Source organism: Ornithinibacillus salinisoli (assembly GCF_042684965.1).
Taxonomy (GTDB): Bacteria; Bacillota; Bacilli; order Bacillales; family Amphibacillaceae; genus Ornithinibacillus; species Ornithinibacillus salinisoli.
Genome location: NZ_JBHUMI010000043.1, coordinates 1 through 57,671 on the forward strand (window position 1 = coordinate 1; position 57,671 = coordinate 57,671).

A 57,671-nucleotide genomic window follows, 5' to 3' on the forward strand; every position below is an offset into this window, starting at 1 on the left:
AGTTATAGTCTTTTACAGCTGCTTCTTTTAATTTTATAGAATATGTTCTCCATTTTTTTGATTCCTCTAAACCACTTTTCCCTGCTTTCTCAAACTTCTCCACCCATTCATAAACAGATGTAAAATGAATTTGATATTTAGCACATAATTCTTTCAGTGAATAGACTTTATCTTTATAAGCCTGGATTACCTCCAGTTTAAGTTCAATAGAACAAGCTCGATTAGACATAAAAATTCCCCCTAAGGTGAACAGATTTTTTTTAAAATCTGTCTACCTTAAGGGGAGCATATCAGAATTTTGAATCAGTTCGGATTTTTCTTTGTCTAAAACACGTCTGTCTCAGCCTCTTAGTTTCTTCTTATAATTTAAACTTTTGTACTAGTTTATTTAATTCTTCTGCTAATTTCGCTAGATCTTCAGAACTTCTAGCCATTTCTTCCATCGAACTACTTGTTTGTTGTGAAGACGCTGAAGTCTGTTCTACTCCCGCAGCAGATTCCTCTGATATAGATGCAATTTCTTCGATAGAAGTATTCATTTCCATCGTTTGTGTTTCAATATCTGTTAAGTTTCCTGTAACTGTTTCAACACTTAAAACCATTTTATCAATCGCTCCACGTATTTCCCTAAACGTTTCACTAGTTGCCGTAATTTGTAACGTACCTTCTTTGACTTCCTTATATCCTCCTTGGAGTGATTCCGTTACAGCACTAGATTCCTGTTGAATATTTTTCACAATCCCTGTTATATCTGTTACCGACACAGCCACTTGCTCTGCTAGTTTTCTTACTTCATTAGCAACAACAGCAAATCCTTTTCCATGTTCACCAGCTCTTGCTGCTTCAATAGCTGCATTTAACGCTAGTAAATTTGTCTGATCTGCAATATCCCTAATAACCGAAACCAGATTTGTTATTTGTTGTGAATGTGTATCTAATCCCTGTACCTTATCAACAGCATCCTGAACGATTTGATCAATTCGAGTCATTTGTTCCGTTGATGTTGTCATTAATTGACTACCTTTTGTAGATAATTCCTGTACTTGTCTGCTTGATTGTTCAATTAAGACTCCATTTTTATTTGCATCCTGAACCTTGACAGAAAATGTATTCATCACCGATGATAAATCACTTGCACTATTTGCTTGAGTTTCTGACCCAGCTGCTAATTCCTGCATAGTAGATGCAACCTGTTCAGATCCTTCCTTTACTTCATTTGCTGATTGTGTGAGTTCTTCACTCTGACTATTAACCGATTCGGATACGGTAGAAACCTCTTGTAAGAGATTTTGTAAGCTAGCACTCATTTTATTTATAGATGATGCCAACTGACCAATTTCATCCTTTCCATCATAATCAATTCTTTGTACTGTTAAATCACCTTCAGCTATTTTATTACTAACTTCAACCACTTTACGTAGATTCTTCGTAACCATTCGACTGATAATAACAATAAGTAAGGCCCCTATAATAATAGAACTAATTAAAAATACTAACTGACTTATAAAAGTAGATTCTTGATTTTGTTTCGCATTAGAAATGGCATGGTGACGATCTTCATCAACTGTAGCAACTAATTCATCTAGCATTTTTATTGTCTGCGTTCTTAAAATATTTGCTTGACCAACAAAAGCTTCAGCCGAACTAGTATTGCCATTGTCAATAGCAGAAACAATGTAGTTTTTAAAAATACGGTTAATTTCTTGATCATTCGAAATAATGTCATCAAATAATTGCTTTTGCTCCTCGGTTTTTTCCATTAAACTAACCGATGTTGCTAATGTATTAAATTGTTCCTGTCGCTCCTCGAATTCTTCGACTAGTGTAGGATCCTGATCTTGAAAATATGTAACAATACGTATTCCTTTTGATCTGATGAGTGATCCCATCTCTGAGATATCCATCGCTATATTACTTCTATGTTCTATCGTATCAATATCGTTGCCCATATCACTTACTAATTTCATGACAGCCCCAGAAGAGCCTCCAAATAATAACAACACAATGACTAGCGTTATACCATATTTCCACCCAATACTAATATTCCTGAAACTAGGCTTACTTATTTTGAATTTTTTAACCATATTATGATCCTCCGTAAAAATTTATTAGATGATTTCTGACACAAGAAAATTGACTATTCTCCTGTTTGAATAGCCAATTTATTAAAAATAGGAAATTGGTAGTCAGGCTATCGTAGTAAATCGACATCTAATCGACTCACTTTAGACCCTTGACTTTGCGTCCTACTCTTTCAAGCAGTTTGCCTTTTTCTTCTAGAAACACACATTATATTATGTAATATAATAATAGTAATCTATGAGTCTATAAAAAACAATATTTTTGCAAAAATAATGCAAGTAAATCTTTTTTCAATACAATTTCCCCTAAAAATAAAGGACATAGAAAAGGATGCGCAGGCGCCCTTTTCTATAATCCATTAGCATTTCGTTTACTTTTGTGGTGCTGAAGGGGTTGAAATACTTGAAAGTGCTTGTTCAGCAGATTGATCTAATTGATGATCTACTGCAAGGTCTCCTAATGCAACCATACCAACAACCTGTCCGTTTTCGACAACCGGCAAACGACGAATTTGTTGTTGTGCCATTAATTGCGCCGCTTCCTCCGCATTCATATCTGGTGTTGCTTGTACTATTTGTTGTGCTGTCATTACTTGTGAAACAGGTGTTTGGGCTGCTTCACCTTGTGCAGTAGCACGAAGTGTAATGTCACGGTCTGTTACAATACCAACCATTTGCCCATTATTATTTACAACTGGTATTGATCCAATATTGTGTGCACTCATTAAAGCAGCAGCTTCTTGAACAGATTGTGATTCACTTATTGTAAAAACATTTGATGTCATGATATTTCGCAATTGTTGATACATCAAATAATCTCCCCTTTCACGTATTAGCTTGAGTTAAATTCTGCAGAATATGATAGGAATATTTTTCATAATTACTTTTGTACATGCAAACAGGCTCGAAGATACCTCCGAGCCTGATTTACCTTACTACAATTTTCACTTTAACACGATCTGGCATTATATCCATATCCTTTACGGTTCCACATTGGCTCAAATGGCTGAACTCTTCCTTTGGTATCTGTTGCTCTGGAAAGGATTGTATACTCCCCTTTTTTAACTTGACTCCATTCGTACCTCCATTTTACCCATCTATATTTATGAGGAGTGGTCATTAATTGACACGGTAACCATGTGCTTCCATTATCGAAGCTAATTTCTACCTTTTTGATTATACCTTCACCGGTCCAAGCAATTCCTGAAATTTCTTGTTTACCTTCGTTCAAAACATCCATATGTAAAGGGTTCTGTATCGTTGAATTCACATTCATCGTTGTAACTGGTTTAGCACCAATATTACTATCTTTTTTTGGCTAATATACATAATCGTCCTTTTGAAAAGAACCATTAAAATTATGATCTATAACCTCTATTTTATTCACCCATTTTACAGATGCCATCGCATACATACTTGGTACAATTAACCTCAAAGGAAAACCATGTTCAAGGGTGAGCGCTTTTTCATTATACTGATATGCTAAGATTGTATCTGGATGAAGTGCCTGTTGTACAGATAAACTCCTTGAAAAATGATGTTTTTCATTGGAATCCGTTCTTTTTCCATAATCAAAACCTTGAAAAACCACTTCTTTAGCAGTATTTATAATTCCTGTATATGTAAACAATGTTTGTAATGATACGCCCTTCCACACACCTTGACTCATTGCACCTTTCCCCCACTGTTCTCCATATACATCTGGCCAAAAATATTTTCTTTTATTACCTGCACATTCTAAAACGATTTCTAATTTTTTTGCTGGCATCGCTAATATATCCGGTAATGAAAATATAATAGGTGATTGAACATGACCTTCGACCTTTACATAAAAAAAGATGGCTGAAACGCAGGATAAGAAAAATGATTTCTCCTATAAAATAATTTATTACTTACGATATCTTCCTTCATAAAAACAATTGGAGTCTCTTGATTTTCGGGATTTAAGCTTTTGGTAATCAAATGTGGCTTAGCGATTGGACCTCTTATTTTATACTGCCCCCTTTATATATTCTTCTCCATTACTTCATATATATGAAGGGATTCAGTGGTCATTCTACTCCGTAATCATCTTTATCGATTTTATATGTTTCAACATGACTCGTTTGATCGAGTTTTGCATATTTTGATCTTCCTAAGTATAAAGGTATTTCCAACTTATCGAAATTCGGCAATCCATTCTCTAGAAACTTATCGTCATCTCGATAACATTGAACAATTTCACCAACGAACCAGTCATGATCACCATATGAATTTACATCCATTGTTTTACATTCATATGCTACATAAGCATCTGTAAGAATTGGAGCATTGATGCGAATCCCTTTTTCAAACTGCATGTTTCCATGAGCAAATTTATCTTGATTATCACCACTAAAAACGCCTACTTGCTGAATAAATTTTGCTTTCTCATATGGCAAAAAATTAACTGCAAAACAGCTTGCATCATTAACTAACTCATGTGTATAGCGTTCTCTCCCTATCGCTACGCCATAGATTGGTGGGTTATATGAAATGTACGAATGCCATCCTGCAGCCATAATATTATGTCTCCCCTGGTAGGTTACCGTAATAATGGCAACCATTCCTGGATAACTATGCATCACTGTTTTATTTGTTGGTTTTCTCATAATGTCATCCTATCTTTATTGGTTTTATTCATCGTATCATTTTTTTTGAAGTTTATGTTTACTTGCCCTATGCACTTTTGTCCTTTTTAATGATTGGATTTTTCTCTAATAAGCTCATGAAATTTACTCGATAATGCCATAATAAGATACATTCTAAAATTACTAGTAGTATTGCTACGGGAAGTAAAGCATGATCGACAAATAGGTGGAACGCAAAAATATTTACGATTATTCCAGCTAATACGATTAAGGAAAGAGGAACATATCTTCGTATTAGTAATAAGCTTCCACAAATTATTTCGGTTGTTTTCTCAATCGCTAATAAGTACCCCGTTCCAAGAAAATCCATCGCTTCTGGGCTTGTAGGTAGCACTGCTTCATATCCAAATAAAACGATATAACCGTTTAATCCTGCTCCTAAAAAAATAATTCCTAATATGATTTCAAAAATCCTAACCATCGTTCTCCTCCTTTTTATTATCATATTTTATCTATATAAAAGATATCATACTTTTAGAAATAACTTCCTCTATCCTGGCTAATATTTATTTACATTTAAAAAGCAAACATATATTTCCATTGATAATTTTAATTCTCCTAGCATATAATAGGAACAAACGTTCTTGTTTATGGTGGTGAGTAAATGGATTATTCTTCTTATCCGCACAACGATGTTCTTTGTATTGATATGCGCTCCTTCTACGCAAGTGTAGAAGCTGTCAAATTAGGCTTAGATCCCATGAAAGCAATGGTAGCTGTTGTAGGCGACCCCAATCGTTCAGGAAGCATTGTTTTGGCAGCATCTCCTGAATTAAAAAGAAAACATGGGATTAGTAATGTGAGCCGTTTTTTTGAATTACCAGATGATCCAAATATTCATATTGTTCGTGCCCACATGGCTGATTATCTTCAAGTTTCTATAGAAATTACCAAGCTAATCCATCAATATGTACCAATGGATGCAATTCATCAATATTCTGTTGACGAAGTTTGGGTAACTGTCAATGGATTAGGAAGATTGTTTGGAGATTGCTGGGAAGTGGCTCGGAAGATGAAGCAGGAAATCTTCGATAATTTCGGCATCACTTGTTCTATCGGCATAGGCGATAATAAATTTCTCGCTAAAGTCGTTATGGATTTGCACGGAAAAAAAGTAGGAATTGCTGAGTGTCGCTATAAAGACGTTGCAGAAAAACTATGGCCATTTCCTGTTGAAGATATTTGGGGAATTGGTGGTAGGATGAAGCGAAACCTAAATAGAATGGGAATTGTCACACTTGGACAACTCGCTAATTTTGACCTAGAGCACCTTAAAAAACGTTTTGGTATTATGGGGGAACAACTTTATTGGCATGCTTGGGGCATTGACTTGAGTCCGGTCTATGGTGACTTCTCAAAAACAGAGCAAAAAGGATTTGGACACGGTATTTCTCTATTACGTGATTATACGAAAGAAGATGTAGCAATTTGTATTCTTGATCTTTGCGAGGAAGTATGCCGTAGAGCCAGAACAGCTGGGAAAGTTGGAAAAACGATTCATCTTGGTATAGCTTATTCCAAAGAAACAGGGGGTGGATTTTCCCGCTCTCGATCTGTATCCCTTCCTACAAATATAACAATGGATGTCTACCGCATCTGTATGCAACTATTTCAAGAGTTTTATGATGGAGAAAGTAATATCCGACATGTTTATGTAACACTGGATAATCTATTTAACAAAGGTGAAACACAATTAAACTTATTTGAAGATCGTTCTAAAAAAACAGATATTGGCTATGTCATGGACGCTATCCGTGACAAATATGGAGCAACTGCCATACTTCGAGCTACTAGCTACACCGATGCAGGAGTTACATTAGATCGAAGCAAGAAAATTGGCGGACATAATGCACAATAAGCAAGGATGCGATTTGCATCCTTGTAATACCTATCATGGAATATAACAATGCCAATTTTTTCCCTTTAACTAGAGAACGAACTAGTTTAACGGAAAATCTTGATATATCCAATGAACAAGATCATTAAAATCTGAATAACGAAAAACAGGATAGGAATTATCTTCTATAGGAAGATCGGAAACTACTGCAACAATATTCGTTACAAGTTGTAACAATCGCAAATCCTCTTGTTGCTTAATTAAAACTATCTTTGGAAATGCTAAGTTTTTATACCCCTCGATAACTAAATATTGCACTTCTAACAATTTATAGATGGCAATGATCTGATTAATCTGCCACTCATCACGAACCGAAAACTGAAAGAGCCCTTCTCCTTCCACACCTGCAACAACTGCTCCCGCCTGTAACTGTTTTTCACTATCCGTATTTTCCAACCCTAAAGGTAAACCACCATGACCGTGATGCTTTAAAGAACCCACACGAATATCTTTTTCTGTCATAAAATCAATAATTCTTGTTGATAAAGTAGTCTTCCCACTTTTTTTATAACCAACAATTTGCAAAACGTTCATCTCAACCGCCACTCACAGGTGGAATGAGGGCAACTACATCTCCAGCTGTGACAATGTCGTGATCCAAAGCATACACTTCATTCACCGCAACCATAACCGAATCCAATCTAGAAAACGGGTATTCCTTTTGTAAGTTATCCTTTAATTCTCGGACTGTCAGGTGATCAGCATGTAACTCAATTCGATCCTTACTAATTTCTTCTTGTAACTGTGCAAATAACAATATCGTAATCATTGAAAATCCTCCATATTTGGCTTTCCACTAGTGTAGGCTTTGTTTTCCAACTGGTCACCAATCCAGGTTTCGCCATCTTCCCAATGTTCCTTTTTCCAAATAGGAACAATTTGTTTAATACGTTCAATGGCATATTCATTTGCTTCATACGCTGCTTTGCGATGTGGAGTGGAAACAGCAATAACAACAGCAATATCTGATATATTGAGGCGACCAATTCGATGGGTAATAGCGACCTTTGTATTAGGCCATTCTAAAGTAATTTCTTCACCAATCTTCGTTAACATTTTAACCGCCATTGGTACATATGCCTGATACTCAAGATACATCGTCCTTCTTCCTTTTGTCCACTCACGAACCGTACCGATAAACGTAGTAATAGCTCCAGCTTCTCTTCGTTCTACCTTTTTCACAAGCTCTTCTACAACAATTGGCTTGTCAACCACTTCAAAAAGATTATCCATCATATCTTTTTCTCCTTTTATCTGTACTAGCTTCATGAAAAAACTGCTCCAGCTTAGTCCCTTCTTGATCCTCTAACAAAAGAACCGATACTTTCATTCCACGTTCATACCCTCTTGTTCCACCTGGAAGCAAAATTAATATGTTAGCAGCACCGAGCGAAGATACGACACTCGATTTGTCCAAACCAACTGGGGTAGCTACCAAATTTCCATCCTCAAAAGATAAATGTCCTCGCACAAAACGATCAAAAGGATTCGGCTTTGAAAAATCTGCACCTAAAACAGCTACTTCTTTTTTCATAACCGGCTGATAAGAATGAAGAAATGTCCGGATGATTGGACGAGTAAACAATTCAAACCCGACATAACAAGCTGATGGATTTCCGGAAAGTCCAAATAATAACTTACCATCCTTCTCTGCAACAGTTGTTACACTACCTGGACGCATCCCAACTTTATTAAACAATACATTTGCACCCATTTTTTCATAAATTGCAGGCAAATAATCATAATCACCAACAGAAACGCCACCGGTTGTTAGGAGAAGATCAACTTGTTCCAATGCAGCTTTTACTTGCTCATAGCATGTATGAAATTCATCACTAAACTGTCCGAAATAAACAGGCTCTCCACCAGCACGTTGAATTTGTGAATAAACCATAAACGCATTACTGTTTCTAATTTTCCCTGGCTGTAATGGTTCGTCAATATCTAACAGTTCACTACCGGTAGCTATAATTCCTATTTTTGGTTTCGTTCCAACAGGTACATTCTTATATCCGAAAGTTGCTAGCAATGCAACCATTCCCGGATTAATATACGTACCTTTTGGCGCAAGGACTGCTCCTTTTTTCGTATCCTCTCCTGCAAACGAAATATTGTCTCCAGTCTTAAAGCTACGTTTTATTTGTATAAGGGATTTCCCTTCTCGTTCCATTTCTTGTACTAATTCCAGCATGACAACTGCATCACAGCCTTTTGGGATTTGAGCACCCGTCATGATTCGAACAGCTTGCATTTCACCAACTTCCCTTTCGAATACACTACCTGCACCAATTTCACCAATCACCTCGAACTGAAGTGGGGCATTGCGTGTTGCTTCATTTGTATCCTTTGAGCGCAATGCAAATCCGTCATAAGGCGATCGGTCAAACGGTGGAACATGGTGGTCAGCAACAAGGTCCTCCCCTAAAAAGTGACCGTAACTCTCTTCTATTGGGACCCTTTGTAAACTGCCCTTAATTGTATATTGCATTACTCGCTCTATTGCTTCGTTCACTTTAATTGGTTTTCTATGTTCTACCAAATTTCCTCTCCCCTAACCAGTTAACTGATAGTATATTTTTTTCGCAGTATCAATAGAATTTGTGCCATGGATTAATGTTCTACCGTCTTGAAAAAATACTACACGATAGGAATCGTACTCTACGGACACTAAAAAATCATTCTTTTTTACCGTGCCAACCGTCAACAGTCGATTTGCTAATTCCTCCAAAGAAACACGTCGTTTATTTCTAATTTGAACCGTGTTTCTTCCACATAAAACTTCTGTTTTTGGTTGATGTTCATAATCCAAATATGTATAAATTGGGTTATCGCCACAACTTGGACATGATTTTTTTTTCGATCGATCCATATTCATCGTATGATAAAAATTATTCCATAGATCAAATGTAACGAGCTTCGTACGAAGAGCATTATCATCCTCCACTAACAGCTTCAAAGCTTCCGCTTGTTGGTGGGCAACAACCATTTGAACAGTCGGATAAATGATTCCAACCGAATCACAGGTTGCACCTGAAATTGGAGTCGCATCTAAAATACATTGTAAGCACGGCGTTTCATTCGGTAATATCGTATAGCTCATCCCTGTACTACCCACACAGGACCCAAACACCCACGGAATCTTATGTTTTTGCATGAGATCATTTATTATGAAACGCGTATCAAAATTGTCTGTTGCATCTATTAACAGATCAACATCCTTTAACAAAGGCTCAAGTGAAGTATACGTTGCATCTATGACATGTGCATGAATAATGACATTCGAATTAATATCATGTAACCTCGCTTTAGCAGCGATTGCCTTTGGAATTTGATTGAGATAATCCTGTTCCGTAAATAATTGTTGTCGTTGTAGATTTGTTAATTCTACATAATCACGGTCGATAATAGTAAGTTTACCAATCCCTGCACGCACAAGACCTTCCGCATTTGCTGAACCCAATGCTCCACACCCTACCAATAACACATGTTTTTCCCCAATTTTCTGCTGTCCACTTTCCCCAATTGGTTTAAATAGCGATTGACGCGCATATCGGTCACTCATATATATCCCTTTCCTTTATCAGACCTTATTTTTTACATAGATAGAGTTAAAGCATGACATGAATAGTAACGAAAAAAAACAATGCCAGACCAAAATAAATATGTGCTTTTCGTTTTCTACCTGTTGGCCTAAGTAACCGCATCCATCCGGTAGTAACCATACCGATTAAAATTAAACCAGTAACAAATCCACTTACATATTTTGCATTTCTCCAATAGAGCCCATATATATCTATAACAAGTATTGCGTGTATAATAATGATAAATAAAGCCGTCGTACCAATCCAACGATGAAACGGTAAGATTTTTTTTGACATGTTTGCTAATCTAATCTTTCGGTTACGATCAGATGTATTGCGAATTGTCGAGAAAACAGCATGTCTTGTCCAATTAAACAAAATAAAAACTACCCCAATAAAGCCTATTACAATATGTATAGGAATGGTGGGAAATAAATGAAATACTTGCCACACTGCTATTAACAAGACTGTTGAATTAAAATAAAACCATTTATTCATATGTTCCTCCTGATGAAAAAGTAACTACTGGTTCTACACAAGTAAAGCACCAAACGCCCCTACATGTGAACCTTTATCTAAAAATATAGGTTCATATGGAAGCCTATCACGAAATTCTGATAACACTTTTTTCAAGGGTCCATTCCCATTTAACGTACTCCCAGTGAAAACAATCGGTTTCACTTGCTTGGTAATAGCAACTTGACTTGCTAACAATAAAATCGTCTCACCAATCATCTTCATTAAGCTTGCCATATGATCTTCAGAAGAATCCTTGTCACTTTCAGGATTGGGCACCTTACCAAAATTCGCGGCGGTTAAATTTCCAAAAAGAGGTGGTTCATTTGGAGCATAGATATCTCGCACAAGTAAATCACTCTTTCGGTGATCGCCTTTTGCAACCATTTCTACGATGGTTCGAAAATCCCGTTCACCGGTTAGTAATTGTCCAAGCCCCATTAGTGTACCACCACCGATTCCAGTTCCGAGTACTCTTTCTAAGGATTCTGATGTAACAGAAAAAATGGATGTGCCTGTGCCAATACTTACCAAGATAAAAGACTCATCAACTAATCTATTCTCTTGCTTTAGCAAGAAGCGTGTCCCTTCTGTCACCGCTTTAAACTCATCAACTTGATAACTTTGCTGTTGTACGATGCTTTTTACATACCCACTTTTTCCTCCTGTCACGTAAAGAGTTGCATGAGGTGAAAGGAATTGCAACCATTGGACAAGTTGATCAATCTCTTGACTAGAAAATGTTTTCGTGTGCATCTGTCTATTTTCTTCGTAAGCTACTTTCACAAGTGAACCACCTGCATCAATCCCTATTCGAGTTACCATCTACTCACATCCTAGAAAATTGTTTATTGTTAAGACAATTTTAACACTTTTCTATGAAGGATAAAAAATAATTCTATCTTAATTATAGATATCGATATTTTGATGCATATTAACAATGCATCAGTAATTATCAATTTCACCAAAGAAAGGATTGTTTTTATGAACAATAATAATTTAATTGATTGGCCCACCTTTATTGGTGCCTTAGTCATATTATTAGGAGTTACAATACCACTTATTTTCTTTCCTGAAGCTGGTGCAGAAGTAATTAACGCGGCGAATGATTTTATGACTGGGAACTTCGGTGTCCTCTTTATCGTAATGGGGTTATTATCTTTGATATTTCTATTGTTTGTAGCTTTCAGCAAACAAGGAAAAATAAAACTTGGTAGTCGAGAAACGAAAAAAGAATTTGGCACTTTCTCTTGGGCGGCAATGCTTTTTTCAGCAGGAATCGGTTCCAGCATCCTATATTGGGGCATGATTGAGTGGGCTTATTATTATCAAGGACCACCTTTTGGCGTAGCGCCGGAATCAGATCAAGCGATTGAACTAGCTTCTACATATGGTATTTTCCATTGGGGGCCAATTGCTTGGGCAATTTATACATTACCTGCACTTCCAATTGCTTATTTTTACTATGTTCGAAAAAAACCCGTATTAAAAATAAGTGAGGCCGTTCGACCAGTATTAGGAAAATATGTTGATGGACCGCTAGGAGTTATTATTGACGTCTTATTCATCTTCGGATTAATGGGAGGTGCTGGGACAACCTTAGCCCTTGGAACACCAATGATTACGGAAGGAGTCCATGATTTAACCGGATTACCTGTGAATTTAGTGACGCAAGCTGGCATCATGTTACTATGTACAGCGATATTTGCTGTCAGTTCCTATTCCGGTTTACAACGGGGTATAAAGGTGTTGAGTGATATAAACCTCTGGTTAGTTTTGTTCCTGTTAGCATTCATTTTCCTGGTTGGACCAACAGTATTCATTAGTGAAACAATGATTACTAGCGTAGGTGTTTTACTAGATGATTTTTTCCGCATGGCAACTTGGTTGGAGCCACTTGCAAATATTTCTGGTTTTAAAGATACTGGCTTTCCAGAAGCATGGACTGTATTTTATTGGGCATGGTGGCTTGTTTATGCTCCGTTTGTAGGATTATTCGTTGCTCGTATTTCTAGAGGACGTACCATAAGAGAAATGATAATTGGAACAATGTTATACGGGTCAGTAGGTTGTTTATTGTTTTTCGGTATTCTCGGGAATTATGGACTCTATTTACAGCTTACCGGTTCATTCGATGTTATAAGTTTCATGAACGAATTCGGAGCACCTGCTACTATCATTGCAATCTTGAATCAGTTACCTATATCGACTTTTATCGTTGCGATCTTTACTATTCTAGCGATTATTTTTCTAGCTACAACATTTGATTCTGCGTCATACATTTTAGCTGCTGTTGCGCAAAAATCGATTAAAGGTGGGGATCCAATACGATGGCACCGTCTATTTTGGGCATTTACGTTATGTCTTATGCCATTGGTATTAATGTTCATCGGCGATTTGCAAACATTGCAGACAGCTAGCATCGTTTCTGGTTTTCCAATCATATTTATTATGTTTTTACTCGCATGGTCCTTTATAAAAGCGTCAAGTGCTGATCTAAAGGCCTCAAGAGAATACCGAACACCAACAATCTATATTACACATCATAAGCCTGATGAGACAGAACCAAAAAACAACAAAAAATAAACATGCTTTACCACATGTTTGTTATAAACTACGTAGCAGCATACTGCTTTTAACAACGCTACAGAATCTTGGACTGTCTCTTAGCGGCCTCGGAAAGTGAGGTTTCTGCATGGAGCGATAATATAGCTCTAATTCAAAAAGAGTGGGAGAGCAAGCCCATAAGAAGGAAATGAGTTTATGTAAATCACTATTAAAATGCATTACTCAAAAGATATTTTTTTGAAAAAAGCCTATAAAATACTCAGAGGTTTTCTCTGAGTATTTTATATCAATTTTTATCACTAACGAACATAAAAGCTAGCTCCATCAATAATCTCAATTTCCGGATAGTCTTGTAATTCATTCATCAGTTTAATTAACGCTTCATCTTTTTGTTTTGCTTCGATCATACAATCTATTTTGGGAACCGTACCCTTTATACGGTTTAAAAATTCTATAAACAACTTACTATCTACATAATCCGCATGCGCTCGAAACTTATCTTCCGACCTGGGACTAGAAATATGCATCTTTATCGGTAATGATGAAGTACTCCATGTATTCATTATATTATCCCAATAATCGTACCAATGTGATGATTCATGGTTTGCCATGTGATGATGCAAATCAAATACTAGAGGAATACCTAACTTTTCACAGAGATATAGTGTTTCTACTAAAGTGAAGGTTTTATCATCATTTTCCAGAATGATCATCCGTTGCAGATCGGTAGGAATCAATCCCCAGTTATGAACAAACTGCTCTAATGCTTTCTCTTTATTGCCATACCCCCCACCAACATGCATGACACAACGATGCACTGGATCAATCCCCATTCCCTTTAATATTCGATAATGCATACGTAATGTCTTCAACGAATTTTTCAGGACAACCGATTTTTGTGAATTAACTATCACGAAATGATCAGCGTGAAAATCTACACGCATTGTAGGATGATCATCCAAATAATCTTTGATGTTTTGCAATGAATTGGAAAGTGCATCCATATAATCCCAGTCTTCTATGTCTGGATGATCTGCAAGCGGAATTAGTTTTGAAGAGATACGGTAAAACAAAATATCGCTAGCAACATTATATTTTATTAAACGTAAGCAGTTATTTATATTTTCTTCTGCAATTTGTACTAACTTACGAATTGCAGCATCTCGATCATCAAGCTTTGAAAAACGACTGTATGTCATCGTTTTCGATGTTGAACTGTTTTTTAAGTTTACACTAATCGCTGAATAACCCAGCCTAACAAACGTCAATAGGAAAACTCCCTTTTCATATTTATATTAAAAGTATTCCCATAGTTAGTGATATGAATTTAACAAAAAAAAAAACAGCACCTCCAATTGGAGATGCTATTTTTTATTAATAGGTTACCGCGCTATATGCATTAATCACACCATAACGAACATAATAACCGCTTCCTGACATGCTATCTGTCGTATTCTGAATTGCCGATCGAACTTGTGCATTACTTCTTCCTTGCCCTGTCAACAATGCAGCTTGCCCTGCAACAAAAGGAGATGCCATGGATGTACCTGACATATAGACATAGCTATTCCCTGGATAGGTTGAAGCAATATCAACTCCTGGTGCAGCTACATCGACCCAGGTTCCCCAGTTGGAGAAACTTGCCTTGTTATTATATCGATCGACAGCACCAACAGCAATAGCATTGGCATAAGATGCAGGTTGAAATTGTTGTGATGTACCATCATTACCTGCAGCCGCAACAACGACTGAACCGCTATTCCATGCGTAATTAACAGCATTCTCTAATGTTTGTGTGTCACATGCACAGCCAAGAGAAAGGTTGATGACCTCAGCATCATTATCCGCAGCATAACGAATACCATTTGCGATATTTGCTAAGGAACCACTTCCATTTGCATCTAATACACGAACAGCAAGAATTCGGGTGTTCGGTGCCATTCCTGCAATACCAGTACCATTATTTGTCTCTGCTGCAGCAATACCAGCTACGTGGGTACCATGACCATTTGCATCTGATGGTGTATAATCCCTGTCAACAAAATCATAACCACGTATCGTTTTACCATCTAGATCTGGATGGTTGTAGTCCACTCCTGTATCCAAAACGGCAATTTCTTGACTTGAAGTTCCTCTTGCAACATCCCAAGCAGAATTTGCCGATGTATTAAATAGACCATACTGATAGGACGGGCTAAAATACGTATCGTTTGGTGACCATGCCGCCTTCAATATATAGTTAGGCTCAGCATACTCCACATTCTTGTTATTACTTAATGCATGGATTACTTCCTTTACATTACCAACTTCTAAAACTAAAAACGGCGAATTAACTACATCAGGGGCTGGTTGTACTTTAGCTTCAACACTTTGCAATATTTGCTCCTGCGTACTTAAGGAAACTTTCTCTTTGAACTTTACGACTACTTCACCTTCAACATAAGCATTTTTTTCTACCGATTCATTAACAGGGATCTTTTCAACATTGGCCTGTAACAAATCGGTTTCCTCATCAGCAAAACTCACCAATGGGAAAAGTAAAAATAAAACAACAAACACCAAGCTACTAAACAGTTTCGACTTCATAAAACTCCTCCTTCTTTTCTACTTTAAAATGTATATTGCGGACAATAATGCCTTATGTGTAAATCCAAGCTTGCGTTATATTGGGAAATATAGAAGGAAGGACAATCAAATATCGTAAACTTATTACCTATATTTTCTAAAAATAGGAAAACAAAGAAAAACCCTTATCAGATAAGGGTTTATGCTAATGGATTAATCGTACTAGTTTCCAAGGACCCGATACCAACGGACCATTTCAGGTCTAATGCCCTATTTCAGCGAGTTTCATTTTAATCCAAAAGAAAGAGCCTGTCTTTGCGACAAGCTCTAATTACTTCTATTCTTTTTTACTTCATCCACTAAATAATGAACAAATACATCATCTCTTACTAACCATGCTTCGTAATTCCGTTTTAGATACATTTCCGCTTCTTCATAACTGAAGAATTTCTCATCCATAAGTCGCTCATTTATTTTAACTTGCCACTTCTCATCTTGTACCGGATATATAAAGAAAAGATTTTCTGTCCGGTCTTGATACATTGACCCAAAAGTTGATTGTTTCAAATTAAAACGGTTTCGTCTTGCATCTTCACGTAACGGTTCTAATTGAAAGGTATCTAATACAAATTGCCGGTATGCTTCCTCAGTTAATGAGCACCCTGATGCTTTAGCGTGACCACCTCCACCGAATTTTCCAGCAACTTTAGAAACATCAACATGATCATGAATGGTGCGGAATCCTGCCCGTTTTGCACCAATATTAAGAATAACAATATAATCTAAGTGAGGATTATCTTTTCCGAGTTCATTTCCCAGTTCGGAATGATAGGATTCAGCATAAACAATACCAGCATAGTAACCTTCAATCTCCGCTTGGACTAGCTCTCTTCTCTTCCTACGGATATAACGATCCGTCTTAGTTTCCTCCATATCCAAAATCTTTTGTTCAAAGGAATCAAATTGGAAATGATCACTATGTAGTAATCTTTCCATCATTTTGTCTTCAAATTCGTCTATTGAAATAAGATAAAATAGGGCATTTAATCGTTGTGCTTCCTGATTATCATTTTTTTCCCATTCCCATGTATCGTATTGCCTAACTAGTTCAACATATTCAGCTATGGTTTCAGAGGGCTCCAAATGGTTCTGCAGGACAAGATATTCGTACAATAAGGAGGTTGCAGAATGCAACTTTCCTTCTTCACCTTCAACAAGTACCTGTCCCCAATCATATTCATTGAAATGTAGTGCCGTTTTATGATGATCAATTAGTTGTAACTTGCCCCCTTTTTGAAAAAAATCGTCCAGCCTTTTTTCATTTTCTTCATTAACAGATAAATCTGTGATGATTAAAAATGTGTTTTTATCTCCTTTATCTAGAAACCACTCTACTTCACGATCTAACCCAGACACCGAGTTATAGCGAACATGAACTTCCTTTCCAAAGGCAAGCTTTGCTAATATTCCACAACTTACCCCGTCCAAATCATTATGTGACAACAGTTTATACATATAACTCACCTCTTTTAGTAGTATGGTTTTTAATTGGAAAAATATCGAGTAAAACGTAACTTTTCATTTCATACATTACATAATGTGGAATTTGAAAATGCGTATTAATTTCGTTTGTTAATCAAAACTATAAATGGCTTTCTTATTGGAGAGCAATAATTCACTTTAAAGGATGATAATCATGAATAACCGTGGGATGATGACTTCTATCATAACTGTTGGAGCTGCAGGTGCTGCTATATATGGTATTACAAGAGGAATACAAAATGGAACATTTCAACGCATACCACAAACCGTTTCCAATGCGATGAATAACCAAACTGTTCAACAATGGACAAAACCTTTGCAAAACATGATGAACCAAAATGGACAGCAAGGACAGCAAGGTATGAATATGGCGAATGATCAACAGAGTACGAATATGGATACCGGTGACCAAAGTTTGCAAGAGCAAATGACAAATGATACAAAACAGTGGTAGTTTACGGAATCATTTACGAAGAAACTAATTATAAAATACCCCTCATAACAAATGGCCTGCACAAATAGCGCAGGCCATACTTTTATAGATATTCTTTTTCTAATTGCTTCGTACTTCTAATTGTGTCAATTGGACGAACCATTTGTTCAATTTTTTCACGGTCGGACTCTAAAAATGGTGGCAATGATAATTTTTCCCCAAGGGTCTCATATGGTTCATCTCCCATAAACCCTGGTCCATCGGTTGCAAATTCAAACAAGATTTGCGGTGCAACTCTCACGTACAATGAACCAAAGAAAAAGCGATCAACAAAGCCAGAGGTCTGGAAGCCAAAACTACGCATTCGCTCGTCCCATTCTTTTAACACATTACGATCTTCTACCCTAAGTGCAGCATGATGAACAGTACCATAACCCTGCATCGCTTGTGGTAGTACTGGATTATATTCCACTACGATTCGAGCTCCATTTCCACCTTCTCCTACTTCAAATAAGTGGAATGAACCATTTTCAGCAATTTCTTTATATTGAAGTACCTTCTCCAACATTTCTTTGAAATAATCAAAGTTTGCAACACGCACATGAATTGGTCCTAAACCAATAATTGCATATTCTAGTGGGATTGGCCCTTTTTGCCAAGGTGTGCCTGAAGTAACTCCATCTAGATTTTCATCGGATATTAATTGATATTGCTGATCATCAAAATCAACAAAATTTAGTACTTTTGTCCCGAACTGATCTTTTATACCAGTATGCTTTACTTCGTAACGATCAAAGCGTTTAACCCAATAATCTAAGGCAACATCACTAGGAACCCGAAAAGATGACTTGTAAATTTCATTCGTTCCATGTGATCCTTTTGGAATGCCCGGGAAATCAAAAAAAGTCATGTCTGTACCAGGACTTCCGGTATCATCCGCGAAAAACAAATGATAGGTTTGAATATCATCCTGATTCACGGTTTTCTTCACTAAACGCATTCCTAACACATATGTGAAAAACTCATAGTTTTTTTCGGCACTGCTTGTTATAGCTGTAACATGATGCATTCCTTTTAATCCATTCATTATATAACCTCCGATATTCCTATTGACACTGCACAGCTGAAGAAATGAGCTTTCTCGCTTTAAGTTCTGCAAAGAAAACGATAGGAAAATTATCTTTAATTAAGATATCTTTAATTCAAGATAAATGTATCATGTTACCTTTCATCTGTCAATATAAAAGCTGGAATATGAACTATGTAGTTTTTTAAACCATTTTTTATCATGTACCAAAAAAAGCCCCTGGCACGCCAGGAGCTTTTAACTTAATCTACTTCATTTAATTTAGCTTCAATCTCTGTCATAATTTCTCCAGCTTCTTCCCAATCTCCATTAGATAGTGCTGCTTGATAAGCATCAAATAACTCGGAAAACTCTCGTAAAGTTTCCTCAGCACCAATTATTGGTTGTCCTGGATCTTCGGAATCCTCAGAATCTGGCTGTTGCTGTTCATCTAGTTCAGCATTTGGATCAACCATTTCAAGAATTCGATTTAGTGCTTTTTCAAAAGTTGCTTCCATTGCAATGTGGTCACCATAGGCGACAATAACCTGTTTCACCTCTGGTAAGGAGGTTTCATTTGCAGATTCGATATAAATCGGTTCGACATATAAAACCGTGTCTTCAATCGGAACAGCAAGTAAGTTTCCTCGGATTACTTCAGATCCACCTTGCGACCAAAGATTCAATTGCTGGGATATATAACTGTCTTGATTAATTCTATTTTCAATTTGTTGTGGACCATAAATGTTCTTTTGTTTCGGGAATTGGTAGACAAACAATTCACCATAGTTATCTCCATCGTTACGTACACCCATCCAAGCAATCATATTCTGTCTGTTTTTTGGGGTATACGGCATCATTAATACAAATTCTTCTTTATCGTATTCAGGAAGCTTCATCGTTATATAATACGGATTCATTGGAATTTCTTCCTTATTATAATAATTTTCGGTTGGAAATTCCCATCTATCTTCCCGATTATAGAATACTTCCAGATTTGCCATATGGTATGTTCCATACATAGATGCTTGAATCGTAAATAGTTTTTCCGGATAACGGAAATGAGATTTCACATCTTCTGGAATCTCATCTGTAAATAGTTCTGGAAACATATTTTGATACGTCATTAATAATGGGTCATCCGGATTAACAACGTAGAAATTAACTTCACCAGTATAAGCATCAATCATAACCTTTACGGAATTTCGGATATAATTTTCTTGATATTGATGTGGTTCTGCATAAGGGTAACGTTCAGCTGATAAATAGGCATCTATAATCCAAGCTAAACTTCCGTCTTCCCGAACAATAATATATGGATCATCGTCATACGAGAAAAAAGGTGCAATTTGATTTACTCGATCCATAATATTACGTGTTGCTAATAACTGACTTTCCTCTGTTAATTGATCAGATACCAACATTCGGAAAGAACCTTCACTAAATGCAAATAGTAAACGATTTATTCCTTTTAATGGAATTCCAGAGTCACCTTCAAAACGACTAGAAACATTTTCATCTCCAGCAGGATAATCAAATTCATCAACCTTGCTATTTACTATTACATTTTGATATGGCTGTTCACCAAAATATATTTGTGGTTTTTCATTTTCCAAAACACCTTCTGGCGGTAAGTTTTCCATCATAAATTTCGGCTGCCCCTGAGATGTTATTTCATTAACATGACTCATGGACACGCCATAACCATGTGTATAACGAAGATTTTGATTGACCCAAGTTTGCGCTTGTGATGGAAGATCAACGGTACTTAATTCTCTTGCACCAACAAATACCTGTTGATATTCTCCATCAATCTCATATCGATCAACATCGATGTCATTGAAATTATAATACGTTCTAAAAGTCTGTTTTTGGTTATACACATCAAGAATTGGTCTCGTATCATTAATACGCATATTATTAATCGTTAAAGCATTTCTTTCAATCATTTCTTGATCCAATGAATTATTACCTGGATGTTCCTGCTCTACAATATGATCTAGGTCATAAGCAGCTTTGGTAAAGTCCAAGTTGTGTTGTAAGTACGGACTTTCCTTAGAAAACTCATTTGGTGACACAATGAAATTTTGTACAACTACTGAAGTTAATTGACCTCCAATAACAAGAACTACATATCCAACAACTGGTATTGCCATGGACTTTAGTCTACCCTTAGTAATGGCAACAATTAACCATATAGTTCCAAGAATTGCCGCACCAGCCAAAACATATGCTTTAGGAATATTAATTACTTCATCCGTATAACTTAATCCGTGAACGACACTTTCCTGAAAAATATTTACTTGATTCGTTAATAATGTCTCATACGGTGCTAATACATGTAATCCAGCTAATAATAACCCAATAAATCCTAAAGTAATCCCCATGTGCAATTGAGCTGAACGACTCATCCGATACATGTGAAATGCGGAATAAAAGCCAATTTCTGTTAATAAAAAGAAAATCCCTAGTCCTAGTAAGACATTTAAAATAAACTTAATAAATGGTAATACGAATAAATAAAAAGATATATCCATGTTAAAGTATGGGTCCGTCTCCCCAAATGAAGCATAATTCAATAACTTCAATGCCGGCTCCCATCCAAATCCCTGGATAATCGAACTACCGATAAGTCCAACAAATAGAGCTGCTCCTGAAATAATTAAATTACTGATTTTCCGACTCTGAATAAATGGCGGAAGCTGATTACCATGGAAATGCCCCAAGTAGGAACGACGAATCCATGATAAAGTAATAAAAGAAAGCACAAAATAGAGGATAAATCCAATAACTCCCAATACTACTTTACTACCAAACACCGAAGTAAAAACAGTTCCAAATCCAAGCGAGTCCATCCAAATGTATTCCGTAATCCATTGTGAGGCAATAAGCCCAGCAATGAGAAGGACGATAATTACTCCGAGGAAAACTCCAACTCGGTTCATGATTCTTTTAAGCTTTGCAACTTGTTCTTTCGACATACTGTCTTTATTATTAAAATCCAATATTGATCCCCCTAAAATTTCTCTTATTCATACCTAGTCTATCATACCAAAAAACTGAGAATCTTTCTTTTCTAATCCTACGTTTGGAAAGATTAAAAGGTTTCATATAATATTTAATCCAGTAAATAATATAAGAAACTTTAGGTAGAGGTGACATACCGGTGAAAAAAACTTACCTTAACATATCAAATGTCAACATATATTGTGAGTATACCTTAAGCGAGAAACCACCAATATTTCTTATTCACGGCTTTGTATCTTCTACCCATACATTCCATCGCTTAATCCCCTATTTAGCAAAGCAATTTTCCATTATTGCTATTGATCTACCTGGGTTTGGCCGTAGTGAAAAATCAAAAACCTTTATTTATTCCTATAGTAATTATGCAGATTTAGTTATCCAATGCATGGATCATTTCAAACTAGAAAGTGTGTATATGGTTGGACATTCAATGGGTGGACAAATTGCATTAAATACAGCATTAAAAGTACCAAATCGTATCAATAAATTAGTTTTATTATCAAGTTCTGGCTATTTACAACCTGCTAACAAGTGGTTGATTTTTGCTTCCTATTTGCCTTTTTTCCACTTATTTGCTAAACGCCACATTCAAAAGAATGGCGTAAGAGAGACATTAGAAAATGTATTATACGATCACTCCTTCATTACGAAAGAGCTAATTGAGGAGTACAAAAGACCAATAGATGAAAAAGATTTTTCAAGATCCCTTGTCCGATTTGTTCGATATCGTGAAGGTGATTTACCATCAGAACAATTAAAAAAAATCAAAATACCTTCCCTACTAATCTGGGGTACCGAAGATAAAGTCGTATCGCTTCGTATCGGCAAAAGACTTGCAAAAGACCTAGCACATACAAAATTGATTACGTATGAAAAAACGGGACATTTACTTACAGAAGAACGACCAACTGAAATTTATGAGCAAATAACTTCTTTTATTCATCACGAAGGAAACTAGCTAAATAATCCATGAATGCCCACGACACTTTTTTATCATTTGCATACAGTATAGTGTAAATGCTGAAAAAGGAGTGAAAAAATGGCTTCAAATAAAGATAAATTACCGAATCGTTTTGACATCGATATGACACCATTGCATGACTTTATGCGGCAGATGGACTCTTTTTTTAATAATTCCTTTAGACACATCAATTCCCAGTTTCACCTAAGACCGTTTTGGGTAGATGTACGTGAAACAGACTCCAAATTTATCGTTGAAGCTGAGCTGCCAGGTTATAAACGTGATCAAATCGAACTTGAAATAATCGGTAACCAATTAAGAATAGGTATTGAAGACAATGCAATTATGGAAGAAAAGAATGAGGAGGATACCTACTATAATAAAAAACAATCTTTTCAGAAGAGAGAACGTGTAGTTACATTACCTTTTGAAATACCAAAAAGAGAAACAAAAGCTTCTTTTAATGATGGATTATTGCAAGTAACGATACCAAAAAAACATTCCCAACGAAAGTATTTAGACATTGATTGAATTAATTTGAATGCCGGTATTCCATGAGGTGGAGAATACCGGCATTTTTTTCTTCCTATCCAATTCGTAAAGCCTATATATCTTTTTCCATCAAGGTAGTGACATCATGAAAACCTAATTTTTTGTACAGTTTTTTAGCTGAATTTCCTGCAAACACATTTAACTGAACCTTTCGTATTCCCTCTTCTTTCAAATGGTGAAATGCTACTTTACATAACTTCTCTGCAATTCCTTTATGACGATATGGCGGTAACACGTATAATTCAGGAATCATTCCAACTAACTCATCCGTATAAAAGTCATACATCTTCCCTACTCCAATCCACCCTTGAATAGCTTGATTAGATTCATGAATTAAATAATATCCACCTTCTGCTAGAATGGGACCCATGATTTGATACGCTTTTTCTAGATTTGGTTCCACAAACCCCATGGCCGACTCATGTAACACGACTAAAGCATAATCTAGAATTTCTTGCGTCTCTTCATCCGTCGCTTTTCTGATCCTCACCTCGCATTAATCTCCTTTCACATAACCATGTTCTCAGTTAACTCATTAAATCGCACACCTAAAAATCCTATAACCTAATACTTCTTTATACTTTTGCGTCAAATATTCATGTTGTTTAAGAATGTCAAAATACATTGGATCCATATTGTCTGAGAGTAAAAAATCTGGTGCAAGATCTGGATCATTTTGATCAAATTCCAGTGGATAAGATAGAATACTTCTGTTCTGAAAACCAGCACGTTGAAATAATGAATCCCAATCTTCTACCGTTAACAGTTGGGATACACGATAAAAATCTTGAATTTCTTGTTTTTCATCATTGGATACTTCATTTTCCAAAACCATTTCAATTGCAAGAACTATACCGTTACTTGTCAACACACGTTTCATCTCGGGTATGGTTAAGGAAGCGTCTGTAAATGCGATAACCGATTCTGAGAGAACTATATCAAATACGTTGTCATCAAATGGTAGTTTTTCCGTACTTCCATGAACAAAATCAATGGTTATATTATGCGTCAAGCATCGCTGTCTAGTTTTTTTTATCATTGTTTGGTGATTATCCACACCTGTTACACAGCACCCATACTTCTCGGAAATATATAATGAGGTTCGTCCTGTACCACAACCAGCGTCTAGAACCTTTGTTGAATTTTGAATTTCTTCTTTAGATAATATTTTTTTGGTTAAGGATAGTCCTCCTGGATGAGCACCACCTACACCTAGTTCTGCTAAACAATCCATATAGGAGTATTTCATTTCATGTCCCGCCCTGCTTATTATGAGAATACATCATTTTATGATAATCGACTTCAATTGTTTCCACGTGTGTTAGCGCTTAAAGAATTGTGAGATCATCGGGCTCACCTGACCATATATGCTATTGATTTGTTTTGCAGTGGTTGTAATTTTTTCAAAATCGAAGTTTCCGTTAGTATCTTGAAACATGGATAGTAAATGAGGTCTAGTTTGTTGCTGTCCTGGAAATGGGGGTCTCCGAGGAGGCATTGGTCGGTATGGTGGCATCGGTCGTCCTGGTCTTCCTGGAAACATATTTCACACCTCCTAAATTACAATTTATTATATCTTATTCATTCGTATCATTTATGAAAAGGGTCTCTGTCCTAATTGCGGTAAATTTTACTGATACGGATGTAACTAGTAGAAAGACAAAATCATATTGTATTTTAAATGATATGGAATGAGAGGTGTGCCGATGAGTATTATCGCAACTGATCAATGGTTACTTGAATCATACGAAACCCCATTAGAACTCTGTAAGAAACTAGAACAATATTTTGAGGATGCAGCTGCAGTAGATATATACCCATACCTCACTAATAATGGAATGTACCGACATCCCCATCCATTTGATGGTGGAAAAGAATTAGTTGAAGAATATCGAAGTAAACAAATATGGAAAATTATTAAACAGGATGAAAGGAAGCTTCGTCATTTATGGAAAGGACCGGATATTCCTATAATTATCTTGCCAGCAGATACCACTAACAGAAAGCTGAGTGAAGATTATAACGGAAAATCTGGATTAGCTTTTCATGATAAATTATTTTTATTTGTGTCCCCAACTAACACAGAAAAAGACATAAAATCATTGTTTACTCATGAGTACAACCACATATGCCGTTTATCGCAATATAAAAAGAAGGAAAAGGATTATAGACTATTAGATTCCATCATATTAGAAGGATTAGCTGAAAATGCTGTACAGGAACGATTCGGTAACCAATACACAGCTGCTTGGACATCCTACTATACTGATGATGAATTAGAAAGAATGTGGGAAAGAATTATTCTCCCTCATAAAAACCTTTCCAAATTGCACCCAAATCACACTGTGTTATTATATGGGCAGAATTTCCACCCTAAAATGATCGGTTATTGTGTTGGGTACTATTTAGTTACTAAGTATGTATCCGAAAAAGGTTTATCAAGTAAAGATCTTCTTGAAATCCCCTCGGAAGAAATTGCTAATATTAAATAGAAAGGCTATTTCAAAGAGAATGTTGCTTTTTTCAAGTAATGAATATTAATGAGTGTTTGCGAAGTAACTGCAACGTGTTTTCCGCTGCGGCAATCGCTTTCCGCGGGCGGGGAACGCGAAGAGGCAAAGAAAACACATGGATAGGAGAAGTATGGAAACGGACAATTCTTCCCTTATTTGTGACAAAATTGGGTAATAAAGGGGTTTCTAGGACATCTGTTCCGTTATTAACCGGAATGACAGGTATTCTGGTATGAATTAGAGCAAATAACGTACTTGATGTCCGATTACATTTTCAAATGAGATTATTTTACGAAATAACGTACGCCATGTCCGCACCGTTAACCCCCTACTCCAAGCGAAGACGATAAGACCCCACAGGAGCGAGAGAACTACTTGATTAAATTTCTTTTTTTCCCTTGCGTCGTGGTAGCCTAGTGCGAAGCATTACTAGAAGATACGAGCGAGGAGGCTTATCGTGAGCCCGCAGGAGTCGAAGTGAATTTCCAGAGCGATGAGCCTATGCTTCGCATTTTATAAAAAAAACTCCAACAAACTATGTGAGAATGGTCAATAAAAAACTTAATCATGCCCAAAATCCTGTTTTCTAGGATAGTATCCATTACGCCACCTATAAAAACACATACATTAATAACAAACTATTATGGGAGGTGTCGGATTTATGAGTGGTGCTGGAGCAGGTTATGGTTATGGAGCAGGATTTGCCTTAATCGTAGTCTTATTCATTCTTTTAATCATTATTGGTGCATCTTATGGCGGTTACGGGTATTAATCAAAATACCTAAGGTCTTAACAATTCATTAGGAGGTTTTTTTATGTCATTTGGTTATGGTGGTTATGGCGCCGGTGCTGGTGCTGGTGCTGGGTATGCAGGTGGCGGCTATGGCGCTGGCGGCGGATTTGCGTTAATTGTTGTCTTATTTATCCTTCTCATCATCGTAGGGGCAGCCTGGTTATAGGTTCATAGTACCTTAGTCTGTTTGCACAGTCACTTTGGTGGCTGTGCATCTATCCCTTACGATGAGGACATGCTTTCATCGAAAAAAATATCCCATACATAATTTGTATGGGATGCAAACAATTCACCATATATTAATAAACGAAAGAGGTAAACAAACTATGAGTAAACATCATTTAAATACAGTTAAGAGCTTACCAGAAAAACCATGGTAGTAAGGCAAGTGTACCAATCGCACCTAGAGCGATTCCTATACCAAGACCACCAAATCCAAAACCTGGTCCGTAAAAACCATATCCAAAGCCACCCAGATTTCGAGGACCACCATCCATGGGCTGTAAATAAACTTTTTGTTGGTTAACATGGTTAATAATTCCCCGGTGTACTCTCCCATCCTTCGTTCTTATTTCAACTGCTCTACCTCTATGACGGTTACATAAATCATAATAATGTGCAGACATCCTTTCACCTCCATTTTTTCCTGAGCTATATGACATTGTATGTTTATCAGTAGTTTATCGTAATGGATAAATGCATTAGGGTATTAGTGGAAGAAATCAGTAATAGAAGAAGCCCAAATTCGGGAATTTGGGACAGTGTCCTATATCAATATAGGTTAGGTATCATATAGTAATAACAAATGACACATGGAGGTGTTATTTGATGAGTGAAGCTGTTGCTGGAGCAGGAGTAGGCTATGGCGGAGGTTTCGCATTAATTGTAGTGCTGTTTATTCTATTAATTATTGTCGGAACAGCTTACGTTGGTTATTAATCTCACCAAGAATTAATTATCATAAGGAGGGTTTTGTATTATGTCATTCGGATATGGTCAACAATGTGGATATGGCTATGGAGCACCAGTAGGAGGAGTAGGCTATGGCGGTGGTTTCGCACTTATCGTCGTATTGTTTATCCTTCTAATCATTGTAGGTGCAGCTTGGCTGTAGGCTCAACCTAATTTGGGATCATAGCAGTCTAATCGACTGTTATGATTCTTTCCCATTCCTTGGGAAACATTTCATACTCATTAATCCCACATCAATTAATAGGAAAGAGGTTGGTTTTCGAACCAGCCTCTTTCCTTTTATTAATCCAAGCAATGCATGAGCTTTTCAACTTGATCCCACGGAACTGTATACCCTTGACCTCTTGCACAAAAAATGGAACTAGAGACGTACAATGGATCTGCATCCTTCTGATATCCAATTTGCTGCAACACTTCCTCCGTATTATGACAGTAGTCATAACCAGAAAACCGAAGACTAATCATTCCTTTACCATGTGTAAAAGAAGCTAGATCTACTTGATAATTCATAAAATTAATTACGGGAACTTTTCCGATTATAGTTACTTTATCTCCTGTGGTTTTTGGTGGTTCAAAAGATCCATGTGCTTGCTGGATATCAGACAATACCCTCCCAACTTCATCTTGTCCGACTTTTATATTAAACTGATAATATGGCTCTAATAACATATTGTTTGCTTTCTCTAGTCCTTGTCGTAAGGCACGAAATGTTGCTTCACGAAAATCCCCGCCTGATGTATGTTTATGATGACCTCGTCCGGTTAATAGTGTAATTCTTACATCTGTGAGTGCTGATCCCGAAAGTATTCCATGGTGATCTCTCTCGAACAAATGACGCTGAATTAAATGCTGGTTACCGATTGACAAATCATTCGTGTGACAATTATTCGTAAATACGATACCGCTATTCCTTGGAGCGGGTTCAATTTTAAGGTGGACTTCTGCATAATGCTTAAGAGGTTCAAAATGACCATACCCAACGACAGTAGATTCAATCGTTTCCTTGTAAAGTATCTTAGGCTCCTCAAGCCCGATGTCATAATGAAACCTCTCTTTTACTAGCTTTTTTAACACCTCTAGTTGAATCATACCCATGACATGAATATAGATTTCTTGAAAATGTTCATCCCAAACAACTTGTAACGAAGGATCCTCTGCATCCAACTTTCGAAAGCATTGCAGCATTTCTTTATTAGAAATAGCAGTATCAAAGATAACCTTAGACTTTAATGTTGGTACTATTTCGAAGCTCACATGATGTATATAGGTTCCTAGCCCCTCTCCAATCACAGCATGAGAGAGACCAACAACCCCAACAAGCTCACCAGCAGAGACCTGTTCAACTGTTCTATAGTGATTTCCGTTATAATTTCTAAGTTGGGTTATTTTTTCTATGATCCGACCCCCTTCAGGTCCATATTCAACTTGATCACGAACCTGTAATGTTCCTTGCAATACTTTTAGAAACGTCACTCTGTTTCCATTATCATCATAACGAATTTTATAAACCCGCCCAGCAAAATCACGCTCGCTAGTATAAGACGTATCTGTTAGTTGATCGATCTTTTCTATAAAATCTTGTATACCTATATCCTTTAATGCCGAACCATGGGAACATGCATAGATTTGGTTTTCCTTAATAAGTTGTTTACACGATGAAAACCATCGATCGGCATCATATCCGCGATCCATAAATGTGTCAAATAATACTTCGTCTCGCTCTGCAATAAACTCAATTAATTCTTGATTCATATCCCTCATTGATAAGGAAGTAGAGATGTCGACAACATCCTTCGTTAAATTTGCACGAATTTCATCTATTACCTTTTCGACATTGGCACCTTCTCGATCTGTTTTATTAATAAAAATGAAAGTGGGAACTTGGTGTTTGCGCAGTAGTTGCCAAACGGTTTCTGTATGTCCTTCCACACCTTCAACCGCACTTATGATAATGATTGCATAATCCATCACTTGTATTGCGCGTTCCATTTCTGGAGAAAAATCAACGTGACCAGGTGTATCAATTAAATAATAAATGGAATCATTATAAGGGAATATCGCCTGGTCTGCGAAAACAGTAATCCCTCTATCCCGTTCAATTTGATGACTATCGAGAAATGTATCTTTATGATCCACCCGTCCTCGATTTCGAATTGCTTTTGTATGATATAGTAATTGTTCGGAAAATGTCGTTTTACCTGCATCTACATGTGCCAGTACACCGATCGTCTTTTTCATAACGTCACCCTTTATATGTATCTTCATTCTATTATATCAAATGATGGTTGTTCTTGAGTTAGGATTTTTTCCATAAAGGCATCCTTATAGAAACAATCCCCAAATCGGATTACGATTTGGGGATTGTTTCTCACCTAAACCTACACTTCACTTAAATCAAACGATATTACCTTATCTGTCTCAGGGTTGTACGTAACATTACCTCTAAGTGTAATTTGTCCTTGGGGAGATTGTAAAATAAATTCATATGTCTCTTTGGTTTGCGATGGAGATACTTCTGATTTATCAACCGACTTATACTCTGTGACATTCCAATTTGGATAGGCGGTTCGAACAACTTCTATTAAATACTTGCCCCATTTTTCTTCTTCTAAATCTGGCTCAGGAATAATCTCTACATTTATTACTCCAATGGACGGATTAGCACCTAATGCTTCAAAAGCTCTTCGATGTAAGTTAATTCGATTCCCATTTACACCTGCAATTTTATCTACTACGGTTACGATTACTTCTCTTCCTGGGATGGATGGATTTCTCACTTTCATTGATTGACCGCATTGATATGGTGCATTTTCACCGACTGCAACAGTCATATATTCATTCGTTGACCACGGGATTCCACATTGGGTTGTTGGACCACCTTCTGTCCATGTTGCTCTTCCGCTAATGGGTTGTTGACGTAGCCAAGAAATTGAAGAAATGTCATTTAAACCATAGCGATAAGGATAAGCCACATACGGTACCATATAATATGGATACGAATATACTTGTCGATAACCAGGATAATTTGAATACATATTTTTCCTCCTATCTGTAGACTAACCTTAAATAAGATATGCATGGAAAAGGTTGACCCGTGACAAAAGCCGTTACGTGAAACTGCATTATAGCAGTCCGATATTCATCCTAAAAACATACTACATGAATATCAACATATTTTTTCTTTGTTTTGGAAAACTAAAGAAACGATTTTAGAAGGAGGTGAAAAAATGGGAGTCTTAGGTGGAAAGCAAGAAGATGAACCATTACATGCAGGTGAAGTCTTTCATCTCTGGTCTTACTTATTCCATACAAAAGCATTACTAGTTACCATGCAGGTATTCATTAATCATACTGGAGATCATGATTTAAAGACATTTTTAGAAGATCTTTTAGAAAGTGGATTTACCCAAGAGGCTCAGCAGATTGAAGCATTACTAAAAGAAACAGGAATACGACTGCCTCCTGCCCCGCCAGATCGTCCAAATGTTGAAGTTCAAGACATTCCTGCTGGAGCACGATTTAACGAAGCTGAAATTGCTTTATTAGTGCAAAAAGAATTAGTAACTGGAAAAATAACAGGCAGCTATATCATGGGAATTTCAAACCGTGAGGATATTCGTGAAATGATTGGCGATTTTCATGCACAAAGAGAAGAAAACGAAGTCAAGCTTTTACAAATTATGAAAGAAAAAGGTTGGCTAGTCTCTCCACCCATAAATATTAAATAATAGCAATTTGCAAGGAGTAGAGAAAGTGAAGTCCAAAAATAATAGTATGGTTATTGCTGCAATTGGCTCCATTCCACTTATCATGACACTAGGAAATTCCATGTTAATACCGATCTTCCCTGATATGAAATCTTCATTGGATATTTCGCAAATGAAAGTAAGTTTGACAATAACTGTATTCTCCATTGCAGGAGCCATTTTCATCCCTGTAGTCGGTTATCTTTCGGATCGTTACTCTAGGAAGATCATCATCATACCATCTCTCATCCTATTTGGACTTGGTGGACTGTTAGCTGGACTTGCAGCAGCCTTTTTTTCGAATGCATATATTTGGATTCTCATCGGTAGAACAATTCAAGGAATTGGTGCTGCAGGAACTGCTCCTGTAGCAATGGCCTTAACGGGTGATTTATTTAAAGGTGGAGAACAAAGTCGTGTTCTCGGTATTTTTGAAGCATCGAATGGACTAGGAAAAGTATTATCACCTATTATCGGGGCGCTTTTAGGGATAGTTATTTGGCATTCCGTATTTTTTGCTTTTCCTGCACTTAGTCTCCTTTCCTTGTTGCTCGTAATCTTTTTTGTGAAAGAAAAAAGCACCCGGCAGGCACCGCCGCCATTTCGCAAATATGTCCATGGATTACTTAGTGTATTTAAACAGGAAGGGCGATGGTTGTTTACAACTTATCTTGCAGGCGGAGCTTGTCTCTTTACCTTATTCGGGATATTGTTCTTTTTGTCGGATAGATTGGAGACAACTTATTCTATTGATGGTGTCATGAAAGGATTAATATTAGCCATTCCACTGATTGTAATGGTAACGACTTCTTATTTAACCGGAAGTAAAATTGGGAAGAACTTTGAAAAAATGAAAAAACTGCAATTACTGGGATTTTCATTCATGACAATATCCTATGGATCACTCATTTTTATAGAGAAAATCGTCCCCTTTCTTGCTGTTCTTGCCATTAGTAGTGTAGGCGCAGGGTTAATATTACCTTGTGTAAACAGTTTAATTACAGGTGCAGTTGGAAAGGAAAGAAGAGGGTTTGTTACTTCTTTATATGGTTCTGTTCGCTTCTTTGGTGTAGCTTTAGGTCCCCCAATATTTTCTCGACTAATGGACTGGTCACGCACCGGTATGTTCGTAACGCTAGCCACGTTTTCATTACTTATTGGCTTATTAGTACTACTCTTATTACATGTAAAAGGAAAAGATGGAAAGAAAAATAAAAAGACAAAATTCCGATATAAATATGTTTAATAACACAGAAGGAGTATGAGAAATGAAAGTAATAACCTTGTTTGTAGAAGATGCAACATCTGATCCAAAAATTCAAGAGATTGAAGGAATATTAAACGAATCCCGTGGAATTGACAGAGTACTTATTGATACGGATGATGGTGAAATAAAGATAGAGTATAATGAAGAGCAAATTTCACCAAAACATATCATACTAATGTTACAGGAGCGAGACTATAACATTAAATAAAATTAATTTAATTCATGGTTTTTTTCGCCAACCAAAGCTATATGAAGGCGAAAAATCCACCCGACAAATTACATCAACTACTGTCGTTGAAATCCATTGACTGATGAGAGCTAAAAAGATTATCTCCCAGCTGATTACAGCTGCTGTAACTAAAAAAATAAGTGAATTGATAAGGAACAATGGCTTACCAGGTAGGATATTTCTTCCATTGGAAATCATAATGGCGATAACGCCAATCCCACCATTTGAAACATTATTACGCATTAAGATACCAATGCCTAAACCTAGAAACATAGAACCAATGATCAGATCATAAAACAAGCTTCGATTCGGAATCGAAAAATGACTCTCAAAAAAATCAATCGATAAGGAAGTCATGGTTATACCTATGAGAGTCCATAACGTAAATCGTTTTCCGAGATACTTTACACCAAACAGCATAAATGAAAAATTTACAATCCAAAGTGCAGGTCCCATATTAATATGGAACCAGTAATTCAAAAGTACAGCGATTCCACCTGCACCGCCAGAAGGTATCGAATTAGGAAATAAGAATAATCCCATACCAAAGCCCTGACACATACCACCAAGCATAACTAGTCCATGTTTCCTCCAAAAACCTCTCATATGCTACTCCCCATCAAATACAACTATTAGGACAACCCTCCTAATAACCCTATTCGACCATAACAATAAAAAGAACAGGTGCCTGTCACTTGTCAAAAATTGACAAGTGACAGGCACTCCATTAATAAACCATACTCTTATCGTGATAATATTTGAATTCGAGTAAATTATTTGCGGGATCGATTAAGAAGAATGTCATATGTTCTTCTTGTTTACCTTTGAAGCGAATCATCGGCTTACTAAAGAATGGCAGTTCTTCTTTAATAGCATATTCTAAAGCTTGATCATAGTCTTCTTTATCTAGAAATGTAATTCCGTAGTGACGAGGGTACATCTGTGGTTTTTCATCGATATGATCTGGACTTAAATGACAGACCACTTGATCACCAAAGAAATCAAACGTAACACGATCATCATACCTTCTCGCCAATTTACAGCCTAATTTCTCATAAAATGATACCGTTTCATCTAACTCCTTACATGGTATAGCCAAATGAAAAACTTTATTCGTATCTCTCATATTCAATTCCTCCCCAACTTTCAATACTACATATGAAATGTATCTGAACGTAACCCAAGACGAAGTGTTTCTAATGAAATAACATCCGATAATGCAATATTGGCAAGGTTCACATTTGTGCCAACATGCTCAATAAAAAAGATTTGCATTTTTTTATTAGGAGCTTCAAATATCATTCGCTCAAATGGAATTCCTGAATCCTTAATCAATTGGAAGATATCCATTCTTATTTCCCCATCTTCCCGGCATAATCCACTAGTACCACTTTCTCTAGCTTCGGTAATAACTTTTGTTGCCCCTGCCTCAAAATCTTCATGTATATTTTCCAGCCATTCAATTGAATTCTTTTCATTCGCCATGGATACATCCTTATTCCCAACTTCGCTAAACACCGCAAAATCATTAGCAAACTCTTTAATGTATAATGCTTTTTCATGATTGGAAATATCTACTGTTCCATTTGATATTTCCACATAGTTACAGTCCCATGTTTTACATAGGTCGTAATATTCTTCTACTTTATTCTGGCTAAGAAATTTTTCAAACAACGTTCCACCAAAGAAATATTCAATCCCCTGCTCTCTAAGCCACTCCATTTTTCGTTCCATGTATGGCGTTACAAGCGATGTGCCCCATCCAAACTTGACGAAATCAATTAAGTTATTAGAACTAACCATGATATCCTTAAACAAGTTTAAAGGAGTTCCATTATCAATTAGGATCGTCAATCCATTTTCTCTCGGTTTCACTTCTCTAAATGGCAGCACTAAACCTGTTTCTAGCATACTTGAACCCTCTCAATCATTGGAATTTCACCCGAATTATCAACCTTCATTATAAAATTTGTATTTAACTCTACGAGGCAATGTAACACATCTTCGCGTCGAAAGTCTGGATTGTTCTCATCAAAAAATTTCTTAGCCACATGAGAATTTTTTATTCTTTCTTTTACTTCATGGACAGAGATCCTAACATCGGCATCCTCCAAAATATGTTTCATATATTCTGCACAAGCATAATCATCATCCCCACTAGGATGAGAGGCAATAATATGAACAACGTCCTTATCCCCGTTTATAAGGTTTTCTCTGATAAATTCAGCCGTATTTCTCGCATTCGTAAATCCAGTAACATAAACATGGTCGGATGCTAAGCAGTTTAACGTTGCTCTAACACCATTCGTCGTTTTTTGAACAAGTGTCTTCCCTGACAGTTTTTTTTGTTGTATAAGATAAGGGGAATTATCCAAATCAAAGCCCTTGATGGCTATTCCATCCACTTCTCCTGCTAACAAAAAGGAGGGGTTTTTCTCTTTGATTTGAAATGCTTGCTCGACTGTTTCAGCTAGAAGAATCCGTTGAACCCCCCGCAAAAAAGCATAGTGAGCCACTGTAAAAGCTCGTAATACATCAATCACTATTGTGATGTTAGCTGGTCGATTTATAGCATTTCTGCCTTGATATATTTGAACATCCATTCCTAAATACGCTCCTTACTTGAAAACAACGTTACTCGTTGCAATGGCTGAACTTCATACACCAAGTATATTCGCCTATATTTTTTTCGTTACTACCAATACCTTTTTTATGAACAAAAATTGGGCTCTTTCCCTTTAACATTCGCCCAATCAGTTGAATACATTGATTGAAGACAAATACCTAGCAAGTGTGTTCAGAATGAAAAGGTTTACTTGTCAAATCAGCAAAGCGGGGGAAGGAAATGGAGACAAAATTAACATATGAAAATTGGAATGATCACGTTCAAGAAAAACTCAATCATGAATTAAAAGATTTTATGGATGTGATTAAATGGGCATATCGCGTCTATAAAGAAAAAATCATATATTCTTGTAGTTTTGGAGCTGAGGGAATTGTCTTGATTGATCTAATCTCCAAAGTCAATCCGCATGCGAAGATTGTATTTTTGGATACAGACTTACATTTCAACGAAACATATTCTCTGATCGAGAAAATAAAAGGAAAATACCCAAAACTTACTATAAAAATGGTAAAACCGCAGTTTTCTTTAGCAGAACAAAAAGAGGAACTTGGGGATAAATTATGGGAACGTAATCCCAATTTATGTTGTCAATTACGAAAAATAAATCCTTTAGAAAAAGAACTGTCAGAAGCAGATGCATGGATATCCGGACTAAGACGAGAGCAATCAATTAGCCGACGTAATACCGATTATGTAAATAAGGATGATAAGTTTAAAAGTGTAAAGATTTGTCCATTAATTCACTGGACCTGGAATGATGTGTGGGACTATATCGAATTAAATAACCTGCCATATAACAAATTACACGACGAAAACTACCCAAGTATTGGCTGTGAAATGTGTACACTTCCAGTTATTGATGGAACAGACACTAGAGCTGGAAGATGGTCAAATTTTAATAAGAATGAGTGTGGACTGCATCAAGTAAAGTAGGGACTGTTTTAATTGATAACGATACTCTTATTTATCATTGCTTTCTTTTTTGCAATCAATATTGGCGCAAGTGGAGCTGCGGCTTCAATGGGGATTGCATACGGGTCAAAGGCTGTAAAAACAAAAAAAATCGCATTAATTATATGTGGAGTTGGTGTGTTCTTTGGTGCAGTATTAGGTGGAGGAGAAGTTGTTAAGACGCTCGGGTCCGAAATTATTCCCGATACCATTATTTCACTCCAAGTCGCTCTCATCATACTCAGTTCAGCGAGTATATCCCTTTTTATTGCTAATTTGAGTGGTATACCATTATCAACAAGTGAAGTCACTGTTGGGGCAGTTGTTGGCGTCGGTATTGCATTTCAGGTACTGTTTGTTGATACATTGATCATAATCGTGATGTATTGGATTTTAGTCCCCCTTATTGCATTTCTACTCGCATACTTTGCAAACAACGCCATACAGATACTTCAAAGAAAACATCCCATACTTACCAAGGATAAATGGAAAAAATATTTAGCTGTAGCTGTTATCCTAACCGGCTTTTTGGAAGCATTCTCTGCTGGGATGAACAATGTAGCCAATTCAGTTGGCCCTCTCGTAGCTGCTGGATTAATTTCTATTAGCCAAGGCACTCTATATGGTGGAGTATGTGTAGCACTAGGAGCAATTTTCCTCGGTAGAAAAGTAATCGAAACAAATGGAAAAAGAATTACTAACTTGTCCTTATTACAAGGTGGAGTTGTATCTGGAATTGGCGCCACTCTAGTAATCATCGCTTCCCTTTTTGGGATACCTGTTCCCCATACACAGGTGACAACATGTAGTATTTTAGGAGTTGGCGTTTCAGATAATGGAAGAGAACTTTGGAAAAAGGCAATAATCACGAAACTAGTAAAAACATGGCTCATATCCCCTTTTTTCTCCCTGGTCATTTCATACAACCTTGTAAAGGTTTTTATCCAATCAGATCTTTCTGGGTTAGCCATGTTCCTTATGCTTATTGCTGTTGTGTATTTTGTAGGTTTATTTAAACCGAAGTTAAAGAGCCAACCAATATATAAAGAGAAAGTAGTACCAAAAAAATTAGGAGGTAGTTAACATGATAGAACCCCATGGTGGATTACTTATCAACCGAGTGATTTCAGAATATAAGGTGGATCACACGAACAAGCAAATCCCCTTAGACCTTGTTGCTTTAAGTGATCTGGAATTAATAGCAAACGGAGCATACAGCCCCCTTTCTGGATTTATGAATAAAGAAAACTATCAATCTGTAGTTGATAACATGCGACTGGAGTCTGGACTTCCATGGAGCATACCAATTACACTACCAGTGGATTGTGAGAGTGTTAATAGTATTGATATTGGGGATACTGTCAATTTGGCATATAACAATACAATTTATGGTGTAATGACAGTTACAGATATATTTGAGCCCGATAAGGAAGCAGAAGCAGAAAATGTCTATCAAACTACAGATCAAAACCATCCAGGTGTGAGAAAATTAATGGAACGCCCCAACACATACATTGGTGGACCCATTACATTGATTAAGAATCCACCTAAAAAGGAATTTCAAGACTTTTGTTTAACACCGTTTCAAACTAGAGAAACATTTAAACAACTTGGTTGGGAAACGATTGTTGGATTTCAAACTCGTAATCCTGTACATCGTGCACATGAATATATCCAGAAAGTAGCACTTGAAACTGTTGATGGATTATTGTTACACCCCCTAGTGGGAGAGACAAAAGCTGGGGATATTTCGAGTGATTTGAGGATGGAATGTTACATGGTACTCTTAGAGAATTATTACCCAATGAATCGGGTTGTCCTGTCCGTTTTTCCAGCAGCGATGAGATATGCAGGCCCAAGGGAAGCCATTTTTCATGCTATTGTCAGAAAAAATTATGGATGTACCCATTTCATAGTAGGTCGTGACCATGCTGGAGTTGGAGATTACTATGGTACCTATGATGCCCAAAAAATATTCAATAACTTTGACGAAGAGGAAATTGGTATCCAAGTTCTATGTTTTGAGAACAGCTTTTATTGTAAAAAATGTGAGTGTATGGGAACTGCAAAAACATGCCCACATGACTCCGAACATCATGTTTCCTTATCGGGAACGAAAGTAAGAGCAATGCTAAAAGATGGAATCATGCCTCCAAAACAATTCAGTCGACCTGAAGTTGCAGAAAAACTGATTAAAGGTATGTCCAAAACACTAGCAGAAACGGGGCGTTCCTAGTGGTTCAACAAAATATTGTAAAGCATCCGACTACAGTGTCTAAACAAGATCGACAAAAACTGAATAATCATAAGAGCTGTGCTTTATGGTTTACTGGATTTTCTGGTTCCGGAAAATCCACCTTGGCTTATGAATTAGATTGTCAATTATTCGACTTGGGTATACGAAGTTACGTTCTTGATGGAGATAATATTAGGCATGGCTTAAATAAGGAACTGGGATTTAGTTCAGAAGATCGAGTTGAGAATATAAGACGTGTTGGTGAGGTAGCGAAACTCTTTGTGGATAGTGGGCAAATTGTCATAACCGCATTTATTTCTCCTTTTCAAAAAGATCGAGATCATGTACGAAAATTATTTGAGCACCATGAGTTTATGGAGGTATATGTGGATTGTCCATTTGAAATCTGTGAACAGCGTGATCCAAAAGGATTATACCAAAGAGCCAGAAAGGGAGAAATTCGTGACTTTACCGGCATTGACTCGCCCTATGAGCCTCCAGTCAACCCAGAACTAACGATTAACACCCAACAAAACACCGTCCACGAAGCAGCACAACACATCATCACCCACTTAAAGAAAAAAGGAATTATTTAACAGGTGCCTGTCACTTGTCATTTTTTGACAAGTGACAGGCACCACAATTTTTATTGCTGTTGGTTTAATTGGGTTTGGCATTGGGTTACTAGTTGCTGAATTTGTTGTAATTGCTGTGCAGCATTTTGTTCACGCATTGCCATTGATTGTTGCTGCGCTCCTGCACCCGCATTCATATTAGCCCCACCTTGTTGTTGAGCATTCTGTAATTGCTGAGCATTTTGACGCTCGTTTTGTTCCAACTGCTGTGCTAGTTGCTGAATTTGCTGTAATGTTTGTTGTACTTGATGCATCATATCACCTCTTTCCAATTAGATTCCATTGTAGTTTGCCATCGATTTCCCATTTCATACTCGACTATTTTTGAAATATGTGGGAACCATAATCTGGAGTGATGAGTGATTATCTTATAAGGAGTACTAAACTGTAAGATAGATCGGAGGAAAAAATAAATGGACAAAAAGAAAAAGACAAACCAAACTCGAGGTGTAGCTCCTGGAATTGATCCTGAAGATTCCTACGGAGAAAAAGCAACAAATGAGGAAATAAAACATGGTGAATCAACCAAAGTAACTAGGCTGATAAATGATGAATATGATCCTAGTGAGAAAGAATAAAGAAAACGCAGGTCAACTCAGATCCTGCGTTTCCTTATTATATTAGACATAAACATCTCTTTTATAATGAGTTTTTTATTAAAGCAGAGCATCCAAACATTACACAAAAAGCCGAAAAACACAATTTGTTCCACTTCATCAACCTAAAAAACTCGTACAACCCCTGTTCGAAATATATATACTCCACCTCATCAACAATCGTTTCACCATAACCGGCAAAAAAAGTTTTTTTATCCTCATCATTTTCAAATGCGTTTGGTTGGGTACGTATCGCTAACGCTGCATCATACCTAGGGTCACCATATGCCCCACCGCTCCAATCAATAATACCCACTATTTTCCCTTCGTGGACTAGGACATTATCAATTGTATAATCACCATGAATGAGTGTTTGCTTATAATCTTTCGGTCTATTTTCGGTTAGTTCATCTAGTAAACCTTGCGTACCATCGACTTCATAGTGATCGAGGTTATATTGGGATTGCTCTAACATGTCATCGAGCCAGGGTTTGCTTGTGATTAATTCCTCTGGACACGGTGTTTGATGCAACTCTCGTAAAATATTCCCAAATTGATAGATGAGATTATGTCTTTCTTCATCAGACTTAGAATGTTGGAGCACTTCCCCCAATGAATTACCATCGATATACTCCATTAATATCCAACTTTGATCTCGATTATTTTCCTCAATAAACCGATAGATTCTAGGTATCGGTAATGGCGTTTTCGTCAAAAGTCTCAATAATGTAGCCTCCTTAGCTAGCCATTGACGATATAGTTCACCTTTCGCACGTTTCAAAATAAACTTCCCCTCAGTCGTATGGATAATGCCTACATTCGAAGTGCAACCCTGATTTGGGAAAGTGATAGAATGTATATCACGAGATAACTCTTTTGGAATTTCATGAATTTCTATCGGCTTCATAAAGCAACCCCCTTCATACAGTTTTATCAAAATTATCTCATAAGTAATCTATTTCATGCCACTTATTATGCTAATATTTCGATTAATAAAGCAGAAAAAGTTTTCCATATTTTATTTGGAGGCGTGAGCATAATAAAAAACCTGGTTCTAGTAATAAGAAACTCAGGTTTCGATTGGATTGCTTATAAAAAATGTTAAAACTTGTGCACCATCATTATTAACCGGTATAAATAAATGCGGTTTAGAACCTTGGAAATAGGCACTATCGCCTTTTTCCATGAAATGTTTTTCTCCATCGTAAAATAAGTAAATGGCACCTTCTAGAATAAAAATGAATTCATCCTGGGAATGGGTATATGATTCTTCTCGTAGGTTCATATCCTTTGGTGTAACATGAACGATCGTTGGTTCAATCCCAGTATATTGTGATCGGTTTGCAAGCAATTCATAGGAATAGCCCATATTTTCATCGCCAATTTTTGATGGTCGTTTTGCTTTTGGTAATAATACAAGGTCTTGTTCTGGCTTCTCTTCCAATACCCATGAGAGAGGAACTTCTAAGGCATCACAAATTTTGGATAGTGTAGCAATTGCAGAAGCAGTTTGTCCATTTTCTATTTTAGATAACATGCTCTTGGAAATGCCGCATTCATCAGCTACCTGTTGTTGTGTCAGTTTTTTTCGCAAGCGCATTTCTTTTATTTTTTTTCCGATGTGATCTAGATTTATTGTCTCCCTCTCCCCTCCACATACTTCATATATATGTAATTCATGATAGAACAGCCTTGTCTCAATAGTCAAGGTGTAGACATTGACTTCCCTTGTAACTAATGCTATCTTTTGATGGTATAAAATAATTCATTAGAAACGATTTAAAGGAGCATTCGTCCAATGTAAAAACAAAAATCCCCGATTACCAATATACTAGAATTTAATTAGAAAGCGAAGGGATTTTTTTATGAGTCTTTTAGATGAAGTTAAAAAAAGAAAAACATTTGCCATCATTTCCCACCCCGATGCTGGGAAAACGACCTTAACAGAAAAATTACTCCTGTATGGAAACTTGATACGTTCAGCGGGAACAGTTAAAGGGAAAAAATCAGGTAAATTTGCAACCTCCGATTGGATGGAAATTGAAAAGCAACGAGGTATTTCTGTAACCTCTAGTGTAATGAATTTTCCTTATAACGGGTATCAAGTCAATATTTTGGATACACCTGGTCATGAAGACTTCAGTGAGGATACGTATCGAACTCTAACAGCTGTAGATAGTGTTGTTATGATCATTGATGCTACAAAAGGTATCGAGGCACAGACATTAAAACTTTTTAAAGTATGCCGCATGCGGGGTATTCCAATATTTACATTTATAAACAAATTGGATCGTGAAGGAAAAGAACCGCTTGAATTATTAGAGGAAATCGAAGAAGTATTAGATATCGAAACGTACCCGATGAACTGGCCCGTGGGAATGGGAAAAAGATTCCTCGGAATTTTTGACCGACATGGAAAACAATTTGTAAAGTATAATGGAAACGAAGAGGAATCATATATTCCATATGAAGACTTAGATAAACAGGAAGACTTAGTGAGTCAGTCTGCATACGTGGCAGCAGAGGAAGAACTTGCACTACTTGATGAAGCGGGTAATGAATTTTCACTTGATGCAGTATTGGCTGGAAAGCAAACACCTGTATTTTTTGGAAGTGCATTGGCACCTTTTGGAGTTCAGACATTTTTTGACACGTTTATTTCCATGGCGCCAGCACCTACTCCACGAAAAACAACTGTAGATGTGGTACAGCCAGATAACCCAGAGTTTTCGGGGTTTGTTTTTAAAATTCAGGCGAATATGAATCCGGCTCACCGTGATCGAGTAGCATTTTTAAGGGTATGCTCTGGTAAGTTTGAACGCGGTATGAGTGTGAAATTAGCAAGAACAGATAAAGTGATCAAATTATCACAGTCCCAACAAATTGTAGCTTCAACAAGAGACACAGTGGATGAAGCATATGCAGGTGATATTATTGGAATTTATGACCCAAATGCCTATCAAATTGGGGATACATTAGTTGAAGGAAAATCAAAGTACGAGTATGATGAGCTACCACAATTCCCACCCGAGGTCTTTAAGAAAGTCGCCGCGAAAAATGTTATGAAGGCGAAGCAATTTAAAAAAGGTGTTGAACAGCTAGTTCAGGAAGGTGCAATTCAACTATTCCGAGATAAACGTACGGAGTCCTATATATTAGGGGCTGTTGGAGAATTACAGTATGAAGTTTTTCAGTACAGAATGAAAAATGAGTACAACGTAGAAGTGGTTTTTGAAACGATTGGGGACCGTATTCCACGCTGGTTAAAACCAGATCAAAAAGTGGATGAAACGCTATTTGATGAACGAAATATGCTCGTCCGAGATAGAGAAGGAAATTTCCTTGTCCTATTTAAAAATGAATTCTCCCTAAACTGGTTCAAAGATAAGAATACTGACATCGAACTCATCGATCTGTTCGAAGTCAACACATACGGCGTTTAATCAGGTGCCAGGCACTTGTCAATTTTTGACAAGTGCCTGGCACCTAACATATTAAGAGAGTTGGGTTAAAAACATGGTTGCGAGGCCGAAATAAATAAATAGGGATAGTATGTCATTAATAGTTGTGATCAGTGGTCCGGATGCTACTGCTGGGTCCACTTTAAATTTATACAGTATTAACGGAATAACGGTGCCAGCTAACGTACCTATAATCAATGTAAGCAGCAACGAGCCTCCAACTACGAATCCAAAAACCAAATCACCTTGCCAAAAATATGCAATAACGGAAATTAAGCCTGCGCACACTACACCAATAATAATTCCAACCCATAATTCTCGTAAGACTAAACCTATTACTTGTTTAAAATTAAGATCACTGGTAATTAATCCACGAACAACCACCGCTAAAGATTGTGTACCTGTATTTCCAGTCATACCTGCAATCATCGGCATAAAGAATGCTAATGCAACTACCTGATCCAAGGTCTCTTCAAACCTACTAATTATACTTCCTGACACAAGACCAATTAATAATAACAAAATCAGCCAAGGTAATCGTCGGTACGCTGCGACTACGGGTTTTGTATTAAAATCAATTGCTTTACCTGAAGCTGATAGTTTTTCAATATCCTCATTTGCTTCACGAATAACAACATCGATTATATCATCTACTGTAACCACACCAACCAATGTTTGATCTTCTTCGATAACTGGAATGGACACAAAATCATAGCGACTAATTAGTTTTGCTACTTCCTCCTGATCGGTATGTACCTTTACTTTTACTAACCTCGTAAACATGATTTCTTCCACTTTATCTTGTAATTCAGCAAGTAATAAATCTTTATAAGATACAACACCTACTAGCCGTTTTTCATCATCGATCACATAGAGATAATTCAAGTATTCTGCTAGCTCTGCGAAATGCTTGATCTTGTCCACTGCTTCTCGAACCGTGTACTTTTTCGGTATCCATACATAACGATTCGTCATTATCCGACCTGCAGTTTCTGGAGGATAATTCATCAGGTTTTGGACAATCTCAATCTCTTCTTGCTTCATTTCTGACAATAATTCTTCTATTTTTTCAGGATCTAAATCTGACAAAAGTGTTGCCAAATCATCGTTTTCCATAAGATCAAGAACTTTAGATGACTTTTCAATACCTAACTTATGCAACACATCTAATTGTTCCTCTTTATCTTCAAGCTCTTGAATTAAATCCGTTAATTGTTCGATCGTCAAATACAGGATAAATTTGTTTTTATGTTTTCGAGGAAAGTGAATATACTGCTGAGCCAAATCATATGGCTGTAATTCATCCACAAGCTTCTGAAAAGTCGGCTTCTTCCCTTCCTTTAACGATTGAATCAACGCAACCATAACCTCATTCTCATTCATAGACAAGCCCACTCAGAAAACTCCCCCTTTCTTGCAGGTGCCTGTCACCGACAAAATTCGACAGGTGACAGGCACCAACACGCGTCAACAATATATATTATGTCATTTTATTATTATTTTATGAAGTTTGATGTAAGGCGGCTTCTTATTTTTGTCATAAATTAATTCTTTACTTGATTCATATATATAAATACCAATACTTATTAAAAGGGGCATTGAAATATGAGAAAATATATTATTGCATTGGTTCTCTGGTTACTCATCATTGGAGTTGCTTGTTATGTCGTATTTAATAGCTCAAGCCAAGAATTATCATTAGTAAATGAGCAATTCGATTTAACTTTTGAGGACGCTAATGAATTAACTGAACTTGAACTAATAGAAGTTAATGGTATTCCTTTTGATTATGAATCTACTGTTAACATCTACAACTATAAACTTGGATCAAAAGAAGTTCAAAAAGTTGCTATTATTAACTATAACTCAGAAGAAAACCTAGGGCTTAATCTTATTATCTCCCCTACAGATGGAAGCCTTCAGAACGAAGAAAATGATGTGGAATTCAATCCAGATAATAAGATGGAATTAAGCGAAGGAACTATAGCTTATTATGGTGAAAAGGACTTAGGAGAAAGAATTCGCTTTGTAAATGATGGTATATCTTACGGTTTATATCATCTTACACAATCTGAGGATCCTTACGGGCCAGAGGAAATGCTTCAGTTGGCAGAAAATTTATTAAAAGCTTTGCAATAACTTACTTAAATAATATATAAAACTGCTGGATTCCTCATTTAACCCAGCAGTATCATTTAATAAACCCGTTTTGCACCAACATAGTATTTTGACCAATATGAGTTATCCATATCGTAAACTGCGATACCTTTCGAACTTGTTGCAGAAATCCATTGATTATCTCCCATATAAAACCCTACATGGGAAATTGTACCAGGAGAGTTGACAGCAAAAAACACTAGATCCCCAGGCTGTAGATTTGAGCTTGAAATAGCTTTTCCTTGATCATACAGGTTAGCTGAAGTAGTTCTCGGCATATCTACGCCATGTTGTTTAAACATGTAATAAACAAACCCTGAACAATCAAAACCAGAAGGTGATGTACCTCCCCATAAATATGGTACACCTAGATAATTTGTGGAATCCTCCACGATGGCATGCTTTACAACCGCTCGATCGATAGCAGTGCTTGTTGCTTGATTAATTTTCCCTGTTACAGAGAGTCCGTAGTCCGACTGAAAGCTTTTAATTGCTTGTGTTGTCGATGAATCATAACTTCCCGTCATGGTGGGAACAGCATAATACCCTAGTGTTTTCAAGTTGCGTTGCGCTGTTTCAATTGAGGCATCTTTTGGAACAGTTGATTCTGTTTCATTATCTGCGCCTGCTTGTGTTGAAGGAATTTTCAACACTTGTCCAACTTCAATCGTATCACTAGTTAAACGATTTGTATGCTTAATTTGAGTAGCAGTAGTTTGAAACCTTTTGGCAATTCCAAATAGAGTATCACCAACTGCTACCGTATAATTAGTCGTTGCCTCATCGGCTGAAGGTGTCAATGCTGGAGCAGATACTCCATTAGCATCCTTAGGGATTACTAATGTTTGACCGACTTGAAGTAGATCACTATCTAAATTATTTGAACTCCGAAGGGTATCGACATGGACATTATGCTTATTAGCTATTCCCCACAATGTATCACCGGAAACGACTGTATATTGAATATTAGATGTAGTGGGTACCTGTGCATTTGTATCCGTTGCAGCTCCACTTGATGGTATGGTTACTGTTTGACCAATCTGCAACACATCAGATGATAATGAATTAGCATTTCTGATAGAGTCTACCGAAACCTGATACCGATTAGCTATAGTCCACAGACTATCTCCGGCTGCAACTGTATAAAAAGAGTGTTGCCCAGTTGTTCCCCCAGCTGGAATCGTTATTTCTTGTCCAACTTGTATTATATCTGATGATAAATTGTTCGTACTTCGCAATCCATCTACCGTTACTCCAAATCGTTTGGCAATTTTTGATAAACTATCTCCTGGGACGACCGTATACGATGTTGATGCTTGTGTTGGAGATTGAGTTACTGTTGGTCCTTCTTGACTTGATTGACCACTTACGAATTTAGGAATTACTAATGATTGTCCAAGTCGGACTATATCACCTGTTAATCCATTTGCAGCTTTAATCGCATCTACTGTTGTACTATAATCCCTAGCCAATACGGATAAATAATCTCCATTTCCAACTGTATGAAAAGCCTTTGGGATAATTAATTGCTGATTTAAACTCAACGTATCTGTGTTAATATTATTTGCTCGCTTTAAGTTATCCACAGATGTATTAAATTTCTTTGCTATTCCCCAGAGCGTTTCCCCAGCACTAACTTTATAATGAATCGAACTGTTTTGTACTACTTCCGTGTTGGTAGAGCCAGAAGCAGACGCTTCTGCCTGAGAAACCATTCCACCTATTAATGGGATAGATGTAATCGCCATTCCTCCTATCATTACTTTAATCACAGTAACTTTCACTTGAGGATAACGCTTATTGACCATTTCTTTTACGCTTTTCAAGAAATCCTTATTGTCCTCCGGTTTGTGACCTAATTCATCAGCAAATTCTGCCATTTGATCATCTAAAAAAACGACAACCTCGTACTCTTCTCTTTTTGCACTAACCCTTCTAAGTTCATACCTTTGAATAAGATCCATCCAAAAAACAAACCCCTTTACACTATAATCATTGCCTATAGTGTTCAACAAGATCCAAGAATCATACTTCGGTTGTTGGTGCCTGTCACCTGTCGAATTTCGTCGGTGACAGGCACCTCATTTTTTGTTATCTCCATCGTAATGCCATGGTAAGTTTACAGCAGTCTGTTTCTTCAACTTTAGATAGCATATTTAATTTTATGCCATCTGGGTTGTAGTCTACATCTACGGTTCCTTTCACTCCCGTCGATTTGATCAACTCTTCAACTTTCTCTTTATTGTTTTGTTGTGCTGCTTCCATTATTTGATATGCTAAATTTTCATCTTCTGAAAGCTTGTTTAGAATAACGGAAGCATCTCCCAACAATTCTTTAAATGCACCGGCAGATTTAAAGAATAAATCCGGATCAACATTTAGATATTGTTGTCTTTTTTCATCATGAAAATTTGGTGGCATTACATGTCTCCATTCCGGTTGAAAAGCTAATTGATAGAATATCGGATTCCTTATTGGATAAGGATAGTAAACATAGTACATTCCATTTCTCCTCCTGATTAAAAGAACGTTAATTCAATATATGTCATTGTGCATATGGAGTGCCTGCCACCACATACAGCAACTATATTACACAAGACTGAAAAAAATTTTTTTGGTTAAAATAACATACTAACCATGGAGGTGTAACACATGCAGGAAACCCGTGAATATCGTACCGGACAAGGAGTACCAGCAACTGGTCATTACCTATGCCAGTCTGGGAAAACTGTTAAAATCTCAAAAGGTGAAAAATTCCCCTCCTGTCCTGTCAGTAGCAAAGAAACTACTTGGACACATGATCAACAATAAAAAGCAAGGGTTTTATGCCCTTGTTTTTTATTAAATAATTATTCAACTTGTTCCAAAAAGTGTATTCCAACTGCTGTTGAATTGATCATTTTCCATTCCCCATTTATCTTTTCAAAATGATGAATAACCTCTAAAATTCGATCTAAGAAGTCGGGATTATCATCCTCTGTATACATTTTTTGTTTTACATATAAATCAGCAGTTGATTCTGTTTGCTCCCTAACTTCTATTTCTTCTACTTCAACAACAATCCCTAATTCTTGTGTTTGCAGAAATTGTGCTCTCGTATCCTCCTTGGAATCATGATCAATTTTAACAATAGACATATATTTCTCTTCATTTCCTTCATTAATTGCTTCTATTTGTTTTTCATAAAGTTCTAGAATGTACTGTTCATTCTCCTGTTTTTTTTCTGCTGCATTTTCTTGGTTATTTGCTCCCTCTGTTATCGTCTCTTCGTTTTCTATCTTCCCTTTATCATTCGTACAGCCTGATAAACACATAATAAAAATAACAATAAAAACGGTAAAGAGCTTCACAGACATATTCCTCCCCTTCACACTATTGTGATTTAGTGAGGATAACAGAATCCGTTATTGTCGTTTAGTGTAATCACTGAATGGAGTATCCTCTAAAATTCCGTTACAATAATGATACATATGTATGAAGAAGAAAAAACTTGCCTCCACATGTGAATAGATATCCTCAAACATTAAACTTGCAGTCGATGTACTAATGATTAAAGTCTGATACCAATGACGATATTCGTTTAAGACAAGTTGAGTACGTTTAATAGCTTTTTAACTTCATAGATGACTAATAAAGAATGTTATGAAATGATTGTTTAAGTGACAATGGAAAAATAGATCCGATGAATTCCGTATAAAAAATATCGAGTGAACAATAAGTTTTAACGATAATATGTATTTGTAAAGGAGGGAAATGAATGTTACAAGAATTCAATAAATTAATGGATTACATCGAAACACGTTTAACGGAAGAAATCTCTGGAAAAGATATTTCAAAAATTGTAGGACTATCTGATTATCATTTTAAAAGAATGTTTTCGTATTTGGCTGGAATGTCATTGAATGAGTATATCAAAAACAGGAGATTATCCGTTGCGAATGTTGAATTAAATAACGGAGCAAGAGTGACAGATATTGCCTACAAATATGGTTATCAATCTATAGAAGGATTTTCAAGAGCCTTTCGTGAATGGAGTGGTTTTTTACCTTCAGAAGTAGCTAAAAACAAAATTCAAAAATCATTTCCCAAATTTTCATTCTTTATAGATATAAGAGGAGGAATATCCATGGAATTCAAAGTGGAAAAAAAAGAGAAGTTTAATATTATAGGTGTATCGAAAAGAGTGCCAATTCAATTCGAAGGTGAAAATAATGCTATCATAGAATTGGCCCAGTCAATTACCGAACAACAAAGAAATGAAATGCATCAATTAGCTGATTTATATCCTCATCAAGTCTTAAATGTATCTTATGATTTTGATGATGGTTTCTTGGAAGAAAAAGGCTACTTAACTCATATGATTGGTTTTGCAACTACAAAAGAAAATCCATTCGATGATTTAGAGCAAATTTCAATTGAAGAAAGCTTATGGGCGATTTTCCCTAATCAAGGACCATTTCCTGTTACTCTCCAAGAAACTACAGCAAAAGTTTATTCTGAATGGCTGCCTTCTTCAGATTATGAAATAGCAGATAAACCTGGAATTTCTTTTACAAAGCACAACGGTACATCGGAAAATGTATATAGTGAAATTTGGATGCCAATAAAGAAAAAAGTTTAGCGATAAACTTGGGTGATTATTTTATTTACAGAAGTTAGTCCGGTAAGTTTTCATGTAACATATTAGACTAGTCAATTGATATTGACTAGTCTTTTTGACTTTGATGAAAAATCAACACTTATCGCTAACAGAACCAAAGCAATAAGAATATAACTTTTGCCCCATGCTTGTTTTATCCAAACATCAATTACCTTTCTGGAATAGGTATACTTACTGGAATATCGAATAGCCACAGCCAAAATATTGTCATAGGAACACTTATAATTAAAGTAAATAGTGGTTTCTTATAATGGAGCCTCAAAAAAGGAAACATAATACAATCAAATAAAGCACTCCATCCCAAAGACCATCCGTACTTATATATAATGCTTCCTTGTAACATTAAAACTATCTCTACTCCAACATATAGTCCGATCCAAAATAAATAGTGCATGAATATTTTCTTTTTACCCTGACCATCCGGATAACGTGAAAGAAACATGAGTGCGGTTAATGGAAATGTAATCAATGTATAAGTCATTTCTAATATAGAATGGTTAAACCAGGTAATGTCAGGAGTTAATTGCCATAACCAATGCGAAGCACAAAGAAAATTATATGTAAGGTTTCCTAACGCTATAAATTGCATGGTAGTATAGAACTTTTTCCATTGAAAATAATCCTTTCTTACCCATACAGCAATAATACTTATAATCGCAAGTAAAATGTGCATTACATTCTCCCTTTATGTTTTCCCTTATTGTTTCCATACCAAAGAAAATATTATTCGGAAAACAAAAAAAGGTGCCAGGCACTTGTCAATTTTTGACAAGTGCCTGGCACCTATAATTCATTAATGTCCAGAAGCCTTAGACAGTCCACCTATTTTCTTCTTCAGGTGATTACTTTCCTCATTTAATCCAGTATAAGTGACTTTAATATTGTTTTGTTCAAATTTGGTCTCGATTTTATCCAATACTCCGATAGCAGAATCATCCCATAAGTGGGCATTGGATAAGTCGATTTCAACTTCCTTCACGGAATCATTAAAATCCATTTTTTCTAGTAAATCATTAACTGAAGCAAAGAAAATTTGACCATGAATTTTGTATACTTTTTTAGTTCCATCCAATGCGACTATCTCATTGACCTTCACTTTAGAAACTTTCGCAGCAAAGAATATAGCGCTTAATAGTACACCTGCTAAAACACCTTTTGAAAGGTCGTGTGTTACAACAACAGTTCCAACAGTAATTACCATAACAATTGCATCTGTTCTAGGTAATTTATGAAGAGTACGTATTGAGGACCAATCAAACGTTCCAATTGATACCATTATCATCACACCAGCTAATGCTGCCATTGGAATCTGAACTACGACTCCACCTAAAACTACTATCAAGAACATTAGGAACACCCCTGCAACTAGTGCAGAGAGTCTACCTCGTCCACCAGACTTGACATTAATAACCGATTGACCAATCATTGCACAACCTGCCATTCCACCAAAAAATCCGGAGACAATGTTTGCTATACCTTGACCGCGACTCTCTTTATTTTTGTCACTTTCCGTATCTGTCATATCATCTACAATACTTGCTGTTAATAATGATTCCAACAGACCTACAATTGCAAGGGATAATGAATAAGGGAAAATAATCATTAATGTTTCAAAAGTAAATGGAATAGATGGCAATAAAAATACAGGTAATTCCTGTGTTAAGTTGCCTAAATTTCCTACTGTACGCATGTCAAAATTTGCAAAGATAACAATAGCTGTTACTACGATTATTGCTACAAGTGTAGATGGGACTGCTTTCGTAAACCTCGGTAAGATATAAATAATTGCTAGCGTTAAAGCCACCATAGCATACATGATCCAACTTTCCCCTACAAAATGTTGTAGCTGGGAAGTGAAAATCAAGATTGCTAATGCATTCACAAAACCAACCATAACGGATCTAGGAACAAACTTCATAATGCTGGCTAGTTTAAATACCCCGAATAATATTTGTAGTACACCTGTTAAAATAGTTGCAGCTAATAAATATTGTAACCCATGATCTGCAACTAACGTTATCATCAATAATGCCATCGCACCAGTTGCAGCAGAAATCATTCCCGGTCGTCCACCGACAAATGCGATTACAACTGCAATACAAAATGATGCATAAAGACCAACCATAGGATCTACACCAGCAATGATAGAGAATGCAATTGCTTCTGGAATTAATGCAAGTGCAACAACGATTCCCGCTAAGACATCACCACGTATATTTCCAAACCAGTCTTGTTTTAATTGTTGTACGTTCATGTTAGCACCTCTCTTATTTTATTTGCTTTCTTAACGTTAACACGATGTCAACGTTGTTTGCCGTTTAGAACAAGATGAATCATACCATATTCGTCCCACGCTGCAAAACGCCATGGAAACGCAATCATTTACAATTTACTTTCAAATTCTATCATTTTCTTTAATTTACTATGCAAATATATAGAAACACAAAAAAGATATATTTGATTATAATGGAGTATAATGGAGTATATTTGGCGGGCTATATTTTTATAAAAAGCATCTTCTGTGTTATGATACAAACATGATAATTATTTGGGGGCGACCTTATGGAAAGAGAAATAATGACGGTTGCACAAGTCGCTGAATACTTGCAACTAAGCGAAATGACTACATATAAACTAGTCCAAGAGGGAAAAATCCCCGGCTTTAAAATAGGGAGACATTGGCGAGTCAAAAAAGAAGATTTAAATGAATTTATTGAACGATTAAAAAATGGTGAGCGGATCTAATGAATAACCCGAGTTATATTGACCAATATAACTCGGGTATTCTTTTTTCATCACATCTCTTCTGGAGCTTCAATTCCTAGTAATCGTAGTCCTTCTCTCAATACTAGTTTTACGGAACACACTAATGATAGTCGAGTATGAATCATACTACTATCTAATATCTTTACAGATGCATAGTATTTATTAAATGCTTTTGATAACTCTATAACAAACTTAGCCACTTTAGAAGGATCATACTCATTCATAGATCGCTCAACAATGTGAGGAAAAATCATCATTGTACTAATAACTGGCCAAGCTTCGGGATCAACTATCTTCTTCTCTCCTAAATTCTCTTGATATCCTCCCTTTCTTAAAAGTGAGCAAGCACGTGCATGTGTATATTGTACATATGGACCTGTTTCTCCCTCGAAGCGTAACATGTCCTCTAATGAAAATTCTATATCATTCATACGATGATTTTTCAAATCATGAAATACCACCGCACCCGTACCTACTTGACGAGCCACTTCATTTTTGGAAGCTAGATTGGGATTTTTTTTCATAATTCCTTGTTCCGCCAAGTCAATTGCTTCTTGTAATACTTCTTCCAATAACACTGTTTTTCCTTTACGAGTAGACATTTTCTTACCATCTTTTAAAATCATTCCAAACGGTACATGTACCATTCCTTCATGCCAGTCAAACCCCATTTTTTCTAGTACTTTAAGAAGCTGTTTAAAGTAAAGTGTTTGTTCATTTCCCACAACATACAAGGATTTTTTAAACTGATAGGTTTTCTGTCGATGTATGGCCGCCGCTAAGTCTCTTGTAGCGTACAGTGTTGTGCCATCACGTTTCTTAATTAAACATGGAGGTAAGTCCTCAATCTGTACTACTTGTGCACCTTCTGATTCTTCAAGAAGCTTTTTCTGCTCAAGAAGTTCGACAACATGTTCCATCTTGTCATTATAAAACGCTTCTCCATCTGACGAATCAAAATGAATTCCTAACAACTCATAAATTTTGTTAAACTCTTTGAGTGATTCATCTCGAAACCATTTCCATAAGTGACGTGTCTCTTGATCACCATCTTCCAATTTTTTAAATGCTTCACGCCCTTGTTCATTTAATGTAGGGTCATTTTCTGCTTCATGATGAAATTTAACATATAGTGCGAGTAACTCTTTGATAGGGTCTTTTCTTACATCCTCCTCGTTTCCCCATTTATGATAAGCAACTATTAATTTCCCAAACTGTGTTCCCCAGTCACCAAGGTGGTTTATTCGTATTGGTTGATATCCACATTTTTCCGAAATAAGTGCAAGTGCATTACCTATAACTGTAGATCGTAAATGTCCCATAGCGAATGGCTTAGCAATATTTGGTGATGACAGGTCAATAGTAACAACGCCACCCTTCCCTATCTCTAGTGAACCAAACTCACCCTTTTGCGAGATAATTTGATTCACGACTTTCGTGGAAACCTCTTGTTTGTTTAGAAAAACATTTACATATCCACCTACAGCAACAACCTCTTCAAAAATAGCTGTTTGTATTTTAGGAGCTATTTCCTGGGCAATTCTATTAGGTGATTTTCTATACAGTTTAGCTAACTCGAAACACGGAAACGCCATATCACCTAACTCTTTACGTTTCGGTGATTCTATCATCAAGCGTATTTCTTCTTTTTCTAAATCTCCATTTAATACTTCCACTAAGAGTTCTGCAAATTGGTTGGTGAAATTCATCTTTATTTCCCTCCTGTAAATAAAAAAACTCTCGCCTCTTCTAATAAGAGGCGAGAGTTTATGTTATCCCGCGGTACCACTCCGATTGTTTTTTATCATCATAAAAAACCACTTTACACTGCTAACGAGGTTAATCCCGGCTTTCCATACTATTTGTTCAAGAAAGCATCTCCAAAGTCCGGTTCATTATTTGTTCAACGCTAGGCTTCCACCAATCCTAGCTCGCTACAGCATCGCAAATAACTACTCTCTTTGTCATCGATTTTTTATATTTTTATTTATTATAGCAATTACCGTAGAAATATCAAGAGATAGATCTAAAACATTTCAAAAACAAGGACATTTAACATACATTTGTTGTCAAAGTCTACTTAACTACAAATTTAGTCTTACTATGACCTTCCTTCGTTTTAGAAACTTGTAGGATTGCCGGAAACATGTTTTTTATTTCTTGTACGTGAGAAATAACTCCGATCATCCTTCCTGATTGTTGTAATTCTATTAGCGTGTCAATCGATTTGTTCAATGACTCTTCATCAAGCGATCCGAATCCCTCATCGATAAACATCGTATTAATTGAGATATTACCTTGAAAGCTTTGAATGACATCTGACATACCTAATGCTAGACATAAAGAAGCATTAAATTTCTCTCCACCAGATAATGTTTTGACATCTCGTGTTTGACCAGTATATGCATCATAAACGTCCAATGCCAAGCCACTTTGTCTACCGTGAGACTCCTGTCGAACACTGCGAATAAGATAATATTGTCCATTAGATAAACGTTTTAATCGTTCATTTGCCGCTTCAATAATTTGTTCCAAATATTCAATTTGCAAATATCGCTCAAATGAGATCTTTTGCCCATTTTGACCTCTAGCAACATCATACAAATCAGTGATGGTAGCTAGTTTCTTTTCATATTGTTCAACCTGTTCGTTCGTATACAATATTTTTTCTTTTAAATTGGAAGCTTCCTCATGATATTCCTTCGATAAATTCAGCTTATTCAATGCCAATTCATATGCCTGTTTATGTTCTTCTACTTCCTGTTGTAATCCGACTAAATCAACTCTCGTTTTATCCTTCAACGATTCCTTCAATTCAATGACCTGTTGTTTAACAATCGTTAGTTTTTCTTTAAATTGTTGAATAGATTCCTTTAAACTGTTACGGTCCCTTTCAGGTATTTTTGCTTGACGATATATTTCCTCAGATTCAAAAGATGCGTTATCAAGTTCTAATTGAAACTCTTTTTCTGCTCTAACTGCCTTGACTTTCGTTTCTTCCAACTGCTTTTCTGCATGCGTCAAATTTGATGTGACTTTCATTCCTGTTTCTTTTGCTTGCTCTAACGTTTTTTGTGCATCTTCCCATGATTTATCAAGTAGTTTTTTACGTTGGTCGGTTTCACTAATTTCCTGTTCCAATTTGGATAACACACGAACTTCTTCTGGAATGTTACGTAATCGTTCTTCATATACTGCTTTATCTGTTTTATAAGCAGTTCTTAACTCCTGATAGTCCTTATCAAAGGCTTCCTTCTCAGCTTCCATTTTCTTTAATTCTAGAGTTGATTTTTCAAATTGCTCTTTTTGCTTATTCAGTTCTTCACGAAGCTTATCCAAATACTTTACTTCTTCACCGAGCTTTTTGCCTTCTTCGATTAATTGTGCATTAACTGAATCTACTTGATCAATTAGAATATTGAAACCAGCCAATTCTTCTGCTTTTGCATTTATTTGGGATAAGTTAGCTTTATCTTCTGCAATAGCACTTCGATAAAGACTATCCATTTCATCTAATTCTTTTTTCAATTGCTCTAGCTCTTCCTTGGATACGATGTGATTATCATGAAAGGCTTTATTCGGATGCTCCACACTTCCACAGACAGGACAGGATTCACCTTCACGTAAATGAGTTGCTAGAATAGTTGCCTGACTATTCATCCATGCATTTTCCAATTCAAGATACTTTTCTCTCACTTTACGATAATTATCCTCTTTTATGGTAACATCCTTTTTTAAATCAGTTTGTGACTTTTTCAATTGAAGATAATCTCTTAAAATCTTTGCCTGTTCCCTCATATCATTAAGTTTTTGTCGTTTTTCATGCAATTTACTAACTTCTTGATCCATTAGTTTTATTTGCTTATTATTTTCTTCTGCTGCTTCCTTCTTTCGTTCCAGTGATTCCTTTGCTTTATCTAAATTGTCTTTTGCCTCTTTACCTTTTTTTCGTAGTTCTTCCAATTGCCTTTCCCGCTTGGAAATATCTTTTACAGTGGGTAAAAAATCCTTTAATTGGTCGAGTCTCTTGGAGATTTCTTCCCGATGAGTTTTCTTATTTTCTTCTTGTAGATAAACGTCTTGTGCTTGTTTAAGCTGTTTGTCTGCCTTCTCCTTCGCTAACTTTACTTCTGCTAATGCTTTGGTCTTTAAATTTTCCTCTTTTCGCCATTCAATTGCTTGTTTTTCATATGCTTCGATTTTACTAGCTCGTTCCGCTTTTTCTAATTGCTTTTCTTTTGTGCTAATTGTTGGCAATTGTTCCTGTAAACTCTTCAGTTGACTTTCTTTCTGATCTAAATCAACAAAACGCTCATTTAACGCTTTTGCATTCGAATAATCTTCTTGTTTTTTACCGTGTGCTTCATATGCTTTACGATAAATTTCTTGATCCACATTTATTTGCTCCTTATAGAAAGAAGCTTCATCTTCTAGACCACTAACAATCTGGTTGACATTATAATGTTCTTCAGATAAAAACTGAAACAATAATGAATCTTCTCGTTTAGGTAAAGCTGCACTTATGTTTTGCACAAATTGTTTTCGCATTTGCTCGGATTGCTTAAATTCTTGTTCAATCAAACTCTTTTTATGTTTCAATAATTC

General features: G+C 36.4%; 62 protein-coding genes, 1 pseudogene, 1 riboswitch and 1 other annotated feature (1 of these 65 running past the window's edge). Of the genes and pseudogenes, 23 read left to right on the top strand and 40 right to left on the bottom strand.

Features of this window, described 5'->3' with window-relative positions; genetic code table 11:
• The 7 genes from ACFSTA_RS19225 to ACFSTA_RS19255 all read right to left on the bottom strand — a co-directional run.
• Positions 1–229, bottom strand: a 229-nt coding sequence (locus ACFSTA_RS19225) for a helix-turn-helix domain-containing protein (protein ID WP_377558455.1), incomplete at its 3' end; no start/stop codon positions are given.
• Between the two features lie 130 nt (positions 230–359).
• On the bottom strand, positions 360–2,084 hold the full coding sequence (locus tag ACFSTA_RS19230; RefSeq protein ID WP_377558456.1) for a methyl-accepting chemotaxis protein: 1,725 nt from the start codon (positions 2,082–2,084) through the stop codon (positions 360–362).
• Between the two features lie 94 nt (positions 2,085–2,178).
• Positions 2,179–2,278: riboswitch (cyclic di-GMP riboswitch) on the bottom strand.
• Positions 2,279–2,452: 174 nt separating this feature from the next.
• Positions 2,453–2,890: a CBS domain-containing protein gene (locus ACFSTA_RS19235; protein WP_377558457.1), complete on the bottom strand. Its 438-nt coding sequence runs from the start codon at positions 2,888–2,890 to the stop codon at positions 2,453–2,455.
• 140 nt (positions 2,891–3,030) lie between these two features.
• Positions 3,031–3,357: a hypothetical protein gene (locus ACFSTA_RS19240; RefSeq protein ID WP_377558458.1), complete on the bottom strand. Its 327-nt coding sequence runs from the start codon at positions 3,355–3,357 to the stop codon at positions 3,031–3,033.
• A gap of 42 nt (positions 3,358–3,399) precedes the next feature.
• Entirely contained in the window at positions 3,400–3,921 is a 522-nt protein-coding gene (locus ACFSTA_RS19245; RefSeq protein ID WP_377558516.1) for a molybdopterin-dependent oxidoreductase, read from the bottom strand.
• A gap of 211 nt (positions 3,922–4,132) precedes the next feature.
• Positions 4,133–4,711, bottom strand: coding sequence for a flavin reductase family protein (locus tag ACFSTA_RS19250; RefSeq protein ID WP_377558459.1), 579 nt, complete (start codon positions 4,709–4,711; stop codon positions 4,133–4,135).
• Between the two features lie 67 nt (positions 4,712–4,778).
• On the bottom strand, positions 4,779–5,171 hold the full coding sequence (locus tag ACFSTA_RS19255) for a hypothetical protein (protein WP_377558460.1): 393 nt from the start codon (positions 5,169–5,171) through the stop codon (positions 4,779–4,781).
• A 183-nt stretch (positions 5,172–5,354) separates the two neighbouring features.
• On the opposite strand from ACFSTA_RS19255, the gene ACFSTA_RS19260 reads away from it, so the two are divergent.
• Complete coding sequence (locus ACFSTA_RS19260) at positions 5,355–6,608, top strand: DNA polymerase IV (protein WP_377558461.1); 1,254 nt, start codon at positions 5,355–5,357, stop codon at positions 6,606–6,608.
• An 81-nt stretch (positions 6,609–6,689) separates the two neighbouring features.
• Here the strand turns inward: ACFSTA_RS19260 and mobB are convergent, their stop codons facing one another.
• Genes mobB through coaW form a run of 7 tightly spaced genes read right to left on the bottom strand, consistent with a single transcriptional unit; the run spans position 6,690 to position 11,569 of the window.
• Positions 6,690–7,181 (bottom strand): molybdopterin-guanine dinucleotide biosynthesis protein B, encoded by a 492-nt coding sequence (gene mobB / locus ACFSTA_RS19265; protein ID WP_377558462.1) that lies wholly within the window; start codon positions 7,179–7,181, stop codon positions 6,690–6,692.
• 1 nt (position 7,182) lies between these two features.
• Positions 7,183–7,416 (bottom strand): molybdopterin converting factor subunit 1, encoded by a 234-nt coding sequence (gene moaD / locus ACFSTA_RS19270; protein ID WP_377558463.1) that lies wholly within the window; start codon positions 7,414–7,416, stop codon positions 7,183–7,185.
• Positions 7,413–7,883 carry a molybdenum cofactor biosynthesis protein MoaE gene (locus tag ACFSTA_RS19275; protein ID WP_377558464.1) on the bottom strand — a complete coding sequence of 157 codons (471 nt, stop codon included), beginning with the start codon at positions 7,881–7,883 and terminating at the stop codon, positions 7,413–7,415. Before ACFSTA_RS19275 ends, moaD begins: the two co-directional genes overlap by 4 nt.
• Positions 7,873–9,186, bottom strand: a complete 1,314-nt coding sequence (locus tag ACFSTA_RS19280; RefSeq protein WP_377558465.1) for a molybdopterin molybdotransferase MoeA — start codon at positions 9,184–9,186, stop codon at positions 7,873–7,875. The genes ACFSTA_RS19275 and ACFSTA_RS19280 overlap by 11 nt, the downstream gene beginning before the upstream one ends.
• A gap of 12 nt (positions 9,187–9,198) precedes the next feature.
• On the bottom strand, positions 9,199–10,209 hold the full coding sequence (locus ACFSTA_RS19285) for a MoeB/ThiF family adenylyltransferase (RefSeq protein WP_377558466.1): 1,011 nt from the start codon (positions 10,207–10,209) through the stop codon (positions 9,199–9,201).
• A gap of 46 nt (positions 10,210–10,255) precedes the next feature.
• Positions 10,256–10,726 (bottom strand): hypothetical protein, encoded by a 471-nt coding sequence (locus tag ACFSTA_RS19290; protein WP_377558467.1) that lies wholly within the window; start codon positions 10,724–10,726, stop codon positions 10,256–10,258.
• A gap of 33 nt (positions 10,727–10,759) precedes the next feature.
• Positions 10,760–11,569, bottom strand: a complete 810-nt coding sequence (gene coaW, locus ACFSTA_RS19295; RefSeq protein ID WP_377558468.1) for a type II pantothenate kinase — start codon at positions 11,567–11,569, stop codon at positions 10,760–10,762.
• 159 nt (positions 11,570–11,728) lie between these two features.
• Between coaW and ACFSTA_RS19300 the strand changes: the two genes are divergently transcribed.
• Positions 11,729–13,330 carry a BCCT family transporter gene (locus tag ACFSTA_RS19300; protein ID WP_377558469.1) on the top strand — a complete coding sequence of 534 codons (1,602 nt, stop codon included), beginning with the start codon at positions 11,729–11,731 and terminating at the stop codon, positions 13,328–13,330.
• A 281-nt stretch (positions 13,331–13,611) separates the two neighbouring features.
• Here ACFSTA_RS19300 and uvsE read toward each other — a convergent pair whose 3' ends face one another.
• The 3 genes from uvsE to ACFSTA_RS19315 form a co-directional block, all read right to left on the bottom strand.
• Positions 13,612–14,580, bottom strand: a complete 969-nt coding sequence (gene uvsE / locus ACFSTA_RS19305) for a UV DNA damage repair endonuclease UvsE (RefSeq protein WP_377558470.1) — start codon at positions 14,578–14,580, stop codon at positions 13,612–13,614.
• Positions 14,581–14,686: 106 nt separating this feature from the next.
• Complete coding sequence (locus tag ACFSTA_RS19310; RefSeq protein WP_377558471.1) at positions 14,687–15,898, bottom strand: S8 family peptidase; 1,212 nt, start codon at positions 15,896–15,898, stop codon at positions 14,687–14,689.
• Positions 15,899–16,204: 306 nt separating this feature from the next.
• Positions 16,205–17,392: a DHH family phosphoesterase gene (locus ACFSTA_RS19315; RefSeq protein ID WP_377558472.1), complete on the bottom strand. Its 1,188-nt coding sequence runs from the start codon at positions 17,390–17,392 to the stop codon at positions 16,205–16,207.
• Between the two features lie 181 nt (positions 17,393–17,573).
• Here ACFSTA_RS19315 and ACFSTA_RS19320 point away from each other — a divergent pair, with 181 nt between their 5' ends.
• On the top strand, positions 17,574–17,873 hold the full coding sequence (locus ACFSTA_RS19320) for a hypothetical protein (RefSeq protein WP_377558473.1): 300 nt from the start codon (positions 17,574–17,576) through the stop codon (positions 17,871–17,873).
• 82 nt (positions 17,874–17,955) lie between these two features.
• On the opposite strand, the gene ACFSTA_RS19325 is transcribed toward ACFSTA_RS19320, so the two are convergent.
• On the bottom strand, positions 17,956–18,939 hold the full coding sequence (locus ACFSTA_RS19325) for a ring-cleaving dioxygenase (protein ID WP_377558474.1): 984 nt from the start codon (positions 18,937–18,939) through the stop codon (positions 17,956–17,958).
• A gap of 242 nt (positions 18,940–19,181) precedes the next feature.
• The gene (locus ACFSTA_RS19330; protein WP_377558517.1) at positions 19,182–21,863 is read right to left on the bottom strand and encodes a UPF0182 family membrane protein; all 2,682 of its coding nucleotides are present in this window, start codon (positions 21,861–21,863) and stop codon (positions 19,182–19,184) included.
• Positions 21,864–22,084: 221 nt separating this feature from the next.
• Here ACFSTA_RS19330 and ACFSTA_RS19335 point away from each other — a divergent pair, with 221 nt between their 5' ends.
• Complete coding sequence (locus tag ACFSTA_RS19335; RefSeq protein ID WP_377558475.1) at positions 22,085–22,903, top strand: alpha/beta fold hydrolase; 819 nt, start codon at positions 22,085–22,087, stop codon at positions 22,901–22,903.
• Positions 22,904–22,984: 81 nt separating this feature from the next.
• Entirely contained in the window at positions 22,985–23,437 is a 453-nt protein-coding gene (locus ACFSTA_RS19340; RefSeq protein WP_377558476.1) for an Hsp20/alpha crystallin family protein, read from the top strand.
• 73 nt (positions 23,438–23,510) lie between these two features.
• Here the strand turns inward: ACFSTA_RS19340 and ACFSTA_RS19345 are convergent, their stop codons facing one another.
• The 3 genes from ACFSTA_RS19345 to ACFSTA_RS19355 all read right to left on the bottom strand — a co-directional run bounded on the left by ACFSTA_RS19345 (position 23,511) and on the right by ACFSTA_RS19355 (position 25,001).
• Positions 23,511–23,948, bottom strand: coding sequence for a GNAT family N-acetyltransferase (locus tag ACFSTA_RS19345; protein ID WP_377558477.1), 438 nt, complete (start codon positions 23,946–23,948; stop codon positions 23,511–23,513).
• Between the two features lie 45 nt (positions 23,949–23,993).
• On the bottom strand, positions 23,994–24,707 hold the full coding sequence (locus ACFSTA_RS19350) for a class I SAM-dependent methyltransferase (protein ID WP_377558478.1): 714 nt from the start codon (positions 24,705–24,707) through the stop codon (positions 23,994–23,996).
• Between the two features lie 72 nt (positions 24,708–24,779).
• On the bottom strand, positions 24,780–25,001 hold the full coding sequence (locus ACFSTA_RS19355; RefSeq protein WP_377558479.1) for a YppG family protein: 222 nt from the start codon (positions 24,999–25,001) through the stop codon (positions 24,780–24,782).
• Between the two features lie 163 nt (positions 25,002–25,164).
• Here ACFSTA_RS19355 and ACFSTA_RS19360 point away from each other — a divergent pair, with 163 nt between their 5' ends.
• The 3 genes and pseudogenes from ACFSTA_RS19360 to ACFSTA_RS19370 all read left to right on the top strand — a co-directional run.
• Positions 25,165–25,950 (top strand): DUF2268 domain-containing protein, encoded by a 786-nt coding sequence (locus tag ACFSTA_RS19360; RefSeq protein ID WP_377558480.1) that lies wholly within the window; start codon positions 25,165–25,167, stop codon positions 25,948–25,950.
• 682 nt (positions 25,951–26,632) lie between these two features.
• Positions 26,633–26,743, top strand: a complete 111-nt coding sequence (locus ACFSTA_RS19365) for a YjcZ family sporulation protein (RefSeq protein WP_377558481.1) — start codon at positions 26,633–26,635, stop codon at positions 26,741–26,743.
• Positions 26,744–26,846: 103 nt separating this feature from the next.
• Positions 26,847–26,930: pseudogene (locus tag ACFSTA_RS19370) on the top strand (YjcZ family sporulation protein); the annotation flags it as partial.
• Positions 26,931–27,123: 193 nt separating this feature from the next.
• On the opposite strand, the gene ACFSTA_RS19375 reads toward ACFSTA_RS19370, so the two are convergent.
• The gene (locus ACFSTA_RS19375; RefSeq protein ID WP_377558482.1) at positions 27,124–27,390 is read right to left on the bottom strand and encodes a hypothetical protein; all 267 of its coding nucleotides are present in this window, start codon (positions 27,388–27,390) and stop codon (positions 27,124–27,126) included.
• Between the two features lie 202 nt (positions 27,391–27,592).
• Between ACFSTA_RS19375 and ACFSTA_RS19380 the strand changes: the two genes are divergently transcribed.
• A complete protein-coding gene (locus ACFSTA_RS19380) occupies positions 27,593–27,703 on the top strand; it encodes a YjcZ family sporulation protein (protein WP_377558483.1) in 111 nt (36 codons plus the stop codon).
• A 40-nt stretch (positions 27,704–27,743) separates the two neighbouring features.
• Positions 27,744–27,878, top strand: coding sequence for a YjcZ family sporulation protein (locus tag ACFSTA_RS19385; RefSeq protein ID WP_377558484.1), 135 nt, complete (start codon positions 27,744–27,746; stop codon positions 27,876–27,878).
• Positions 27,879–28,018: 140 nt separating this feature from the next.
• On the opposite strand, the gene ACFSTA_RS19390 is transcribed toward ACFSTA_RS19385, so the two are convergent.
• Both ACFSTA_RS19390 and ACFSTA_RS19395 read right to left on the bottom strand, forming a co-directional pair.
• Positions 28,019–29,974: a GTP-binding protein gene (locus ACFSTA_RS19390; RefSeq protein ID WP_377558485.1), complete on the bottom strand. Its 1,956-nt coding sequence runs from the start codon at positions 29,972–29,974 to the stop codon at positions 28,019–28,021.
• A gap of 140 nt (positions 29,975–30,114) precedes the next feature.
• Complete coding sequence (locus tag ACFSTA_RS19395; RefSeq protein WP_377558486.1) at positions 30,115–30,771, bottom strand: DUF3889 domain-containing protein; 657 nt, start codon at positions 30,769–30,771, stop codon at positions 30,115–30,117.
• A 192-nt stretch (positions 30,772–30,963) separates the two neighbouring features.
• On the opposite strand from ACFSTA_RS19395, the gene ACFSTA_RS19400 reads away from it, so the two are divergent.
• Genes ACFSTA_RS19400 through ACFSTA_RS19410 form a run of 3 tightly spaced genes read left to right on the top strand, consistent with a single transcriptional unit; the run spans position 30,964 to position 32,957 of the window.
• A complete protein-coding gene (locus ACFSTA_RS19400; protein WP_377558487.1) occupies positions 30,964–31,464 on the top strand; it encodes a DUF3231 family protein in 501 nt (166 codons plus the stop codon).
• A gap of 46 nt (positions 31,465–31,510) precedes the next feature.
• Positions 31,511–32,728, top strand: a complete 1,218-nt coding sequence (locus tag ACFSTA_RS19405; protein WP_377558518.1) for an MFS transporter — start codon at positions 31,511–31,513, stop codon at positions 32,726–32,728.
• Positions 32,729–32,750: 22 nt separating this feature from the next.
• The gene (locus tag ACFSTA_RS19410; RefSeq protein WP_377558488.1) at positions 32,751–32,957 is read left to right on the top strand and encodes a hypothetical protein; all 207 of its coding nucleotides are present in this window, start codon (positions 32,751–32,753) and stop codon (positions 32,955–32,957) included.
• A 12-nt stretch (positions 32,958–32,969) separates the two neighbouring features.
• Here the strand turns inward: ACFSTA_RS19410 and ACFSTA_RS19415 are convergent, their stop codons facing one another.
• The 4 genes from ACFSTA_RS19415 to ACFSTA_RS19430 form a co-directional block, all read right to left on the bottom strand.
• Positions 32,970–33,584 (bottom strand): YitT family protein, encoded by a 615-nt coding sequence (locus ACFSTA_RS19415; protein WP_377558489.1) that lies wholly within the window; start codon positions 33,582–33,584, stop codon positions 32,970–32,972.
• Between the two features lie 121 nt (positions 33,585–33,705).
• The gene (locus tag ACFSTA_RS19420; protein ID WP_377558490.1) at positions 33,706–34,104 is read right to left on the bottom strand and encodes a VOC family protein; all 399 of its coding nucleotides are present in this window, start codon (positions 34,102–34,104) and stop codon (positions 33,706–33,708) included.
• Between the two features lie 26 nt (positions 34,105–34,130).
• Entirely contained in the window at positions 34,131–34,889 is a 759-nt protein-coding gene (locus tag ACFSTA_RS19425; RefSeq protein WP_377558491.1) for a phosphosulfolactate synthase, read from the bottom strand.
• Entirely contained in the window at positions 34,883–35,581 is a 699-nt protein-coding gene (locus ACFSTA_RS19430) for a 2-phosphosulfolactate phosphatase (protein WP_377558492.1), read from the bottom strand. The genes ACFSTA_RS19425 and ACFSTA_RS19430 overlap by 7 nt, the downstream gene beginning before the upstream one ends.
• Positions 35,582–35,823: 242 nt before the next feature.
• Between ACFSTA_RS19430 and ACFSTA_RS19435 the strand changes: the two genes are divergently transcribed.
• The 4 genes from ACFSTA_RS19435 to cysC are packed head-to-tail and all read left to right on the top strand — an operon-like array spanning position 35,824 to position 39,387.
• Positions 35,824–36,537, top strand: a complete 714-nt coding sequence (locus tag ACFSTA_RS19435; RefSeq protein ID WP_377558493.1) for a phosphoadenylyl-sulfate reductase — start codon at positions 35,824–35,826, stop codon at positions 36,535–36,537.
• Positions 36,538–36,549: 12 nt separating this feature from the next.
• Complete coding sequence (locus ACFSTA_RS19440; RefSeq protein ID WP_377558494.1) at positions 36,550–37,638, top strand: inorganic phosphate transporter; 1,089 nt, start codon at positions 36,550–36,552, stop codon at positions 37,636–37,638.
• Between the two features lies 1 nt (position 37,639).
• The gene (gene sat, locus ACFSTA_RS19445; RefSeq protein ID WP_377558495.1) at positions 37,640–38,791 is read left to right on the top strand and encodes a sulfate adenylyltransferase; all 1,152 of its coding nucleotides are present in this window, start codon (positions 37,640–37,642) and stop codon (positions 38,789–38,791) included.
• On the top strand, positions 38,791–39,387 hold the full coding sequence (cysC, locus tag ACFSTA_RS19450; protein ID WP_377558496.1) for an adenylyl-sulfate kinase: 597 nt from the start codon (positions 38,791–38,793) through the stop codon (positions 39,385–39,387). Before sat ends, cysC begins: the two co-directional genes overlap by 1 nt.
• A gap of 50 nt (positions 39,388–39,437) precedes the next feature.
• Here cysC and ACFSTA_RS19455 read toward each other — a convergent pair whose 3' ends face one another.
• Positions 39,438–39,680, bottom strand: a complete 243-nt coding sequence (locus tag ACFSTA_RS19455) for a hypothetical protein (RefSeq protein ID WP_377558497.1) — start codon at positions 39,678–39,680, stop codon at positions 39,438–39,440.
• Between the two features lie 159 nt (positions 39,681–39,839).
• On the opposite strand from ACFSTA_RS19455, the gene ACFSTA_RS19460 reads away from it, so the two are divergent.
• Positions 39,840–40,004 carry a hypothetical protein gene (locus ACFSTA_RS19460; RefSeq protein WP_377558498.1) on the top strand — a complete coding sequence of 55 codons (165 nt, stop codon included), beginning with the start codon at positions 39,840–39,842 and terminating at the stop codon, positions 40,002–40,004.
• 61 nt (positions 40,005–40,065) lie between these two features.
• On the opposite strand, the gene ACFSTA_RS19465 is transcribed toward ACFSTA_RS19460, so the two are convergent.
• The gene (locus ACFSTA_RS19465; protein WP_377558499.1) at positions 40,066–40,929 is read right to left on the bottom strand and encodes a phosphotransferase family protein; all 864 of its coding nucleotides are present in this window, start codon (positions 40,927–40,929) and stop codon (positions 40,066–40,068) included.
• A gap of 162 nt (positions 40,930–41,091) precedes the next feature.
• Positions 41,092–41,730 (bottom strand): helix-turn-helix domain-containing protein, encoded by a 639-nt coding sequence (locus ACFSTA_RS19470; RefSeq protein WP_377558500.1) that lies wholly within the window; start codon positions 41,728–41,730, stop codon positions 41,092–41,094.
• A gap of 157 nt (positions 41,731–41,887) precedes the next feature.
• On the opposite strand from ACFSTA_RS19470, the gene ACFSTA_RS19475 reads away from it, so the two are divergent.
• A complete protein-coding gene (locus ACFSTA_RS19475; protein ID WP_377558501.1) occupies positions 41,888–43,465 on the top strand; it encodes a peptide chain release factor 3 in 1,578 nt (525 codons plus the stop codon).
• Between the two features lie 51 nt (positions 43,466–43,516).
• Here ACFSTA_RS19475 and mgtE read toward each other — a convergent pair whose 3' ends face one another.
• Entirely contained in the window at positions 43,517–44,878 is a 1,362-nt protein-coding gene (mgtE, locus tag ACFSTA_RS19480; RefSeq protein WP_377558502.1) for a magnesium transporter, read from the bottom strand.
• A 210-nt stretch (positions 44,879–45,088) separates the two neighbouring features.
• On the opposite strand from mgtE, the gene ACFSTA_RS19485 reads away from it, so the two are divergent.
• Positions 45,089–45,622: a hypothetical protein gene (locus ACFSTA_RS19485; RefSeq protein ID WP_377558503.1), complete on the top strand. Its 534-nt coding sequence runs from the start codon at positions 45,089–45,091 to the stop codon at positions 45,620–45,622.
• Between the two features lie 56 nt (positions 45,623–45,678).
• Here ACFSTA_RS19485 and ACFSTA_RS19490 read toward each other — a convergent pair whose 3' ends face one another.
• Together ACFSTA_RS19490 and ACFSTA_RS19495 are read right to left on the bottom strand one after the other, a co-directional pair.
• Entirely contained in the window at positions 45,679–47,604 is a 1,926-nt protein-coding gene (locus ACFSTA_RS19490) for a C40 family peptidase (RefSeq protein WP_377558504.1), read from the bottom strand.
• A 127-nt stretch (positions 47,605–47,731) separates the two neighbouring features.
• On the bottom strand, positions 47,732–48,142 hold the full coding sequence (locus tag ACFSTA_RS19495; protein ID WP_377558505.1) for a hypothetical protein: 411 nt from the start codon (positions 48,140–48,142) through the stop codon (positions 47,732–47,734).
• 150 nt (positions 48,143–48,292) lie between these two features.
• On the opposite strand from ACFSTA_RS19495, the gene ACFSTA_RS19500 reads away from it, so the two are divergent.
• On the top strand, positions 48,293–48,451 hold the full coding sequence (locus ACFSTA_RS19500) for a YjzC family protein (RefSeq protein ID WP_377558506.1): 159 nt from the start codon (positions 48,293–48,295) through the stop codon (positions 48,449–48,451).
• 38 nt (positions 48,452–48,489) lie between these two features.
• Here ACFSTA_RS19500 and ACFSTA_RS19505 read toward each other — a convergent pair whose 3' ends face one another.
• Complete coding sequence (locus ACFSTA_RS19505) at positions 48,490–48,996, bottom strand: hypothetical protein (protein WP_377558507.1); 507 nt, start codon at positions 48,994–48,996, stop codon at positions 48,490–48,492.
• 401 nt (positions 48,997–49,397) lie between these two features.
• Between ACFSTA_RS19505 and ACFSTA_RS19510 the strand changes: the two genes are divergently transcribed.
• Entirely contained in the window at positions 49,398–50,261 is an 864-nt protein-coding gene (locus ACFSTA_RS19510; RefSeq protein WP_377558508.1) for an AraC family transcriptional regulator, read from the top strand.
• A gap of 187 nt (positions 50,262–50,448) precedes the next feature.
• Here the strand turns inward: ACFSTA_RS19510 and ACFSTA_RS19515 are convergent, their stop codons facing one another.
• Positions 50,449–50,973, bottom strand: a complete 525-nt coding sequence (locus tag ACFSTA_RS19515; RefSeq protein WP_377558509.1) for a CBO0543 family protein — start codon at positions 50,971–50,973, stop codon at positions 50,449–50,451.
• A gap of 120 nt (positions 50,974–51,093) precedes the next feature.
• Positions 51,094–52,554 carry a SulP family inorganic anion transporter gene (locus ACFSTA_RS19520; RefSeq protein WP_377558510.1) on the bottom strand — a complete coding sequence of 487 codons (1,461 nt, stop codon included), beginning with the start codon at positions 52,552–52,554 and terminating at the stop codon, positions 51,094–51,096.
• A 308-nt stretch (positions 52,555–52,862) separates the two neighbouring features.
• Here ACFSTA_RS19520 and ACFSTA_RS19525 point away from each other — a divergent pair, with 308 nt between their 5' ends.
• Positions 52,863–53,045 carry a helix-turn-helix domain-containing protein gene (locus tag ACFSTA_RS19525; RefSeq protein WP_377558511.1) on the top strand — a complete coding sequence of 61 codons (183 nt, stop codon included), beginning with the start codon at positions 52,863–52,865 and terminating at the stop codon, positions 53,043–53,045.
• A 50-nt stretch (positions 53,046–53,095) separates the two neighbouring features.
• Here the strand turns inward: ACFSTA_RS19525 and argS are convergent, their stop codons facing one another.
• Both argS and ACFSTA_RS19535 read right to left on the bottom strand, forming a co-directional pair.
• On the bottom strand, positions 53,096–54,775 hold the full coding sequence (gene argS / locus ACFSTA_RS19530) for an arginine--tRNA ligase (protein WP_377558512.1): 1,680 nt from the start codon (positions 54,773–54,775) through the stop codon (positions 53,096–53,098).
• A gap of 43 nt (positions 54,776–54,818) precedes the next feature.
• Positions 54,819–55,043: a binding site (T-box leader), on the bottom strand.
• Between the two features lie 99 nt (positions 55,044–55,142).
• Positions 55,143–57,671, bottom strand: partial view of an AAA family ATPase gene (locus tag ACFSTA_RS19535; RefSeq protein ID WP_377558513.1) — the 3' portion only. Its footprint extends 564 nt past the window's final position; the window shows 2,529 of its 3,093 coding nt (coding positions 565–3,093); its start codon lies beyond the right edge, outside the window; the stop codon is at positions 55,143–55,145.

Excerpts from the sequence above, each read along its gene's own strand:
- ACFSTA_RS19385 (WP_377558484.1), top strand. The coding sequence starts at position 27,744 with ATGTCATTCGGATATGGTCAACAATGTGGATATGGCTATGGAGCACCA.
- ACFSTA_RS19520 (WP_377558510.1), bottom strand. The coding sequence starts at position 52,554 with ATGAACGTACAACAATTAAAACAAGACTGGTTTGGAAATATACGTGGT.
- ACFSTA_RS19320 (WP_377558473.1), top strand. The coding sequence starts at position 17,574 with ATGAATAACCGTGGGATGATGACTTCTATCATAACTGTTGGAGCTGCA.
- ACFSTA_RS19415 (WP_377558489.1), bottom strand. The coding sequence starts at position 33,584 with ATGAGAGGTTTTTGGAGGAAACATGGACTAGTTATGCTTGGTGGTATG.
- ACFSTA_RS19400 (WP_377558487.1), top strand. The coding sequence starts at position 30,964 with ATGGGAGTCTTAGGTGGAAAGCAAGAAGATGAACCATTACATGCAGGT.
- mobB (WP_377558462.1), bottom strand. The coding sequence starts at position 7,181 with ATGAACGTTTTGCAAATTGTTGGTTATAAAAAAAGTGGGAAGACTACT.
- ACFSTA_RS19390 (WP_377558485.1), bottom strand. The coding sequence starts at position 29,974 with ATGAAAAAGACGATCGGTGTACTGGCACATGTAGATGCAGGTAAAACG.
- ACFSTA_RS19300 (WP_377558469.1), top strand. The coding sequence starts at position 11,729 with ATGAACAATAATAATTTAATTGATTGGCCCACCTTTATTGGTGCCTTA.
- ACFSTA_RS19395 (WP_377558486.1), bottom strand. The coding sequence starts at position 30,771 with ATGTATTCAAATTATCCTGGTTATCGACAAGTATATTCGTATCCATAT.
- ACFSTA_RS19485 (WP_377558503.1), top strand. The coding sequence starts at position 45,089 with ATGAGAAAATATATTATTGCATTGGTTCTCTGGTTACTCATCATTGGA.
- ACFSTA_RS19325 (WP_377558474.1), bottom strand. The coding sequence starts at position 18,939 with ATGAATGGATTAAAAGGAATGCATCATGTTACAGCTATAACAAGCAGT.
- ACFSTA_RS19235 (WP_377558457.1), bottom strand. The coding sequence starts at position 2,890 with ATGTATCAACAATTGCGAAATATCATGACATCAAATGTTTTTACAATA.
- ACFSTA_RS19490 (WP_377558504.1), bottom strand. The coding sequence starts at position 47,604 with ATGGATCTTATTCAAAGGTATGAACTTAGAAGGGTTAGTGCAAAAAGA.
- ACFSTA_RS19255 (WP_377558460.1), bottom strand. The coding sequence starts at position 5,171 with ATGGTTAGGATTTTTGAAATCATATTAGGAATTATTTTTTTAGGAGCA.
- ACFSTA_RS19460 (WP_377558498.1), top strand. The coding sequence starts at position 39,840 with ATGGACAAAAAGAAAAAGACAAACCAAACTCGAGGTGTAGCTCCTGGA.
- ACFSTA_RS19435 (WP_377558493.1), top strand. The coding sequence starts at position 35,824 with ATGGAGACAAAATTAACATATGAAAATTGGAATGATCACGTTCAAGAA.
- ACFSTA_RS19360 (WP_377558480.1), top strand. The coding sequence starts at position 25,165 with ATGAGTATTATCGCAACTGATCAATGGTTACTTGAATCATACGAAACC.
- ACFSTA_RS19285 (WP_377558466.1), bottom strand. The coding sequence starts at position 10,209 with ATGAGTGACCGATATGCGCGTCAATCGCTATTTAAACCAATTGGGGAA.
- ACFSTA_RS19430 (WP_377558492.1), bottom strand. The coding sequence starts at position 35,581 with ATGGATGTTCAAATATATCAAGGCAGAAATGCTATAAATCGACCAGCT.
- ACFSTA_RS19510 (WP_377558508.1), top strand. The coding sequence starts at position 49,398 with ATGTTACAAGAATTCAATAAATTAATGGATTACATCGAAACACGTTTA.
- ACFSTA_RS19515 (WP_377558509.1), bottom strand. The coding sequence starts at position 50,973 with ATGCACATTTTACTTGCGATTATAAGTATTATTGCTGTATGGGTAAGA.
- moaD (WP_377558463.1), bottom strand. The coding sequence starts at position 7,416 with ATGATTACGATATTGTTATTTGCACAGTTACAAGAAGAAATTAGTAAG.
- ACFSTA_RS19495 (WP_377558505.1), bottom strand. The coding sequence starts at position 48,142 with ATGTACTATGTTTACTATCCTTATCCAATAAGGAATCCGATATTCTAT.
- ACFSTA_RS19475 (WP_377558501.1), top strand. The coding sequence starts at position 41,888 with ATGAGTCTTTTAGATGAAGTTAAAAAAAGAAAAACATTTGCCATCATT.
- ACFSTA_RS19315 (WP_377558472.1), bottom strand. The coding sequence starts at position 17,392 with ATGTATAAACTGTTGTCACATAATGATTTGGACGGGGTAAGTTGTGGA.
- ACFSTA_RS19310 (WP_377558471.1), bottom strand. The coding sequence starts at position 15,898 with ATGAAGTCGAAACTGTTTAGTAGCTTGGTGTTTGTTGTTTTATTTTTA.
- ACFSTA_RS19260 (WP_377558461.1), top strand. The coding sequence starts at position 5,355 with ATGGATTATTCTTCTTATCCGCACAACGATGTTCTTTGTATTGATATG.
- ACFSTA_RS19420 (WP_377558490.1), bottom strand. The coding sequence starts at position 34,104 with ATGAGAGATACGAATAAAGTTTTTCATTTGGCTATACCATGTAAGGAG.
- ACFSTA_RS19290 (WP_377558467.1), bottom strand. The coding sequence starts at position 10,726 with ATGAATAAATGGTTTTATTTTAATTCAACAGTCTTGTTAATAGCAGTG.
- ACFSTA_RS19410 (WP_377558488.1), top strand. The coding sequence starts at position 32,751 with ATGAAAGTAATAACCTTGTTTGTAGAAGATGCAACATCTGATCCAAAA.
- ACFSTA_RS19250 (WP_377558459.1), bottom strand. The coding sequence starts at position 4,711 with ATGAGAAAACCAACAAATAAAACAGTGATGCATAGTTATCCAGGAATG.
- ACFSTA_RS19230 (WP_377558456.1), bottom strand. The coding sequence starts at position 2,084 with ATGGTTAAAAAATTCAAAATAAGTAAGCCTAGTTTCAGGAATATTAGT.
- ACFSTA_RS19375 (WP_377558482.1), bottom strand. The coding sequence starts at position 27,390 with ATGTCTGCACATTATTATGATTTATGTAACCGTCATAGAGGTAGAGCA.
- ACFSTA_RS19405 (WP_377558518.1), top strand. The coding sequence starts at position 31,511 with ATGGTTATTGCTGCAATTGGCTCCATTCCACTTATCATGACACTAGGA.
- ACFSTA_RS19465 (WP_377558499.1), bottom strand. The coding sequence starts at position 40,929 with ATGAAGCCGATAGAAATTCATGAAATTCCAAAAGAGTTATCTCGTGAT.
- ACFSTA_RS19380 (WP_377558483.1), top strand. The coding sequence starts at position 27,593 with ATGAGTGAAGCTGTTGCTGGAGCAGGAGTAGGCTATGGCGGAGGTTTC.
- ACFSTA_RS19275 (WP_377558464.1), bottom strand. The coding sequence starts at position 7,883 with ATGATGGATAATCTTTTTGAAGTGGTTGACAAGCCAATTGTTGTAGAA.
- sat (WP_377558495.1), top strand. The coding sequence starts at position 37,640 with ATGATAGAACCCCATGGTGGATTACTTATCAACCGAGTGATTTCAGAA.
- ACFSTA_RS19455 (WP_377558497.1), bottom strand. The coding sequence starts at position 39,680 with ATGCATCAAGTACAACAAACATTACAGCAAATTCAGCAACTAGCACAG.
- ACFSTA_RS19340 (WP_377558476.1), top strand. The coding sequence starts at position 22,985 with ATGGCTTCAAATAAAGATAAATTACCGAATCGTTTTGACATCGATATG.
- ACFSTA_RS19365 (WP_377558481.1), top strand. The coding sequence starts at position 26,633 with ATGAGTGGTGCTGGAGCAGGTTATGGTTATGGAGCAGGATTTGCCTTA.
- ACFSTA_RS19330 (WP_377558517.1), bottom strand. The coding sequence starts at position 21,863 with ATGAACCGAGTTGGAGTTTTCCTCGGAGTAATTATCGTCCTTCTCATT.
- ACFSTA_RS19500 (WP_377558506.1), top strand. The coding sequence starts at position 48,293 with ATGCAGGAAACCCGTGAATATCGTACCGGACAAGGAGTACCAGCAACT.
- ACFSTA_RS19505 (WP_377558507.1), bottom strand. The coding sequence starts at position 48,996 with ATGTCTGTGAAGCTCTTTACCGTTTTTATTGTTATTTTTATTATGTGT.
- ACFSTA_RS19240 (WP_377558458.1), bottom strand. The coding sequence starts at position 3,357 with ATGAATGTGAATTCAACGATACAGAACCCTTTACATATGGATGTTTTG.
- ACFSTA_RS19350 (WP_377558478.1), bottom strand. The coding sequence starts at position 24,707 with ATGAAATACTCCTATATGGATTGTTTAGCAGAACTAGGTGTAGGTGGT.
- ACFSTA_RS19525 (WP_377558511.1), top strand. The coding sequence starts at position 52,863 with ATGGAAAGAGAAATAATGACGGTTGCACAAGTCGCTGAATACTTGCAA.
- coaW (WP_377558468.1), bottom strand. The coding sequence starts at position 11,569 with ATGGTAACTCGAATAGGGATTGATGCAGGTGGTTCACTTGTGAAAGTA.
- ACFSTA_RS19355 (WP_377558479.1), bottom strand. The coding sequence starts at position 25,001 with ATGTTTCCAGGAAGACCAGGACGACCGATGCCACCATACCGACCAATG.
- argS (WP_377558512.1), bottom strand. The coding sequence starts at position 54,775 with ATGAATTTCACCAACCAATTTGCAGAACTCTTAGTGGAAGTATTAAAT.
- ACFSTA_RS19425 (WP_377558491.1), bottom strand. The coding sequence starts at position 34,889 with ATGCTAGAAACAGGTTTAGTGCTGCCATTTAGAGAAGTGAAACCGAGA.